The following is a 51,344-nucleotide window of genomic DNA, read 5'->3' as shown; positions in this document are numbered from 1 at the left end:
CGAACACGGAAGTTAAGCTCTTTAGCGCCGATGGTAGTTGGGGGCTTCCCCCTGTGAGAGTAGGACGTCGCTAGGCACTAGAAAGACCAGAGAATCTTTTCTCTGGTCTTTTTTCGTTTTCAACAAAAAAATTAAAGCTGTCTCTTGAGTAAGACAGCTAATATATTTAAAACTCAAGCGCACTTCTCAGGTTATTAATATACGATTGACTCACTGGTAACTCACTACCATCCATTAATGTAATAATAAAGTTTGATGTCAAATCACGCGCCATTTTTTTTATAAAATAAATATTTACGATATAGGATCTATGAATACGAATAAAGTATGATGGCAATCTTATTTGAAGTTCTTTAAGGGTGATGTTTGTTTTAAATTGTTCACGCTCTACATAAAACCATGTCTTTTTTTGAAGACTTTCAATATGAGATACTTTATTAATGGCTACAGGATTCCATTCTTCATCTTTTTTTCCTGTTATAAACTCAAATGCTTCTGTCTTTTTAGTAGTGAAAGTAGATGGCAGTATGACTACTAGAGCAGCTGGTTCATCCTGAATGAGTATCGGATAGCCGATACCGTAAAAGGGTGTATCGCATGACAAATTATCTAAAATTGTTTCTGTTTTTTTCTGTGTGCGCAAGACTTGATCAGCAATACTTCCAGGTAACACTTGTTGACCCACCTCTAAATGGACACTATGATGCCTAGGATGAATAAAGATATAAGAATTATCGACAGCAATTGCAACGGATGAATCAGTAGGAATCCAGTCTCTTAACATTGTAATATATTGTTCTAAAATATCTTTTGTGCAAGAATTTAACTCATTGCTCATTGTGAATTTCCCCCTTGTTTGTAAATAATCATCCAAATTTCGTCGCGGAAAAGAATAGCTTTATCATGGAAATTTGGTCTTTTATCAAAAAATAATGAAAATTCAAATACTCTGTTATATATTAATTTACAACAAATAAACCTGTTATGGAACAGTTATTTAAAAGTTTTTTAACAGAGTATATTGTACACAAAGGGGAAGGTGGAATTTCAATATGTCAACTCGTCAAGAAAGAATCCAAGCTTTAGAAAAACAATGGGCTGAAAACCCTCGCTGGGCTGGTATTGAACGCACATATTCGGCTGAAGAGGTTGTTAAACTACAAGGTACTGTAGTAATTGAACAAACTTTGGCAAGAAAAGGTGCCACTCGACTATGGAATTCATTACATGAGGAACCGTTTATTAATGCACTGGGTGCATTAACAGGTAATCAGGCAGTACAGCAAGTTAAAGCTGGACTCAAAGCTATCTATCTATCGGGCTGGCAAGTAGCTGCGGATGCAAACCTTTCGGGTCAAATGTATCCAGATCAATCACTATACCCAGCCAATTCTGTACCAGCAGTAGTTAAACGAATAAATCAAGCACTTCAACGAGCAGATCAAATTGATCATGCTGAAGGACGTGTCGATCAATTTGACTGGTTTGCTCCAATTGTAGCAGATGCAGAGGCAGGTTTCGGAGGACCTCTTAATGTATTTGAGCTTGTTAAAGGCATGGTGGAAGCAGGGGCAGCTGGTGTTCACCTTGAAGATCAGTTAGCTTCAGAGAAGAAATGTGGTCATCTAGGCGGTAAAGTTTTACTTCCAACACAAAACGCTGTACGTAATTTAGTAGCTGCGAGATTAGCAGCTGACGTTATGGGTGTTGATACAATTCTAATCGCTCGTACAGATGCTGATGCTGCAGATATGGTTACTTCAGATATCGACCCACGTGATGCAGAGTTTATTACTGGTGAACGTACTCCTGAAGGTTTTTTCCGTACAAAGGCAGGCATCAAACAAGCAATTGCTCGTGGCTTAGCTTACGCACCATACGCTGATTTAATTTGGTGTGAAACTTCTAAACCATCACTTGAGGAAGCTCGTGAATTTGCAGAAGCTATTCATGCGGAATTCCCAGGTAAAATGCTTGCATACAACTGCTCACCTTCATTTAACTGGAAAGCAAATCTTTCAGAAGAGGAAATTGCAGAGTATCAGCGTGAGCTTGGTAAGCTAGGTTATAAATTCCAGTTTGTTACTTTAGCAGGATTCCATGCATTAAACCACTCTATGTTTGAGTTGGCACATGATTATAAAGATAATGGTATGGCTGCATATTCTAAGCTACAGCAAGCTGAGTTTGCTTCCGAATCTAAAGGCTATACAGCGACACGCCATCAACGCGAGGTAGGTACTGGATACTTTGATGAAATTTCTCAAGTTATTTCAGGTGGTACATCTTCAACAACGGCAATGGCTGGATCGACAGAAACTGAACAGTTCGTATAAAAAATGCGTGTCTTCCTAAATTCATAATCATAGAGTCGTCTCCTCCGCTCCTCCTAAAGCGGAGGAAGACAAAACTAAAATCGCAAAGGTGGGTAAACAACTAATGAAACAAGCAACGACAGGTAAGCTTAAAATTGTTGGAGAACAAAATGAGCAAACAAATGAAATTTTAACACCTGAAGCTCTTGAGTTTGTTCTTGCCCTGCACGAGAAATTTGATGCTCGCCGTAAAGAGTTATTGAATGCTCGGCAGAAACGCCAAAAGCGTCTAGATGCGGGAGAGAAACTAGATTTCTTACCTGAAACAAAGCATATTCGTGAAGGAGATTGGTCAATTGCACCTCTTCCACAAGATTTGCAGGATCGGCGTGTTGAAATTACAGGGCCGGTTGACCGTAAAATGGTTATTAATGCTTTAAACTCTGGAGCAAAGATGTTTATGGCTTGCTTTGAGGATGCTTCTTCTCCAACATGGGAAAATATGATTGGTGGTCAAATTAATATGCGTGATGCTATTAATAAGACGATTGAATTTACACAAGCATCCAATGGTAAAACGTATAAGCTAAATGCTGAAACAGCCGTGTTACTAGTTCGTCCTCGAGGCTTACATCTGCTTGAAAAGCACGTACTTGTTCAAGGTGAACCGATTTCCGGAAGTTTCTTCGACTTTGGTTTGTATCTATTCCATAATGCTAAAAATGCACTGGCAAAAGGAACAGGACCTTATTTCTATCTACCGAAGCTTGAAAGCCATTTAGAAGCTCGATTATGGAACGATGTCTTTGTATTTGCGCAAGATTATATTGGCATTCCACAAGGTACTATAAAAGCAACTGTATTAATCGAAACTATATTAGCGGCATTTGAAATGGATGAGATTTTATATGAGCTACGTGAACATTCGGCTGGCCTGAATTGTGGACGTTGGGACTATATTTTCAGTTACATTAAACGCCTTCGTAATCAAGCTGATGTCATTTTACCAGACCGAGGTCAAGTTACAATGACCGTTCCATTCATGAAGGCTTATACATCTTTATGTATTCAAACTTGTCATAAGCGTAATGCACCAGCAATGGGTGGAATGGCTGCACAAATTCCGGTTAAAAATGATGATGAGGCGAATGCATTGGCATTTGCAAAGGTTGCTGAAGATAAGAGACGTGAAGCAACAGAAGGTCATGATGGTACTTGGGTAGCACATCCAGGTATGGTGGCAACAGCAATGGAGCAATTTGATGCCATTATGCCGACACCTAACCAAATTCATAAAAAGCGAGAGGATGTACACGTTACTGCGGAAGATTTAGTAGCTGTACCAGAGGGCACGATTACCCTTGAAGGGCTTCGTGTTAACTGTAGTGTTGGTGTACAATATATTGCTTCATGGCTTCGTGGTAATGGTGCTGCACCCATTAACAATTTAATGGAGGATGCTGCAACAGCAGAAATTTCTCGTACACAAGTGTGGCAATGGATTCGACATCCAAAAGGTATTTTAGATGATGGACGCGGTATTACTTTAGCGTTTGTCCTTGAAATTCTGGAAGAAGAGCTTACGAAAATTAAAGAGGCTGTTGGGGAACAAGCCTATAACTGCGGTCGCTTTGACGAAGCTGCTGAACTGTTTAAATCTTTAATTGCGCAAGATGAATTCGCGGAATTCTTGACACTTCCAGGCTATGAAAAATTAGCGTAAATGTAAATCTACTAAAGCACATTCAGCTTTCCTATTAATAAAATGTGACGGGGTCTGTTCCCCCGTTACTAAAGAGATGAGCACTATTGTATTAAAGGGGTCTACTTATAAAAGTAAGTAATTTATAGGAAAAAGATGTCTTACAAGCTTAGATGGGGAGCTTAAAAGACATCTTTTTTAATTAATCCGCGTAACTGTTTTTCAAGCTACGCGGATTTTGCTTATATCAGTCGACTATGGCTAGGACAAAGCCATCATAGCCCTTGACGCCAACCGTTTGTATAGCTGTTGCTTCAATACGGGGCTCCAATTTTAGCAGATCTATAAATTGCTGTACGCCTCTAACACGTTCATCCTCACTATTTATATCTGTGACAGCTCCATTCCGCACTACATTGTCTGCAATAATAATAGCACCTGAATTCGCTAGCTTTAATGCCCACTTCAAATACTCAGGATTATTGGGCTTATCTGCATCAATAAAAATGACATCAAAAAATTGCCCTCTTTTTTTCAAATCTGGCAACGTATCCAATGCATGACCAACGATAATTTCAACCTTTTCCTCTAAGCCTGCATGTCGAATATTTTGCCGAGCAACAGAGGCATAGTCTTCATTTATTTCTAAAGTCACCACTTTCCCTTCTTTTGAGAGAGCTTGTGCTAAGCAGATACTGCTATAGCCACCAAGTGTGCCAATCTCTAATACATTAACGGCTCCTTTCAATTTTGTGAGTAAATACAAAAATCTCCCTTGAGTGGGGGATACATCAATTTCAGGTATACCGGCAGCTTTATTAGCTAGTAGTGCAGCATTAAGACAGCTGTTTTCTGGTAGTAGCTTATTGGTAAAATAATTATCTACATTATGCCAACTATTCAACTCTGTCATCATTGAGCCCTCATTTCTATATCGTTTAAAAGTGCAAGCTTGCATATAGAGTGTATGATAAAGTGAATCATAAAAAAAATATATTATAATTATTTATATATAACTAAATGTTATGGAAAGGGGTTAAATGATGAATATTCATGGCTTAAAATTGTTTTATCATGTTGCTACTACTGGTAGTTTCACAAAAGCGGCTGAATTATTATGTATTAGCCAGCCTGCTGTTTCGAGCCAAATTAAACGATTTGAGCATGAAATAGGTGTACAACTTTTTAAGCAGCAGGGGCGAGGGGTCGTACTTACGGAGTTTGGCAAAGCTCTAGCAGAGAAAGCTCAACATTTTATGGCCCTCGAACAGCATATAAAATCATTTGTAGAAGATTACCGCCTAGCAAAAGCGGGGGATTTACATATAGTAGCTACTTACCTACCAGCTAATTTTTTAATTCCCAAATGGGCGGCTGCATTTAAGGCTATGAATGAACATGTAAATTTAATGATTACAACAACGAATACCAAGGATGCCTTCGAGCAGCTTATACACTATAAAGCTGACATTGCCATATATGGTGGAGGAATTTCTGAGAGGCCTAAAGAAATATGGTGGGAGGAGATATACGAAGATGAATTATGGTTTGTAGTGTCGCCCCATCATAGGTATGCTCATCAAACCATTACATTAATTGAAATGTTTCAGGAGCCATTTATTATGAGAGAGAAAGGGAGTTCGATGAGGGAGCATCTTTTTTCCTTATGTCAAACGTACCAAGTAGAGCCCCCTAAAATTGCATTACAATTTAATGGGATTAATGAAACAATACGTTCCGTTATAGCAGGATATGGTGCGAACTTTATTTCCTCTCTTGCAGTTAGGGAATATGTGGAGAGTGGTCAATTGGCAAGAGTTATTATTAAAGATATACATCCAGTTAAACATAAAATTTCCATTTGTACGAGGAAGAATGAAAAGCAAAATTTACTGGTGCAAAATTTTATCGAGACGATTAAGCGCTCACTATAAATAATTTGTACTTCATGTACATTTAATAAATATTTGTTATACTAAGCATATAACAAATATGGAGCTGATAAACATGTTTATTCAAATAGAGACGCAATCGGAAGTTCCCATCTATGAACAAGTGACACGTCAAATCATTGAAGGGATAGCAAGAGGTGATATGAAGCAAGGGGAGACCTTACCATCTGTTCGGAGTTTAGCTGCTGACTTAGGTGTTAATATGCATACTGTTAATAAAAGCTATCATGAATTAGAGGCTAAAGGAATAATAGTTATACGCGCGAAATCGGGGGCCATTATACGTTCAACGGAGGAGAGGGCTTTGACGCCTGAGCAGCTACGACAAATTGAAAAGAATTTAAAGCCTGTTGTGGCAGAAGGTATGGTGCTCGGCGCAACAGTAGAACAAATTGAGCACATGATGAAAAAGGTGTTCGCAGACTTGCATATTCCAGCAGAGGGAGTGTAGCAAATGCTACTTGGTGTTTTTATATCTATATACATCATGACATTAGTTTTACAAATGATCGTTCCTTTTATCGTACGTGATACCATTGTTTTCGGTGTCACTGTGCCCGATCAAAACATTAAGCACCCTGCTCTAGCTAATTTGAAAAAACGTTATGCTCAAATAGTCGGAGGCACAGGTATTGTGTTTTTAATCGTTATGATTATTAGCTACAACTTATTTACCTCTGAATCCGTTCGAGGTATATTTTTACTCGGGTGTTTATGGAGCATGCTTACAGTGAGTATGGGGCTATACTGGGTATATCATCAAAAGATATCAGTCCTAAAAAGGCAGGAGCAGTGGGGCGTTAATATTAAACAAGTGCGTGCAGTCGATCTCACAGCAAGAAGCCGTGATGAGATGCTTCCTTGGTCATTCTTTGCTGTGCCTTTAGTGATATCAGGATTTTTAATTATTTATACAATCCTTCATTACGATAAAATGCCAGCTAATATAGCCGTACATTGGGGACCAAGTGGAGAAGCAGATGCGTGGAGAAACAAGACGTATTTAACAGCCATTTCTTTGCCCCTTATTATGCTAATGATACAATTCATGATGTGGGGCATTATTGATTCAATAAAACGTTCTGCCATCAAAATAGCGGTAAATCGCAAGGAGGAATCGCTGGAGGATCAGCTAAAGACTCGAAAATATATAAGTTGGCAAATTTTATTGGTAAGCTATGCTATAACAGTGTTATTAACGGTGTTGCAACTTAGTAATATCTATCCTGCTATGACTGTAGGCTATAAGCTACTACCGCTATTTATTTTATTTTTAGCTGTTGTGCTTGGTTCACTCTTAATTTATGTGGTGAAAAAGCGCAAATATAGAGTTCGGTACGAAAAAAATAGTGATTCACAGGTCATGGATGTGGATGAAGATCGTTATTGGAAGGGCGGTTTAATTTATATGAATCGACAAGATCCTTCAGTTTTTGTAGAGAAACGATTTGGGGTAGGTTGGACGATGAACCTTGCCAATCCAAGAGGATATATTGTCATTGGATTACCCTTTCTCTTATTACTGTTGATTTGTATATTTTCGTTATAAAATAATAGGGATCTATGATAAAAAATTCGTTCCAAGTGAGCGGGTTTTTTTCATATTGACTGGAGGTAAGTAGATGAGAATTCTTGTTGTCGATGACGATGTACATATTTTACAGCTAGTAAATATTTATTTAACAAGAGAAGGCTATCAAGTATTACGTGCAGAAAATGCCCAGCAAGCACTAGCATTACTTAACGGGAATTTACCCGATTTAGCAGTTGTAGATGTGATGATGCCAGGAATGGATGGATTCACACTAACCGAAACGTTAACACAAGATTACGATATCCCTGTTTTATTATTAACAGCAAAGGGTGAGCTTGAAGATAAAGAGCGAGGTTTTTTAGCTGGCTCAGATGATTATGTTGTGAAGCCCTTTGAGCCAAAGGAATTATTGTTTCGTATAGCAGCTATATTACGTAGAATGGATAAGAAAAATCAAATCACCATCCAAGTTGGCCAATTAGTCATTGATCGTCGTAGCTTCGAGGTTATTATTGGAGAAGAGACTCTTATCCTACCTTTAAAGGAATTTGAATTACTGGCCTTATTGGCATCACGACCTAATCAAGTATTTACAAGGAGCTATATCATGGAGCAAGTATGGGGCTATGATTATGATGGAGACGAACAAACATTGAATACGCATGTGAAGCGGGTTCGAGAGAGATTAAATCGTTTTGATACGGCTGTGGAAATCATCACGGTACGAGGCGTTGGCTATAAGCTAGAGGCAACGTCATGAAAACTTTATACAGTAAATTTGTAATGACAACATTGCTAGTGATGATTGGGAGCTTGTGTATTGGTTTTTTAGCGACGAATACCTATTATCATCAAGTTGTAAAAGAAAAAAATGATACAAAAAACGTTATTATCGCACAGGGGATTGCGCAATATATTGAGACTGCGAAGCCAGAGGACTTAAATAGTTATTTCATGACACTTGGCGAAATTGGTTATCAAATATATGTAACAACTGGAGAACAAGGAAACTTCTTTGGTGGAGAATATCGTGATAAGACATTATCAGAATCGGTTGTAGAGCATGTTCTAAACGGTGAAGTCTACCATGGTATGCGAGATTTCCCAAAAGAAACTTTTATGACAGGCTTTTTTGCTAATGAGTTGGTTAATACAATCGGTGTGCCATTTACGTATGAAAATAAGTCCTATGCATTGTTCATAAGACCAGATATTCGCTTATTGTTTTCGGAGGTGCATACATTGCTTGGTGGATTAATGCTTGCGATGATAGTACTGAGTTTACTGGCTATGCTGCTATTTGCGAAGGCATTAATTCGTCCCATTACAAAGCTAACAGCGGCGACTCGACAGCTTGCACATGAAAAGTTTGATACCGTTTTAGACATTGATCGTAATGATGAATTAGGCCAATTGGCTACTAGTTTTAATATAATGACAGAAAAATTACAGGAAAATGATCGCGTGCGTAAGGAGTTTATAAGTAATGTATCGCATGATTTTCAATCCCCTTTATTAAATATTCAAGGATATGTTGACTTACTAAAAAATCCTTTACTGAAGGAGAGGGAACGACAGGAGTATGCAGCCATTATCGAATTAGAAACTAAACGCTTATCAACTTTAACGAAGCAATTATTGTTATTAACATCGCTTGACCAATCGACACGAATTGTCAAACGTGAGCGCTACCGATTAGATGAACAGTTAAAGGAAAGCGTACGAAAATATCGCTGGCAAATGGAAGAGGCTCAGCTCCAAATCACATACAAACTGGAGCAGGTTATTTTTAATGGGGATGCAGGGCTTCTACAAAATGTCTGGGACAACTTGCTGACAAATGCGATTAAGTACAATATCCAGGGAGGTCAAATACATCTATATTTACAGCAAAAACCTGCTTCGCTTGAAATCCTTGTTGAGGATAATGGAATAGGTATGACTGCAGCTCAATTAGCAAAAGTCTATGACCGTTTTTATCGAGCAGACACTTCTAGAACGAAGCAAGGGACTGGATTGGGGTTAGCGATAGTTAAACAAATCGTAGAGCTACATGGAGGTACTGTGCATATAGAAAGTACAGTCAATGCGGGGACAAAGGTTTATATAGATCTCCCCATTTTGTCATAAGGAGTTCATGTAAAGTTCATGTTCTCCCGATAAACTGCTACTTAGTTGAAACAAACTAAGGGGGAGTTTTCTTATGGAACAGAAGTGGAGCATACGCCTTATTCGATTGGCAGCCATTTTTGCTTTAATCGGGACCTATTTAGGCTCACATATGTCTGGTTCAGGTAGCTACGAATATAGACCGATACATGCCCATATTTTACTTGTTGGTTGGCTGAGTATGTTTGCGTGGGGTATTTTTTATCGAGCTTTTAAAGTCAAATCACAAAAATTAGTGAATATACATGGTTGGACAGCTATTCTTGGCGTTTTTGGCTTAACATTAGGGATGTGGTTTTACAATATCAATCCATTTCATTTTGGCAGCACATTTACTTTAGTGTTCTTTATTGTAGGTGGAACTACATTATTGATTAGCTTTGCTTTGTTCATTGTAGTAACATTTATGATTAAACAACAAGAGGATTTAAAAAATTAAAAAAACCTACCGTGTTACATAAGCTAGTCGTGACGCGGTAGGTTTTTTATGTTTATTGGATATCTTGCAGCGATTTTTTCAGCCATTTTGTAGCTTCTTGATAATCTTGGGCAACACCTTGTCCTTTTTTATAGAGCAGACCGAGTTGGAATTGTGCCTTTTGGTGCCCCTGATTAGCAGCTAATCTATAGAGTTGGGCAGCTTTAGCAAAGTCCTTTGGGACGCCTTGCCCATGAATGTGCATTTGTGCTAATTGGTACTGTGCCTTTATATGCTCTTGTGCCGCAGCTTGCTCAATCCATTTGGCAGCTTCTGTGTAATCCTGTGTAACACCCTTGCCTTTATCAAATAAATTACCAAGCTGATATTGGGCACCAGCATGCCCCTGAATAGCAGCTAAGCGATAGCATCTGCGTGCCTCTTCAAGATCTATAGAAACCCCTAATCCTTGCTCATATACTAGGCCTAATTGATATTCAGCCTGAATATGCGACTGGTCAGTTGCCGCTCTCCACCATTGTACTGCCTCTGGATAGTTAACCGGAACACCATCTCCTGCAGTTAATAAAAGTCCTAGCTCATATTGAGCATCCACATAGCCCTTTTCAGCCGCAGCCTTCAGATAGGGTAGAGCTTTATCTGGTTGATGAAGTTGATAAACATATAGACGCCCAAGCTCGAAGCCAGCGCTAATATGTCCTTTTTCAGCAGCTAAGAGTAGCCATTTCTCAGCTAACACCATATCCTGTTCTTTTTCATAGAGAAGACCAAGGTAAAATTGTGCATGTAAGTGTCCTTTATGTGCTGCTAGCTTAAACCATTTTAAAGCCTCAAGGTGATCCATAGGTATTCCTTGGCCAGTGTTGTAGAGCATGGCAATTTGAAATTCTGCATTCATATGGTCTTGTAAAGCGGCCATATGAAACCATTTGGCTGCCTCTGTAAAGTTTTGAGGAATGCCACGACCTTTCAGATGCATATAGCCCAGATTATATTGAGCACTTGCATCTCCAGCTAAGGCAGCCATTTCAAAATAAGTGCTGGCCTCCACATAACTTTGTTCTACACCTGTACCATTATGATAAAGAAATCCTAAATTGTTTTGTGCACTGGTATTTCCTTGATCTGCGGCTAAGGTGTACCATTTGGCTGCCTCGAGGAAATTTTGCGACATGCCTAGCCCTTGATTATAAAGAACACCAAGATTGTACTGAGCATCTGCATTCCCTAAATCTGCAGCTATTTGGTAGTGATGGGCGGCTTCTGTATAATTTTGTTCTATACCTTGTCCTAGATGAAAGAGTACGCCGAGACTATAGTGTGCATTGGGATCGTTTTGATCTGCGGCTCGTTCATACCACATTTTCGCAAGCGCATAATCTTTTTTAACCCCTCGACCTTGGTTGTAAAGAGCCCCTAAATTATATTGGGCACTTGCATCTCCATTTTGTGCCGCAATTTCAAACCATTCAGCCGCATGCTTATAAGCATCTGGTGAGTGGTCTCGCTGATATAGGGTGTTATCCAACATCAAATCTTTCTCTTCTGCGACATTCGAATTAAAGCTACGATCATAGCGCTTTATAAACCATTCAACAATATCACTTGTATAATCGAGAACAATTTTAGCCGCCTTTGCCTCCACAAGTTCATTACTAGTATGGCTCGTCATTTTATATACGAGATTCATTAATAGGGAAATCCGTCGAGGATGAATATGAGCTGTAAAACTCCGATTATTTAACAGCATGCGAACATTTTTTAGTTTGGGCGTAGTATGCATTTCCAATTGATAAACCTCATATAAAATTTCCTCTACTACTAGAAGAGATTTCTGTAAAGAAACTTGAGGGTTTGAAATGGCGAAAAAACTAGCTTCCTGTAAATTTTTAGCTAATGCCGCGTACGACAACTGTCTTAACTTGTGACATTGTTCTTCAAGAATTCCGTAGTGTATGACGATAGTGCTCACCCTCTTTCGTGGTACTCTCTTTTTTCATATATCGGAGAAATATCGATATTATTGATATGTTTTCATGGGATTCATCAGTTGAATTGTTGCTGTTACATGATACTATTTGATATAAGGGAAATTCATAAATATGAAGAGCCTGACAGCCTATAGGTGGAGGATAGAAATGAAAAATATTGCAGCTATTATTCCAGCATATAATCCGCAACAATCACTCATTACCTATGTACATCAATTACTAGCAACGACCATTACACAAATTATTATTGTCAATGATGGAAGTGATCAGAAATATAAAGAGATTTTTGAAGATCTAAACAATATAGAAGGATGCCAAGTCCTTCAGCATCGAGACAATATTGGAAAAGGTGGTGCACTAAAAACAGCCTTTACATATATTCGAGAGCAAAAGAGAATATTTCATGGGGTACTCACAGTAGGGGCACATGGTCAGCATACATTACAAGATGTGAAGCTTGTTTTAACGATGACGAAGGTCTTTTCAGAGGGTATTGTGCTAGGCGTACGAAACTTCCATTCAGTAGATAGTACCTTTCTTTCATATTGGGGAAATCGTGCAACAAGCCTCTTTTTTGAACTGCTATATCACAGGAAATTAATGGATACTCAAACCGGTTTACGTTATATTTCGATGAATGAATTGCCGTGGCTAATGAAGGTGAAAGGTGAACGCTATGATTATGATACAAATATGCTAATTGCTGCACTTAAAAGAAAATGCCCTATTTTCGAGGTAGAGATTGGGCAGTTACGAATAAAAAAGAATTCCATTATTCAGTATGATGAAGTAATTAATGCAAGGTCCATTATAACGAGGATGCTTATGAATTATTTACGACCAAGAAACAATAATAATTAGCGTTTAAAATTAAAATAAAGAGCTAGGATAAAGTATAACAATTACTCAATAGAACGTAGCGAGTATAGAAAGAAGGAGCATATTTATGGAATATTCAGATCAAGTTAAAAATCGTGTAAAACGGATGGAAGGTCAGCTACGTGGTATTTTAAAGATGATGGAGGAGGAAAAAGACTGTAAGGCAGTAATTACGCAACTATCAGCCGTTCGCTCAGCTGTAGACCGAACAGTTGGTGTGATTGTTAGTACAAATTTATTGGAATGTGTGCAAAATGCTGAAGGAGATGGCGAAAAGATGAACGAGGCCATTCAGGAAGCGGTTAACTTAGTAGTGAAAAGTCGTTAATCATCGTAAAACTCACTGGAATGTAGTGAGTTTTATTTTTTTACAATTTAATAGTTATAATCGACGCCTATATTCTATTTTTAGGTAATTATTATTATAAGGTTAATCTTATTTTTATAGTTGAAGGTCTTAGTTGGGGAACTTGTCTCATAGCCTAGTAGTCACTTTCTTTGTTATGCTAATAATAACGATAGCGATAGCGTAAAGGGAAGGTGATAGTGTTATGAAGAAATGGTTATTATGTGGCGCTACTTTACTCATGTTAAGCCCTAATGCTGCTTATGCACAGCAAAGGGAAACTACTTCCGTAATAAATCCTGTTATAGCAAATTCAACAGTAACAACCTGGGAGCAGTTTACAAAAGAACTAATAAAGAAAATTAATAGTTTTGAGACAGATATAAATATTACATATACTGGGCCGATGAGCGATTTCAAAAAAGAGATTATGGAAGCCTTAGATCAAGCTAAAAAGCAGACTGTATATGCAAGTGGACATATGGAAAGCATTAAAATTTCGGCAGATTCTGTAGGGAACGTATCCTATAAAATAAAGTATCTGACAAATCAAACACAAGAAGCAGCTGTACAAAAAAAGATTGGTCAAGTACTGAAAAATATTATAAAACCGTCTATGACTGAATTTGATAAAGTAAAAGCCATTAATGATTATATTGTATCGAATACTAGTTATGGGACTAAAACAAAAGCAAGCCCCCATAGTGCCTATGCATTGCTATTTGAAGGACAAGCTGTTTGCCAAGGTTATGCCTTAGCTGCACAGGCAATGTTATCACAGAGTGGAATTGAAACAAAATATGTGGTGGGATTTGTAAATGGAAATGAAGCCCATGCTTGGAACTTGGTAAAAGTAGATGGTAAATGGTATCATTTGGATACAACATGGAATGATCCACTACCAAATCGCATTGGTGCTGCATCATATGATTACTTTTTAGTGACGGATGAAGTGCTTAAGAAGGATCATTCTTGGATTCAGGCAGATTACCCTGCTGCCACAAGCACTAAATATAACTTTATGCAAAATGTTCATTTTGCGTATCCATTAAATAATGTCGTCTATTTTAGTAATACGGCTGATCACGATAAATTATATAAGCTAGAAATGGCAACTGGTAAAAAAACAAAAGTGTTGGATAAACGAGCGTTGTATATTACTGGAATGGGCCAAAATCTATATTACAGTGATTATAGTAACAGCGGTTATTTAACAAAGCTAAATCTGAAAACATTAAAGGCTGAAGTATTGGTTAAACAGCCAGTAACGAATCTAAAGATTAGTGACAATTATTTAATCTATAACATGAATGCTAAAGAGCATAAACTTAAATTAAATCAATAACAATTATTAACAGGCATAAAAGGACTTTGAACGGGTTCTTTGTGCTTGTTTTTGTATATAATGAAAGAAGAAGAAGGTTGGAGGTGAGGAGTTTGTGGAAGAAATTAGCTATTATTGTGATGATCATTATTTTCATTGACCCCATTTATACGGCTGGCAAAGCAGTTGTCCGGCAGGTGGCGGACTGGACAAATAATGATGAAATAGAAACAATGCTTCTTTCAACAAAGGACAAAATCGTTGATGTTACTGCTAGACTTTCAGACAATGCCTCAATAGAAACGGCCATACCTATAGAAGACATGCATGATATGGAGGTAGCACCTACTGCTCAAGCAATTCAGAAGCCAGAGACGAAGTTAGTTGTGACAAACGTTAAGGAAATGACTGATGCAATGTATGCGTATTATAGTAGTTTCTCACCGAAATTTGAAATTCAATATAAAGGGAATACACAACGAATTGAACAAATTGTAGAAGAGGCCTATAACAATGCAATCGAACGAGATGATTATGTGTATGGCCATATTAGTAAACATTCAATTCGTTTTGAATATGGAAGAAACCAGGCAACAATATTTGGGGAGCAAAGCTATTTAATGACGCCAGAACAAGCTGCCTACGTCGAGATGAATGTCCAAGAGATCATCGCCAAAATCAGTAATAAATCTATGTCAGACGTAGAAAAGGTACGAGCTGTTAATGACTACATTGTGGCGAATACGGCCTATACCGATCAAACGAATTCTAGTCCCCATAGTGCCTATACTGTTCTTGCAGAGCAGGGAGGGGTTTGTCAGGGCTATGCATTACTTGCTCACTCCATGTTACAAAAGCTTGGGATTGAGACTAAATATATTGTAGGATATGTAGGTCAAGAAGGACATGCGTGGAATTTAGTGAAGTTAGGTGGTCAATGGTATCATCTCGATACGACCTGGAATGATCCAGTCCCAGATCGTAAGGGTGCGATTCGTTACCAATACTTTTTAGTGGATGACCGCACAATGGCAAAAGATCACTCATGGATTGCTGAAGATTATCCAAAAGCAACGAGCACACTTTATAGCTACTATCATGATATAGACTTCCCAGCACAGGTTGACGATCAATTATATTTTAGCAACATCTCTGATGACAATAAGCTATATGTGCTTGATATGAAGACAGGTAAGACGAAACGAGTAACAAATTCACGTGTACAATACGTCGTTTATGCAGATGGATGGCTCTATTATAGTAATTATTCCCGAGGCGCTTATTTAACAAAGATTCGTCCAGATGGTAGCGGGGAACAGCCCCTAAACCGCGAAGAGACGAAGGATTTATTTGTGAAAGATGGCTATCTTTATTTCACAACGAATGAGTTAAAGAAAATGGCCCTATAAATGGGGACATAAAAAAGGGCAGGACTTATAAACAGTCAGAGGCCCTTTTTGTTCGTTCAATTAAATAAGCAATTGGTGGCTGCTCACAAAGAGAAATGGAAACCTGCGGATAGGTTAATGCTAAAATATCTGTAAATGTTTTTAAAATAAGTGGATTATGCTTGATGGCACCTCCATTACAATATAGAGGAAACAGTCCATTCTGATAGCCTACTTTTTTTAAGACGGCTTTTGCTAAAAGAGCTAATTCTTGAGCAGCCTGTCGAGATATATGAATGGCACAAGCATCCTGTTGTTCAACGGCTTGAGCAACAAATGATCCCATTTTGGCTAACTGTGCATTTGTATAGGATGGCTGAAATAACCATTCAGCCAGCTCGGTTACATTTTGTATACCTAAAGAATGAAAGACAGCCTCCTTTAAAATGGTTGTCTCACCTCGACCATCCTCCATTTTAAAGATGGCTCTTACCACCTCTTGCCCTAGCCAAAAACCGCTACCTTCATCCCCAGCTCGGTGTCCCCATCCTCCAGCACGAACCATTTGCTGTCCATCATAGGCGTAAGCAATAGCTCCTGTTCCAGCAATAAGTAATGCACCTGCCTGTCCAGCGGTCACCCCAAGTAGTGTGGCTTCAGCGTCATTTTCAATAATAAGATTAGCAATAGAAAGCTGTGTGGCTGATAGGGCATTTTGAATAATGGCTGTAACCATTTCCTTGTCTTTTGGTGAATCAATACCAGCTAAGGCAAAGGTAGCTACAGCAATTTGAGAGCCGGCATGTTTTTGTAAAAAAGTATCTACCTTTGCTAAAAGCTCTTGTAATATTGCTGTAGCTGCTTCCATACCAATGGCTTGATAATTGGAGCCCTTTGTTGAAGCTGAATATTCCATAATACCAGTTTCTGCGTGAACGACTGCACATGCCGTTTTTGTCGCACCGCCATCAATAACTAGAAGCCATTTCATCATTGGCTCCATTCCTCAAGAAAGACTGTTAATTCTTTCTCCGCTTCAATAATGGAGTTTTCCTTTAATTGAATCCATTCATAAAGATTTTTCGTATTCATTTTTGCCTGTTCAAGTGCCGCTTTCATTGTGGCTGGAGCTGGACCACCTGGTAGTGTACGAACACCAACAAAAGATTCTGGTTGTAAGGTTTTATAAAAGTCCTCTTCTGAAATATTTAATTCTTTTCCTGTAATTAATTTAGATTGAGTATTAACGAGTCCCCATGTAAGGCTTGCTAGTGATTCCTCACTATGTGCAAGTAATACTTTAATACACTTACTAACAATGCTATGTGCTTGGCGGAAGGAAATATCCTCTGAACGTACTAATGTATCAGCCAACTCGGTAACATTAGCAAAGCTATTCTCTGCACGATTTCTTAATTTTTTTTTGTTCACATCCATTGTGACAACAAGTGAGCCAAATAATTTATAAATCCCAACTAAGCGGTCGATGGCACGCCATAAATAGGGTTGCATATCATCCTCAGTATCTACAATATCTCCAAACGGTGTATTATGTACCATCTGTAACACAGTGCTTGCATCTCCAACAACAGCCGATAGTAATGAACGGGTATGCTCAATTGAAACAGGGTTACGCTTTTGGGGCATAATAGAGCTTATTTGAACATATGGACTTGCGAGAGTGAAGGCATTGAACTCCTGGGTAGCCCATAATAAAAAATCTTGTGAGGTACGACCAAGGTTGAGTGCCGCAAGCTGTACAATACTTGCTGCTTCAGCAATATAGTCAGCCCCTGCCACTGCATCCCACGCATTTTCGATAATATCGTCGAATGCCAACAAATCGCGCATTCGTTCTCGGTTTATATTAAACCCTGTTGTAGTTAAGGCTGCAGCCCCCATACTGCTACGGTTAACAGTTTTATAGACGTGCTGCATGCGCTCAAAATCTCGTTCAAGCTGGTCGATGACAGCCTTTAAATAATGGGCAAAGGTTGTAGGCTGAGCCTGCTGCGTATGTGTGTAGCCAATCATAATAGTATCTACATGCTCTTCAGCTGCAGCGATTAAATCATCTCGCAATGTTAGTAGCTCTCGCATTAATAGCAGCAATTTTTGTCTGAGTGTCATACGATAAATGGCGATGCCCATATCATTACGACTTCGTCCAATATGAAGATTTCCAGCAACATCACCAGCAAGCTCTATTAATTTATTTTCAATGCGGAAAAATAAATCTTCGTATTGGGGGCTATAATCTTCTAAACGATAATAATTTAAATCTATTTTCTTTAGTGCTGCCCCAATCTGTTTCGCTTCCTCTTTTTTAACAAGTCCTTGTTCCTCTAACATTTTTAAATGAGCTATATTGATTTGCAGCATAATAGTTAGAAAATTTTTCTTTGCCTCTTCATAAGCTGGCTGTAACACAATTTTCCGATAGATGTTAGAAGGGAAAATCATCCCATCTTCCTGCTGCGTTTTGTTGCGAAAATCTTCAAACATTATCATGGCCTCCTAATAGATTAGCAGTTAAATAGCTGTACCAGCACTGCCTTTTGATAGTTTTTCAGAAATAATAAGGACAACTAAAATTAAGCAAATTTGTAAAACACCATAGGCACAGGCGGTCCCAAACTTAAATGCATACAATTTTTGAAATATAGCAACAGACAATGGAATAGTAGATGTACTGTATATAAGGATGGATGCAACAAATTCACCAAAGCTTTGTACTAGGGCTAATAGTGTCCCCGCTAATATTCCGGTGAATGTTAATGGTACGACGATACGTCTAAATGTATACCACCAATTGGCTCCTAATCCCCGTGATGCCTCTTCAATTGACGGATCCAGTTGTACAAGAGAGGCAGATGTTGACCGAAAAACAAGTGGCAAATGTCGGATGAAATAGGCTAATGGCAAAATCCAAAATGTACCGATTAATACTTGATTAAAGGCAAAGATGTTTTCCGTGCTAAAGGCGGCGATTAAATTGACTGCCACAACTGTCCCTGGTAAAGCCCAAGGTACCATTATTAACATATCGAGCAATGTCTTTCCTTTAAAATTTAAACGGACCATCGCATAAGCGGCGGCAACACCAAAGATAATATTGCCAAATGTTGCGACGATACCCATCTGTATAGAATTCCAAATAGGTCGCCATGTACGCTCATCGGTAAAAAGGGCCATGTAATGATCCATTGTATAGTCTGTAGGGAGTATTTGAGTCTTCCATGCCCCATCAACAGAAAAGGATATTAATATCAGCACTAATATTGGTAAAATCAAAATCAAAGTGCCGATAAAGGAGGCAATAGTTGCCGCTATTTTTATTTTCTTGGAGGATACCTCCGAGCGGTGGACACTGATCCCTTTACTGAGATTTTGATAATTTCTGCGATTTTGATACCAACGCATTATAATTAAAAATGTAATAGAGACAAATGACAGTATCATCGACTGAGTTGCGGCCATCTCAAGATTGCCATTAGTGCGCGATAAGTAGATTTGCATGGTCATAGTTCGTTCCACACCAAACATTAAGGGTGCTGTGTAAGAGGCCATGGATATCATAAACACTAATAAGGAGGAGGCAACAATGGAAGGGGTCAGCATGGGTAAAATAACCTTTGTCCACACGCGAATACGCCCTGCACCTAAACTAGTTGCAGCTTCCTCAAGAGCAGGGTCTAGCCCCTTGATGGCAGCTGATGCGGTTAAATAAAAATAAGTATACATGGTGAAAGTATGAACAACGATGACTCCCCAAATGCCTTTCAATGAAAAAGGTACATGATCTAAGCCGAATAAATGCTGAAAGATTCGAGGGAAAATACCACTATCTCCGTATAAAAAGGAAAAGGATAGCACACCGACTAGGGGGGGGAGTGCCATAGGGACCAATACTAAAATGGCAAGTATTCGTCTCCCAGGGAAGTTATAGCGTTCAAGTAAAAAAGCCATAGTTACCCCAACGATAGCGCAGCATAGGACGCTAATAATAGAAATATAAATACTGGTCCACAAAGCCTCTAAATTTGCTGGGCTTGCTAAATTGAAAAATTTTTTATAGTGAAGGAACCGTTCATCCCCAGCAAAGCTTTGAGTAAATGTTTGATAGAAGGGATAGACGACATAGGCGAACAACACTAAAAATAATGGCGATATTAATACATAGATAAACCAATTGGAATGAAAAATTCGTGTCCGTATACTTTCTTGAGAAGCATTGGCAGTTTGCTTTTTCATATTGGCTTCCTCCTATTCCCCTAAAAAATACAGCGAGTCATGTGAAATAGTAATGGTAATATCCTCGCCAATCTTTTTTATTTGGTCATAAGAATTAATAAGCATTACTTTAAGGGAAAAGGCGTTACAATCTACAATATAATTGACGCTAATGCCTGTGAATTCAACAAAGGTTATTTTTCCTGTTAATGTATTATCCCCAGTCCCTAAATGAATAGATTCTGGACGAATTGAAATAAATACTTTGTCTCCAATCATATGCGTTAATGCTGGAGAGCTCTGTTGCTTTCGCCCAGTAAAAATATGTCCATTTGCTGTTTTCACCTGTAGTTCTTCGTCTTCCATTGCTTCTATTGTGCCTTCAATTAAATTGGTTTCGCCAATAAAGTTAGCTACAAAGCGATCTACAGGTCGGTGATATATTTCCTGAGGAGTCCCAATTTGCTTGATATAGCCGTTTTCCATGACCATGATTCGGTCAGACATCGCCATGGCCTCCATTTGATCATGGGTAACATAAATCGTCGTGACACCAAGCTCAGATTGAATTCGTTTGATTTCAATACGTGTTTCCTCACGTAATTTTGCATCTAAATTGGATAATGGTTCATCAAGTAATAAAATATCTGGCTCAATGACTAGTGCTCGAGCCAAAGCTACCCGCTGCTGTTGCCCACCAGAAAGCTCATTTATTTTTCTGTTTCCGTAATTTGACAGTTTTACTTGTCCTCTAATTCGATCAACCTTGTGCTGGATCTCTACTTTAGAAAATTTACGAACCTGTAAACCAAATGCGATGTTTTCATCAACGGTCATATGGGGGAAAAGGGCATAGTTTTGAAATACCATACCGATATTGCGTTTATTGGGCTGAAGCCGAGTGACATCTTGTTCATCAAATAGAATCTTACCTTTAGTAGGATAATAAAAACCAGCAATCATTCTTAATGTAGTGGTCTTGCCACAGCCGCTAGGGCCGAGAAAAGTGAAGAATTCACCAGCTTTTATTTCGAGATCTACATCTTTCACACCATACAACTGACCAAATTGCTTCGAGACATTTTCGATTGTGACTCTTTTCAATAAAAAGCTCCTCTCTAACAAAGGATTCATAGCTATATAGGGGATGAGATTGTAGATGAAAATCCACTAAAAAAGCTGGATTTTCACCCGAATACTTATTTACCACGGCCTTTAATATTGTTATCCCAGTATTCCATCCATTCAGTCTCTTTGTCAGACATTTGCTGCCAGTCTATATCGAATGTTTTTAAATCTAATTCTTGATACCACTCAGGCATGGAGGCCTTATCGATATCAGATCGTGTAGGAATTTGATAATAATCATTTGCTAATTGTGTCACCATCTCTTTTTCAAATAAAAATTCGACAAATAGTTTGGCATTCTCTAGATTTTTCGCATGGTTGACAACTGCAACACCATCTACCAAAATGGGTGCTCCGCTTTTTGGATAAATATAATCAAAGGGATAATCAGTTGTGTATTTTTTTAATAAAATATCTTGTAGATTCCACAAGGAGACACTGCCTTCTTGTCGTGTTAGCTTTAAGTACAGAGCATTAGGATCTTGCGTATATTCCTTCGTATTAGCATCTAATTTTAATAGCCATTCATAGCCTTTATCAGGTGAGTGGGCATCTTGTCGTACAATCATTGAAGAATATATGGTGCGCATTGTACCTGAAGCTAGCACGCCCCGAATTAAAATTTGATCCTTCCATTTAGAATCCAGGAGGTCATCCCAATCCTGTGGTCCATCTTCCTTTGTCAATAAATCTCTATTGATCATAATGACCTCTGGTAGCAGCATCTCTCCAAACCAGCGGCCTTCTACATCTTTATGTGTAGCATCAATAGAGTCGATAAAGCTAGGCTGCCAGGCATGTAATAAGTCTTCATTTGCCCCAACGATAAGGGCTGATTGTGTGCCACCCCACCAAAAGTCAGCTTGAGGATTAGCCTTTTCGCCACGTAAACGCTCTAAAATTTGCTGGGCTCCCATTGTTAGAAACTCTACTTCAATGTCTGGATATTTTTTATTAAACTGGTCGATTACATTTTGCACCATTTCTTCGTCACGCCCTGTGTAAATAACAAGCTTACCGGATGGCGTTGTTGCCGCTACTTCTGTTTTGTCGCCATCTGTCGTTTTATCGTTATTGGCAGCATCATTTGTAGTTTTTTGGTCATCATTCCCGCTACATGCGGCTAAAACAAACAATATAAACACAAGGAAAAAACTAAGAATATGTGTTTTTTTCATCCACTTCCCCTTTCTTAAAGTAAGGTACTTACATAGTGCAGTATAATACGAAGGGGTAACTTTAATGTTAGAATTTTTAAAAAATTACTTTTTCCTTTATCATAACGAAGTGCCAATCCATTAGCAACGGGATTTCAGTAACATTCAAAAAAACTCCTTAAAAAGGAATACTTCCATTTTTAAGGAGTTGTCTAGCTGTTTAAGTTTGTACATCCAATAAGCTATCATTTTGTCGCCTTTGTGCAATAATTGTCGGCAATAACATACCAACTATTACTAGAACAATCCCCATAATTTGCAATGCAGTTAAAGGTTCATGTAGGACAATAACGGAAACGGTAACCGCAACAGGTAATTCGATCGCGCTTAAGATGGACGCGAGTGCACCACCAATTTTCGGAATGGCAATGGAGAATAAGTATATAGGTAAAATGATACCGAATAAACCGAGGGCTAATCCGAACTTCCATAAGCCTTCCATAAACAATTTGCCGTTCCAAATCACTTCTGGACTTAAGAAAATACTAATCATCATAAGGGCTACAAAGGAAACAATTAATACCCTTGATGTGGTTGTAACACCTTCTACTGGTCGAGAGTTGAATTGAATGAAGCAGGCAAAGGTAACGGCAGCAGCAAAGCCGAATAACCACCCTTGGAGAGGGATTCCACTTAAATCAACATTTAAAACCCCGGCAGCTAAAATCGTTCCTACAAATAAGATGATGATAGAAATTACTTCAGGTCGACTTGGTAATCTTTTATGTAGAGCACAATCAATTAACAAACCAATCCATGTAAATTGGAACAGCATTACTACCGCAAGAGAAGCGGGTAAATATTTGAGAGATTCTCCGTACACTATACCTGTGGTCCCGGTAAAAATACCAGCGAATAATAATATAAATATGCCTTTTTTAGATGGCTTAGGTAGTTTTCTATCTGTCAACATAAACATAACTAAAACGAGTATAAAGCCAATAATATATTGGCTCGATACAGCCTCAGCAGATGTAAAGCCATGCTGCATCGCTACTTTGACAATAGTCGACAAAATTCCGTAGCTACTAGAGGCAATGACAATCAAAAGAGGATAAATTAAATTTGTTTTCTTCAATACAATCTTCACTTCCTAAAACTGTTTCACCATATGATGAAATGGTTCATCGATAATGTACCATGGCTCAGTTATAACAAAGCCTAAACGTTCATAAAGACGACGAGCATCTTCTTTTTGAATTTCTACATTTAAGGATAACTTTGTATAGCCACGCTGCTTTGTCAGCTCTTCAGCATATTGTAAAAGTAATGTGCCAATGCCTTTACCTCGTGCTTCTGGTGTTACACAAACCGTATCGATATAAGCTTCATCTTCGTGGGCTTCTTGATCGACGATGATGGATGGAGCATTTTTAGCCTCTAACCATTTCACTAGGTTAGCGTCCATAACAATGGCATGTGAGCCGTAATAATAAACGAGAATTCCTAATATTTGCCCATCTTCCGTAGCGACATAGGTATTTAAATAAGAATGTCGATTGTCATCTCGCTGAAAAAGAGTTGTCAGTTCTTGATGAACAGCTTCTGTCGATTGCTCGCCAGTTAAACGATTAGCAATATCACCAATCGCATCAATAATTAAAGGCACAACGGCATGGGCATCTTGTGGTTGCGCTTGTCGAATTGTAATACTCATCTTGAAAATCCCTACCTTTCTATAGGCAAGTATAACAAAGTTAATGGATGACACAAATTTTCGGACATACTCTCAAAAGTTAAACCTTTATAGAATGACAATTTTCGTGTTAATCTATAATGACTAGACTTTCAGGAGGACAATCATGACGAAGCAAGATAAGGATTTTATTTTAGTCTATGGAGATGCATTTATTGACTATATTGCTGATGATGTAACAAATACATCATTTACAAAATATATGGGTGGTGCAACAGTGAATGTTGCAGCAGGTATTAGCCGAATTGGGGCGCCTTCTGCCTTAATTACAATTACAGGGGATGATGAGGGTTCTCAGTTTGTGCGTGATGGGCTTGTAGAGGAAGGTGTTAAGCTGGACTATGCCATATTTGACCCAGCTAAGCGAGTAAGCGGTGTTTATGTGCATTTGACAGAAGCCTGTGAACGAATTTTTAAAGATTATGTGGATGAAACACCTGATTTACAAGTGGAGCCACTACAGTTAAATGAAGCCGCATTTAAACATGCTTCTGCTTTAACGGTATGTTCAGGGACCATGTTCCACCCGACGGCTCTAGCAACAACTCGAGCTGCTGTAGAAATGGCGAAGGACAAAGGTGCAATCATTGCGATGGATGCGAATATTCGTCCATTACGCTGGAGTAGTGAAGAAATTTGTCGAGAAACAATTACGTCGTTTTTTGAGGATGTAGATATTTTAAAGGTAACAGATGATGAGTTATTCTTCCTGACGGAAACGACTAGTTTAGAAGAAGGAATTGAACAATTAAGTAGCTATTTAGTGCCTATTATTTTAGTAACAGTAGGAGAAAATGGCACTTATGCCGTGCTGAATGGAGAGGTCATCCATGTACCAACTGAAAAAGTGATACCTGTGGATACTACTGGTGCAGGGGATGCATTTATGGCAGGGGTATTACGTGATGTTCATTACAATGGCTTACCTACAACAAAAGAAGAGCTTGTTCGCTGTACAAGCTTCGGCAATAAATTAGGAGCATTTGCAGCAACAAAGGCAGGAGCTTTAACGGCTTTACCATATTACGAGGATATTAAGCATTTACTGAAATAATCCTATGGAGTGTGACCAATATGGAAAAAAACTATGATGTTTTAGTAAAGGATCAAATCTTCTTTGGTGGTGCAAAAGATGCGGAGACGGCTTTTGAGCAAGAAGCTGTAGATGTTGTAATAGATGTTCGTGTGCAGGGACTTACTTCAGAAGAGCAAGGGGCCATTTCTTATTCATACAAGCATATGCCAATTGTAGATGAAGAGATTGCGGTAGCATCATCTATTCAGCATGTAGCTAAGGAAATTGCTTCGTCCTATGAGGCAGGACAGAAGGTGTATGTTCACTGTGGAAGTGGCGGTGGTCGTGCTGGTGTAGCAGCTACTGCTGCGCTAATAGAGCTAGGGCTGGCTAATTCCCTAGAGGAAGCGAAGGCAGCGGTCAAAAAGGCTCGTCCACAAGTAACAATTCGTCCTAAAATGGAAGATGCTCTACAAAAACTTTATAAATAAAGGAAAAGATGTACTGATTAAGGTACATCTTTTTTGTTTTTAAGAGAAATATCGCGTATAGAAGATAAATAAGTGACTACATTATCCTATGAAAAATAGCGGAGAATATTTAGGAGAGCTGTTTTAGAGTTTGAAAAAAACAACAATTTTGTTCTATACATGTTAGAACAAAATTGTTATAGTTAATGTATAACAACTAATGGGGTGATCTGTATGATGGAGGAATTAGCAAAAGTTCCATGGGCAGTGATAGCACCGCTCATCGTCGTTCAATTAATATTAATGATCGTAGCACTTATTGATTTGCGAAAAACACATGCAACAAATGGACCTAAAATTTTGTGGGTATTTATTATTTTATTTACAAATATAATAGGGTCAATTGCGTACTTTATAGTTGGGAGAAAGCAGGCATGACAACATTACTTCAAGTAACTGGTTTGACCATACGATTTGCAGAGCACAATGTTGTAGATGATGTTCAATTTATGTTAGAGGAAAAGACTTCAACGGCGTTAATAGGGCCAAATGGTGCAGGTAAGACAACCACATTATCCATGTTAACAGGGCTCTTAACACCGACTGCTGGAAGTGTGAAAATGCTAAATGGGGACTTACGTGAAAATATAGGTTTTTTACCCCAATATCCACAGTTTCATCCTTGGCTAAGCGCTTTAGAATTTACTGAGATGGCTGCTCGGTTAAATGGTATATCAGCAAAAAATGCTAAATTAGAAGCGCAAAAAACATTAGAGTTTGTCGGGCTAGGAAATGCCCAACATAAAAAAATAGATACTTTTTCTGGTGGGATGAGGCAACGCCTTGGTATTTCCCAGGCAATTGTGCATAAGCCAAAATTACTGTTATTAGACGAACCTGTTTCAGCATTAGACCCTGTTGGTCGTAGGGAGGTTCTTGATTTATTAAAAGGCTTACAACAAGAGACAACCATTTTATATTCAACTCATATTTTAAATGATGCGGAAGAAATGACGGATCAGTTGTTATTTTTACAAAATGGAAAACTAGTAGAGCAAGGAACATTACGAGAGGTACGACAACGTTTTGATGAGCAAAATTATATAGTTGAGTTCTCTAGTGAGGAAGAGGCAAAGCTTTTTGCAAGCTCAACTGATCATGTAGTAGGCTGTTATGTATATATTGAGATATTGAATGAGGAGCCAACGATGAGGGAGCTGCTCCATCGTTTAAGTAATTGTCCTTATACAATAAGAAAGGTAGAGCGACAAACAGCATCGTTGGAAGAAATTTTCATGAAGGTGGCGAAAAAAGCATGAGAGGATTCAATGTACTTCTACAAAAGGAATTTAGAGAGGCATGGCGAAGCTGGAAATTTTTGTGGATACCTCTTGTGTTTGCACTGCTGGGAATGAATGACCCCCTAATAAATTATTATATAATGGATATTTTAAATGCTGTTGGAAATGTGCCAGAAGGCTTTGAAATGTTGATGCCCGAATTAATGCCCGTTGACCTATTACAGGCATCTATAGGACAGTTTCAAACGATAGGGTTATTGGTGATAATGGCTTCTTTTGTGGGGATTATAAGTAAAGAACGTGCAAGTGGTATGGCTACCTTATTATATGTAAGGCCGATTTCCTTTGGAGCCTACTTTATGAGTAAATTTATTGTGATGAGTGCAGTTTGTTTTGTGAGTATTTTAGCAGGCTTTGCAGCAAGTGTGTATTACACTAGTATTCTATATGGAACATTAGAAATTGGACCTTTGCTTGCGAGCTTTTGTACGTATTATGTTTGGTTAATATTTGTAATTGCTGTCACATTAATGATGAGCGCTAGTTTTAAAACGATTATAGCTACTACATGTGCCTTTACGGTTATCTTTGGCGGACAAATAGTCGATATGGTAGTAGGTCTATTCTGGACTATATCCCCTTGGAAGCTAGCAAACTATGGACCTTTACTAGTCCGTGGAACAATGGAGATGTCTGATTACTGGTGGAGTTTAATCATGACATTAGCACTGATAATTCTTTGTATTTGCTTGGGAATCATCATGATGAAAAGAAATGCAGCTATGACTAAAATTTAGAAAATATAGGACGGAAAATCTGGTACGTACTGATTTTTCCGTCCTTTTGTGTTAGAGTATTCCACCATTAATAAGCAGGATAAGCCCAACAAAGAGCATGATCCTAATAACGTTGATAAAGATCATAGAAAAGAGCGTATTTTGAAAAATGATTGATCAAATTTACTTTAAAAAGACTATTAGTCATTAGGGTAAATTCATGTGCTTACAAGGAATACTTAGCTAATTGTTCTCCCCAAGATGATAATTCAGTCTCAATAAATCCTGCTCTTTTATAGGCGTATTTTGCTGTAAAATTTTTAGGATCATATCCAATCATAATAAAAGGAATGTTTGCATGATTATTTTTCCTTATCTCTTCTATAACCAGATATATAGCTTGTTTGCCTATACCTTTACCTTGAAATTCTTCGTCAATCATTAGTCTATAAATCCAATAATTATTGTCATCAGGGTCTATTCCAAACATAGTAAATCCTATCATTTTATTATTAAGATAAATACCTTTTGCAAAGAAATTATCTAGAAACTGAACTTCTGCGATAGAATAAAGGTTGGATGCAATAAATGCTTGTTGTTCCTCTTTAACAGATAATCTAATTGCTTCTTCCCAATTACTTTTGTCAATAGGCTTTAAACAAATTTCCTTCAATTTGGTACTCTCCCTTTGAAGGGGAAACACGTAGTTTATGGGCTATTGAAACGCTATCCCCTTGTTTTTATGCCCAATCAAGTATAAATAATTTTTCATCGACAACGCCTCCTTAAAAGTACAGTTAATTACAAATTTATTATATTCGATACAATTAAAATATGCCCTCAAGCTCTCTTTCAATGGCTGAAGTGTTCTTTAAAACGGAGTATAGCCCTCTAGAATCCTTTGCTCCACTACAAGAAAAGCAAGTTGTTGATCTAAGCTTGCCTCCCACTCCCATGTAGTATTAAGAAGCGCTTGAATTTCCTTATCTCCTTTAATTTGAATCCTAATGTTTAAATTTATTTCATGCTCACTGTAAACCCTATGTCCATCATTTGTCTTACTTGCTGGGAAAAATAGTCCAATTTCTTCGTAATAACGTAACTTTCAAGGGAGAATGTAAAAATAAATGACAGCAAAAACTGCGTTCTTGGAATATTCATAAATTAGGAATATAATGGTTGTGTAACTAAAAATTTGTCAAATAACTCGGAAAATACATAAAGTTACTAAGAAAGAAGGTACTTAAAAGTGGAGACTGAAAATTCCGATCGTTTCCTGACAGCATTTAATCGAATAGACCATAGATTACGAGATATTGTAGGTATAAAGGATTTTACGCCCTTTTATCGACTCATTGATCAAGCGAAGAAAAAAGAGGTATTAGTGAAGAAATACGAAGATGATTTACGGTCATACGCTGATTTGCGAAATGCAATTGTCCATCATCGTACTTCTATTAACTATGTAATTGCAGAACCACATACCGATGTAGTCGAAAGAATTGAATACATAGATGCTACGCTCGCTAAGCCTACTCTTGTCGGGCAAATGTTCAGAAAGAGAGTATTAGTTTTTCAAGAGAATGATTCCCTTAAACATGTGTTAAAGGTTATTCACCAACGAAAATATACGCAGTTTCCCGTTTATTTTAATAAACAATTTATAGGCCTTATTACAACTGTAGGAATCACGAATTGGCTTGCCTCTAAGATGGGTGGCGACTATTTACCTAAAGGGATTCCTACGTTGCATGATATTTTAATGCATGAGAAAAATAGGGTGAATTACAAATTTGTTAGCAGGTACATAACGATATATCAAGCAGAAGAGATTTTTAAACAAGGTGTGGAAAGGGGTAGGCGTTTTGAGGCATTACTAATCACTGAGCATGGCAAACCACATCAAAAATTAATAGGAATCATTACACCGTTAGATATTGTAAAAATTGATTAAAAAAACGAGACAAGCATTTACGGGCTTGAATGTCTCGCTTTATCTTTTAAGCTAATGTATAATGACCCATTTGTTTGAACTTGTGCAAAAAAGACATCTTCAACGGAATGTACATTTTGTTTTTTCAACTTCTTCATTACCCAGTCCTCTGTTAATTCAAGCTCAACAATATTTTCCTTGATAAGTTGACCATCTGATATAACCTCTGTAGGCAGATAAGTAGGTGGGGTAACATCTGCCTTAACATCCTGCTTTGTGGCAACTTGTTCGGAAGTTTTTTGCAGGACACTTAGTTTTCCATTTGTTTCAAGTAACGCATAGTGTATATCTTGTACAGAAAAGATGGCTTGCTCACGTAGCATCATTGTCAGCTCGTCCATATGCAAACGGTTTTTCCTTAAGGCAGATTCTAAAATAAGTCCATTTTGTACGACAATGGTAGGTTTGTCATCAATAAGTACACGAGCTTTTTTGGATTTAATCGTAATAATCGTCATTAAGTAGGTTAAGGCACTCCACCAGACAAGCGATATTATTCCATCTAAAAAGGGTGTTTCCTCCTGTGAGGCAATTTCTGCAGCAATTGATCCAAATGTAATACCAGTAATATAATGGAAAAATGTTAGTTGGCCCAATTGCTTCTTTCCAAGAATACGCGCCAAAATAAGTAATATAAAGAATGAAAGTGTTGTTCGAAGAATCATTTCCCAAAAGTTAGCATGAATAAAGCTTTCCATGCATACATCAACTCCTTTTACAGCTGTCGAAACATAGCTTGTGCAAAATAGTTAATAGTATGCGACAATCGTCAATAACAAAAACTAAATAGAGCGAGGTGGCAGCATGAATAATCAAATAAATGTCGCAAATCCAATCTACCCAATTATGATTTTGATAGGTGTTGCTCATCTTATCAATGATACGATGCAAGCTGTTATTCCAGCTATGTTTCCAATTTTTAAAAGTGAGCTAGGACTTACCTTCACACAAATTGGTCTCATATCATTTGTCTTAAATATATTTGCGTCTGCATTACAGCCTATTGTAGGGTTTGTCAGTGATAAAAAGCCAATGCCCTATGCTTTACCAATAGGTATGGTAAGTTCTTTTATTGCTATTACAATAATTGCTTTTACTACTCAATATTGGATTATTCTTATTGCGGTATTATTTTTAGGCTTCGGTTCAGCAATATTTCACCCTGAGGGTTCTAGAGTATCCTTTATGGCAGCAGGTTCTAAAAGAGGACTTGCTCAATCGATTTATCAAGTTGGGGGAAACTCAGGACAAGCGCTTGCCCCACTAATTAGCGCCTATATATTTGATATTTTCGGTCAGCGAGGTGCAGCGATTGTATTAGTAGCGGCAACATTCGGTATTATTCTATTAACTAAGATTGCAAGATGGTATAAAAAGCAATTAGAGCAAGAGCGTGCAGCGAAGAAAAAACGGGTGTTGGTTTCGACATTGCCACCACTAACAAAGAAGCAGGTAGGGGTAGCTTTAACCTTACTATTTACGATTATTTTTGCACGATCATTTTATACAACAAATATAACTAGTTTCTATGTGTTTTATTTAATGGATCATTATGATGTGAATCTTCGTCTAGGACAAATCCTTATTTTCCTCTTCATGGCATTTGGGGTAGTAGGGACATTTTTCGGAGGCTCTTTGTCGGATCGTATTGGAAGAAAAAATGTCATTATTCTTTCCGTTGTAGTACCAATGCCATTTTGCCTAGCATTGCCTTATGTACCGTTATGGGCTGCTATGATATTTTTAGTGATCATTGGTACATTGATCATGATTAGCTTCTCTGTAACGGTGGTATACGCACAAGAGCTAGTTCCATCTAAAATTGGCACAATGGCTGGTTTAACAACTGGCTTTGCCTTTGGTATGGGGGCCATTGGAGCCATGGTTATTGGTGTTTTAATGGACCACAAAGGTATTGATTTTACAATGATGGTCGTCTCATTATTGCCGTTATTATTGTTAATTGCCTTTTTCCTACCGAAGGATAAGCCAGCATCTTCAGCAGCTTAGTAAAAACATATCCTGACGGTAGCGAACGCAAAAAATTGAGTTTGCCTACAGTTTTTTTACAATGAAATAAAGTTTTCCACTACAGTCATATTGTGATTAATCTCAGTCCAAAGAGTTAAATTGAAATGACAAAATGCCATCGAGAGTAAACTTCCCGATGGCATTTGTCAACAGTGTGAACGCATCCTTTAAAAAGAGGAGCGCGTTTTTTTTATTGTCTTAATGGGGATAAAAATTCCGCAGGAAGCTTCTCTTGATCAATCACATAGCCCTCTGAAATATGAACCTCATGCATTTTATCGTTGTAAGTGAATTTAAAGACACCATTATCAAAATCTGTGCCGATTTCCTTGAAGAAGATACCTTCGATGGATACGTATTTCGGACATGTAAATGCTACTTTAAAGTTTTCCTGTTCTTTGATTAAATAAGCACGAACACCTTTTTCGTATGTCTCGTTTGCATCATCATCAGTAGGACGTTGAACAGCAACAATATGAAAATCTACAAATGGAACTTCTTTTAACAGTACATTAAGGAACGATCCTTTAGTGATCTCTTCCCAACGGCTTTGTGCGCTTTGACCTACAATAATTTGTGAAATGCCATAGTTTTTCGCGACTTCTGCAATGACTTTCTGAATGGGGCGTTTTTCATTATCTTGCAATATAAATTTTTCGACCTCAAGTTCGTCTGATAACTTTTCCCATTGCTCAATGTAACTAGATTTCTCAGCGTCAAATGCATCAAGGGGTTGCGAATCAACTGAAAGAATATAGAGTGGGCAATCTAGCATTGTCGCCATTTTGTGTCCTCTACGTATCAAACGCTCACCATTTAAGCCATAGTAAACACAAACTAATATACTTTCGTCTAAACGCCCTTTTACATGCCTCATAAAAAATGTACACCTCTTATCTGTTGGTATTTTGTTAATTTCACTGTTAATTATAAAAAAATATCCTAAAACAGCTAAAATTGATGCTGTTACAGTGCATTATGCTCATTTATATTGTATACTTAAAAATGTATAAAAGTTAACGAAAATATATTGGAAAACCCTTGAAGTAATAAGCTTATATCAATAATTTAAAGTTATTTAATTTATGCATTACGTGCATCTATGCTAAATTGATTTCATATGCCACACTATTATGCAGTGTGTTAAATAGATAGTCAAGTGTCTTTATAATGCTGATATAATTGAGTTGTAACTGTATAAATTATCTGAATTTCCACAAGTTATTTAGGCTTGCATCGGGTTAGAGGTGACTAAATAACTAAACATACCAATGACAAGACACTTTAACACCCCAACACTTTCCATTTGCAAAATTTCAAGAATAAATCTGATATGTTAGCTTAAACAAATTGCTATAATCTTAGCATTTACCATTCCAATACCACAAAAATTTGCTTGATGATTTTGATAGTAGGAGGTTTTCATTTGGTTACAGTACTTATCGCGATACTTTTGCCATTTGTCTGTGCTGCACTTATCCCATTGCTGTATAGGCGACTAAGGCATATAACACATCTTGGCTGGTTTGTTTTTTCTGTTCCATTCATCTTGTTTCTTTTACTTGCGCGCTATATTCCTCAAATTGCCGGAGGTAAAACATTTATCCATACATATGAGTGGATTCCCTCTTTTAATATAAATATTACAACATACCTAGATGGGCTCAGTATGATTTTTGGCTTACTGATTACAGGTGTAGGTAGTTTAGTCATTTTATATTCTATTTTTTATTTGTCAACGAAAGAATCTCTTCACCATTTTTACTGCTATTTATTACTATTCATGGGCGCTATGCTTGGCGTTGTTTTTTCAGATAACCTAATGGTATTATACACATTTTGGGAATTGACAAGTGTGTCATCATTCCTATTAATTGCATTTTGGCATCATAGAAAGGCATCACGTGCAGGTGCTAAAAAAGCAATGATGATCACAGTATTTGGCGGTCTCTCTATGCTTGCGGGTTTCCTGATGCTCTATGTAGCTGCTGATACATTTAGTATTCGGGACATTGTAGCTCATGTAGGTGTTATCCGTGATCATGCCCTATTTACTCCAGCATTAATCTTAATTTTACTAGGTGCTTTTACAAAATCTGCACAATTTCCATTTCATATTTGGCTACCTGATGCCATGGAAGCGCCAACACCAGTTAGTGCTTACTTACACTCAGCCACAATGGTAAAGGCAGGTATTTATTTAGTTGCCCGTTTTACTCCAGTTTTTGGAGGAGAAGCGATTTGGTTTTGGCTAGTAAGTGTCATTGGTCTTGTTACACTTTTCTGGGGGTCATTTAATGCGGTTCGCCAAACGGATTTAAAGGCGCTATTAGCCTTTTCAACGGTAAGTCAGCTAGGCTTAATTATGAGTCTTTTCGGTCTAGGGTCTGTTGGTCATTACTATGGCTACACGAAAGACTCTATTGTATATACACAAGCAAGTTTTGCGGCATTGTTTCATCTCATCAACCACTCCACTTTTAAAGGAGCCTTATTCATGATGGTCGGGATTGTCGACCATGAAGTGGGGACGCGGGATATTCGCCGTTTAGGTGGCTTAATGTCCTTAATGCCTATCACATTTACAATCGCAGTCATTGGCAGCTTTTCAATGGCAGGATTACCACCATTTAATGGTTTCTTGAGTAAAGAAATGTTCTTTGCAGCGGTCTTGGCTATTCGGGATGTAGAGGCCTTTTCCATTGCTGATTTAGGGTTATTTTTCCCATTAGTAGCGTGGGTAGCCAGTATCTTTACCTTTGTCTACAGTTTGATTTTAATTAGTCGAACATTTTTGGGTAAACTACAGCCTGAGAAGATGGATAGAAAACCACATGAAGCTCCATTGGGTATGCTCCTATCACCAATTGTTTTGTGCCTGTTAGTAGTCGGTATCTTTTTCTTCCCAAACGTGTTAGGCCATTATATTTTAGAGCCTGCTATGGCAAGTATTTATCCTACATTCCCAACAACCTATGAATTAACACCACATATTTCTGCTTGGCATGGAATTAATGCGGAATTGTTAATGACATTAGGAGTCATTGTGCTTGGATTCATTTTATTCAAGACATTGAAAAGCTGGAAGCCGGTGTATCGAATTTTTTCACAAAAGTATACGTTTAATACGTACTACAATCGAATGATAGAAATAAGTGAGAGTGGTTCAGAGAAGCTTACTCGCAAATATATGACAGGTAATTTAACACATTATTTTGTCTATATATATGTATTTTTTGTTGCACTTATTGCTGGTTATTTTATTTGGTCAGACGCAATGACTTTTAATTTTGATATGGACTCTACCATTGAATCATACGAATTAATTCTTGTATTTGTTATGGTATTCGCTGCGGTTTGGATGATTTTTGCAAAGGGTCGTGTTACAGCTATGCTATTAAATGGCGTATTAGGCTATTCAATTGCCTTCTTCTTCGTCATTTTCCGCGCACCAGATTTAGCGCTAACACAATTAGTTGTAGAATCCGTAACAACTGCATTATTCCTTTTAGGCTTTAAGTATTTACCTGATTTAATGCCTGAGGCACCTCGCAAAAGGGTGCAATGGTCTAAAGCCATGATTTCTATATTTGTCGGCGCAACAGTCACAATGGTTGGTCTAGCTGTTGTGCACTACGAGCAATTTGAGCCTGTTTCCAGTTATTTTAATGATGCCTACGAGTTGGCAGGTGGTTCAAATATTGTTAATACAATTTTAGGGGATTTTCGTGCCTTTGATACAATGCTTGAGGTTGTTGTGCTTCTTATTGCTGGCTTAGGGGTTTATACACTAACAAAGCTTAAGCCTCGAAAGGAGGAAGCAGATCATGAAAATTAATGATGTGATACTACGGACAGTCACTAAGGCAGTCGTCTTCATTATTTTAACACTTGGCGTGTATTTGTTCTTTGCAGGACATCATGCTCCAGGTGGTGGCTTTATTGGCGGCCTCGTGTTAGCTTCTGGCATTGTTTTATTGTATCTTGCTTACGATATAGAGACTGTGCATAAGGGAATGCCGTTTGACTTTAAAAAGGTTGCAGCTCTTGGTGTTTTGCTTGCGACAAGTACGGCAATAGGTTCTTTGTTTTTTGATGTACCATTTCTAACACAGGCCTATACGTATATAAATGTCCCGATTTTCGGGAAAATGGGTTTTTCAACCGTAACCATTTTTGAAGCAGGTGTAGCTTTAACGGTAGTTGGTGTTGTCGTGACAATAATTTTAAGCATAAGTGAGGATGAGTAGCTGATGGAATCTTTGATACTTGTTTTAGTAGGTATATTAGTAGCTGTTGCAACGTACTTAATCCTCTCTAAACAGTTATTACGTGTTATTTTAGGTACTGCTGTTTTATCACATGCTGCTCACTTGCTGATTCTAACAATGGGAGGTCTTAAAAAAGGGGATGTCCCATTATTAGGTGAATCAGAGGGGCCTTATACAGATGCATTACCGCAAGCCCTAATTCTAACAGCTATTGTTATTAGTTTTGCTGTGACTGCGTTTGTTCTCGTTTTAGGCTATCGAGCGTACAAAACAAATGGTTCAGGGAATCTTGATGAATTGAGGGGTACGCCGGATGAGTAATATGATTGTTTTACCATTAATAGTCCCAGTAATTACGGCTATTTTACTGGTGTTTTTAAAAGAGCATGTCTTTTTACAACGTATTATTAGTTTATTGACATTAAGCTTTATCGTTATTATTAGTGTTATTTTATTAGTAGAAATTCAAGAACAGGGGATCATGCGCATTGACTTTAGTGGCTGGGCACCGCCTTTTGGTATCTCATTTGTGGCAGATTCCTTCGCTACACTACTCGTGTTAGTGGCAAATCTTGTAGCGGTTATTTGTATGCTTTATGCAATTTTTACAATGGAATTAAGATATGAAAAAATGTATTTTTATCCGTTTACCTTACTTATGGTAGCTGGTGTTAACGGTTCATTTTTGACAGGAGATATCTTTAACTTATTTGTATGCTTTGAAGTGATGCTGCTGGCGTCATATGCCCTAATTAGCTTAGGTGGGGAAAAAATTCAGCTTCGAGAAGCATTAAAATATGTGCTTATTAATATTGTTGCATCTTGGATTTTCTTAGTGGCATTGGCTTTTCTTTATGGAACAGTCGGTACATTAAATATGGCCCATATTTCTGTGCGTGTGATGGAGGCAGGTGCTAATCCCCTTATTACAACAGTGGCACTCATTTTCTTAATCGTCTTTAGCTTAAAGGCCGGACTGTTATTATTCTTCTGGTTACCAGGCTCTTATAGTGTACCTCCCACAGCCATCGCTGCTTTATTTGCAGCCTTATTAACAAAGGTTGGGATTTATGCACTTGTAAGGACATTTACATTGCTTTTCCCAAATAATACGGAAGTCACACATATGGCACTTGGCATAATGGCCGGTATTACAATTGTAGCTGGTTGTATTGGTGCTCTTTCAGGGCGTGATGTTAGAACAATCGCTTCATATAATGTATTAATTGGTGTTGGGTTTATAGTAGCTGGCCTAGCAATGGGTACAGAGTCCGCCTTACAGGGTGTTGTCTATTATTTAATGCATGATATGGTGGCAAAGGCTATGCTATTTATAGCTGTCGGTATGATGATTTATGTAACTGGGGAAACGGTCATAGATAAAATGAGTGGGCTTATTCGGAACTATCCGTTCTTTGGCTGGCTATTCTTTTTAGCTATGTGTTCACTAGCGGGTATCCCGCCATTGAGTGGCTTTTTAGGAAAGGTTTTAATTGGACAGGGTGCTATAGAGGGCGGCAATTTTGTTCTATTAGGTCTAGGATTTTTCTCTAGTTTAATTGTTTTGTATTCATTACTGCGGATCTTTCTTTCCTCCTTTTTTGGCGAGACCATTATTAGCTTGGAGGATGAAAAGCCTTTACCCAAACGTGTGATACTGCCGTTAACTTTACTAGCTGCATGTACTATAAGTTTAGGAATCGGGGCTGAGAAATTGGCTCCCTTTGTCACCGATGCAGCAGAAACGTTATATACACCATCTATCTATATAGATGCTGTTCTTGATGGTGAACAATGGCAAGGTGAGGTGAATAAATAATGGCGATGCAGTTTATTTTAAATTTATTTATCGCAGCACTTTGGTTACTCTTGCAAGATGAAGTGACACCACAATTTTCAACGTTTTTAATGGGGTTTATCGTAGGAATGGGCATATTATATGCGATGCACCGCTTTTATGGCACTCAATTTTACTTGCGGCGAGTCTTTTCGATTATCAAGTTATTATGGCTATTTAATTGGGAGCTGTTTTTATCAAGCTATAGTGTATTAAAACAAATTACTACACCAAAGCTAAACATTACGCCTGGTATTTTCACTTATAAAACCGCACTCAAGGGAGATTGGGAGATTACGGCACTAGCATTACTGCTAACATTAACACCCGGTTCTGTCGTCATGGAAGTTTCTGAAGAGGGCGATGTCTTTTATATTCATGCCATGGACATCGAGCAGTCTAAGGATGCTGTCATTCGCTCTATTGGGAAATTTGAACAAGCAATAATGGAGGTGACACGTTAATGATAGAGAATATTTTACTTCTGGCTCTCGCCTTCTTTAGTATTTCCATCGCGCTGTCGTTATATCGGGTTATCCGTGGCCCATCTATGCCTGACCGAGCCATTGCTCTTGATACAATTGGTGTAAATCTTCTATCCGCTATTGCGATTGTTTCGATTATATTAAAAACAAAGGCTTATCTAGAAGCTATTCTTATATTAGGTATTTTAGCGTTTATTGGGACCATTGCCTTTACAAAATATATTGAAAGAGGTGTGATTGTTGAACGTAAATCAAATGATTGAATGGGCGGCAGTCATCCTAATTCTGATCGGTTCTATTGTGAGTGTTATTAGCGCATTTGGCATGATTCGTTTACCAGATGTTTATACGCGATCACATGCTGCTACCAAAAGCTCCACGTTATCCGTGTTAACTTGCTTATTAGGTACATTTATTTACTTTTGGGTGCACGATGGTTATGTTAGCGTCCGCTTAATTTTAGGTATTCTATTCGTCTTCGTTACAGCTCCAGTTGCCGGACATTTAATCTGTCGTGCGGCTTATCGTTCTCATGTTCCATTAGCAGAAGGCTCTGGCGAGGACGAATTAAAAGATAAATTATTTACGGAAAAAAAATAAGCACTAGACCTCCAAATGGGGGTCTTTTTTGTTTCCTTAGAAATTTTGAAGGGATAATTATTAAGTTTTCGGAAAATAGTAAAGGAAAGTGGAATTGAAAATAGTAAATTGACTAATCTGAAAATTTTGTATATAATATTTCATTTAAAATTTTCTTGTTTATCTTGATTATTATTTCAAAAGAGTATATCTTAATTAGCAGATAGTTTTTTTATTCTCTTATATGAATAAATATCCAATTTACTATTTTTGAGAAATGTATTCTCATACACAATAACTTATAAATAAAAGGAGATGCTTAATAATGAAGAATAAATTATTCATGATGATTCTTGTACTAGCTATTGGCGTACTAGCAGCTTGTGGCGCTAAAGAGGATGACGCAAATAATTCTAATGCTGATAGTAGTACAGACAAACAAGTATTAAAAGTTGGTACTTCAGCAGACTATGCGCCATTTGAATATGTTGACGCAGCAAAAGGTGAGGAGATTATAGGATTTGATATTGATTTAATTAAATTGGTTGGGGAAAAAATAGGTGTAGACATGCAAGTGCAAGATATGGACTTCAACAGTCTTGTGCCAGCGTTACAAGCAGGGAAAATTGATGTAGTAATTTCGGGTATGACACCCAATCCTGAACGTGAAAAGGTAGTAGATTTTTCTGATCAATATAATGAAACAGAGCAGGTAATTATTGTTAAAAAAGATAGCGGTATTAAAAAGGAAGCTGATTTAGCTGGTAAAAAAGTCGGTGTGCAAACAGCCTCTATTCAAGAAAATTTAGGTAATGAAATTGCAAAAAAAGTGGATGTTTCAGTTGAAGGACGTACACGAATTCCTGAAATTATTCAAGATATGATGTCTAAGCGCTTAGACGCAGGTATTTTAGAGGGTGGCGTTGCGAAGGGTTATTTAAAAACAAATGATCAATTAGCAGCCTTCCCTGTAGAAGAACAGCCTGAGGATTTTAAAGCGATTGCTGTGCCAAAGGGTAGTAATCTAAAGGAAAAAATTAACAAAGCATTAAAAGAACTAGCTGAAGAAGGCAAAATCCAAGAGTTAGAAGAAAAATGGTTAGAAAAAGTTGAATAATACATGTATGCGATAGCTCCTATTTGAGCTATCGCTTATGCTTTTCAGTTCAATATAATACGCTTCGGCATGATTTCAAACAAATGCTGAATCAAGATGAAAAAGAAAGGAGGGAGCGCTGTGAACTTGGATTTTACAGCAATCGTTCCCTCTATTCCTTATATTTTAAAAGGGATAGGTGTTACACTCCAAATTGCAATTGGTGCATCCATTATTGGGTTTATCGTCGGTATATTACTAGCCTTATGTAAAATTGGAAAGGTAAAAGTTTTACGTTGGTTTGCTGATTTTTATACGTCGATTTTCCGTGGTACACCACTAGTATTACAATTATTAATTATTTATTATGCAGTACCACAATTATTAGATATTCAAATCGAGCCTATTCCAACGGCCATTATTGCATTTGGATTAAATTCAGGTGCTTATATTTCGGAAATTATTCGTGCAGGTATTAATGCAGTGGATAAAGGGCAAATGGAGGCAGCACAAGCCCTTGGCATTCCTTATGCAAAGATGATGAAGGATATTATTATTCCGCAGGCAGTAAAAAATATTTTGCCCTCTCTAGTTAATGAATTTATTACACTAAATAAAGAAACAGCAGTTGTCACAGTAATTAGTGCCCTTGATATAATGCGTCGTGCTTATATAGTAGGTGGTTCGACATATCGATATCTTGAGCCTTTACTATTTGCTGGTATTATCTATTACCTCATGACACTTGTTTTAACGTTCCTTGGTAAACGAATCGAGAAAGGAATGAGAAAAAGTGATTAAAATTGAAGATTTACACAAATCATATGGACAGAATGAAGTACTAAAAGGTATTTCAACCGAAGTTAAAGAAAAAGAAGTTATTGCTATTATCGGACCTTCGGGATCTGGTAAATCAACGTTCCTTCGTTGTCTAAACTTATTAGAAATCCCTACGAGTGGAAAGGTAACAATAGCTGGGGATGTTCTCACAGATAAAGGGACAAATATTATGAAGATACGGGAAGAAGTAGGGATGGTATTTCAGCATTTTCATCTTTTCCCACATAAAACAGTACTAGAAAATTTAACGTACGCTCCAATTAATGTAAAGGGAATGGATAAAGTAGTTGCGATACAAAATGCAGAAGAGTTACTTAAGAAAGTAGGTCTCTTCGAAAAGCGCCAAGAGTATCCCAACCGTTTATCTGGTGGACAAAAACAACGTGTTGCCATTGCCCGAGCGCTTGCCATGGATCCAAAGGTCATATTATTTGATGAACCAACCTCAGCACTTGATCCAGAAATGGTTAAAGAAGTATTGGCCGTTATGAAAAACCTAGCAGATAGTGGCATGACAATGTTAATTGTTACACATGAGATGGGCTTTGCACGTGAAGTTGCTGATCGCATACTTTTCTTAGATGGTGGCAAGCTCATTGAGGATGCCCCACCAGAGCAGTTTTTCACAGCTCCTTCAACACAGCGAGCAAAGGATTTCTTAGAAAAGGTTTTATAAATAAACAAACAAACGCATTAAGCTCTCTTCGAGAAGGGAACTTACTGCGTTTTTTATTCAGAACGCAAAAGTATAAGGTTATCCCCCTATTATGATGTAATTACATAATTATGAAATTATCCCCATACTATATCATGTGTAAGTTAGCTACGAATAGAAAAAACGCGCATGATTTCCTTTAAAGGGTGGCGGGGTATGGTTGGATTTTGTGCATTCTATGTAATTAAAGTGCATATACTTACAATCAATTTGTTTTTTGCTTATAATAGGGAAGTCAGAATTTTTTTCTGAAAAAAAGTAGCCGCAAAGTGAGCGATTGCGATTGAAAAAATTATTATATGGTGTTTTTTTCGTTGTTTTTATAGTCATTTTTTTGTACGTAAACAATCACTGGCTAGTCGTTAGTAAGCATGTGTTCGAATCAGAAAAGGTGCCTGCCAGCTTTGATGGGCTACGCATTGTACAAGTATCGGATTTACATGATGCCCTCTTTGGTAATAATCAGGAAAAACTGATTGCTAAAGTTAAGGAGACAAATCCTGACTATATTTTTATCACAGGTGATGTGATTGATAGCAATCGCTATGATTTAAACCAAAGTCTACAGGCAGTTAAGGGACTAGTAGACATTACGGACGTTTATTATGTACTAGGAAACCATGAAGTAGCGACGAATAAGGTAAGTGAAATTTATGAGGCGCTATCATCGTTAGGGGTACATATACTGGCCAACGAATCGACCGTTTTAGAGCGCGACGGGGAGCGCTTGGCGATTGTTGGGATAGAAGATCCGTTAATGGGTAGATCAACCGAAGACATGTTGGAGTTGGCTACAGCCTATTTACCAGATGATATGTTTAAGATGTTACTGGCGCATCGACCTGAAGTGTTTAATACGTATGTAAATGATGGCATAGACTTAGTATTTTCTGGGCATGCACATGGAGGGCAAGTTCGTATTCCAGGACTTGGAGGACTTGTTGCCCCAGGACAAGGGCTGTTTCCGAAATATACGGCTGGTGTCTACGATGAAGGAATCACTAAAATGGTGGTTAGTCGTGGCTTAGGCAATAGCTCGGTACCATACCGCATTTTTAATCTTCCAGAGATTGTTGTGATGGATTTAAAGAAAAAATAAGCACTGTGTAAAAATTAAAATTTACGCAGTGCTTTCAATTTGTTTTCGTTCTAGACGTTTGACAAGGTAAATGCTTATTTCATACAGAATAATCATTGGGATTAATACGAGGAGTTGGCTAATAAAGTCGGGCGGTGTAATGACAGCGGAGCATATACCCATTACGATATAGGACCATCCCCGTATTTTTCTCATGGATTCAGCACTCAGTACCCCGATAGCTGATAAAAATAGGGCAACGATCGGTAATTCAAATAATAGCCCAAGCGGTACTGTAGTCATAATTAAAAAATGCATATATTCACTAGCGGATACCATGACATCAAAATTGGTAGCACCTATGCCGACTAAAAACGAATAGCTTAGCGGGTTTACTACAAAATAGCCAAAAGCGATTCCTAATAAGAACAGTGCCAGCATAACGGGTGCATAGAGTCCTAAAAATCGACTTTCCGTTTCCTTTAGCCCTGGTTTTACAAAACTCCACAGAAAATGAACAAGAAAAGGCATGGCAAGACCAAATGATAAGGTAGTTGAAATGGTCATATAAAATTTAACGACCTCAAGTGGTCCTAAAATAATAAGAGAATGACCACGAGTTACAAAGGGAAACCAAATATTAATAGTAGAAAAAACAACAATAAAAAAAAGAATAAAAACAGTTAGCCCTTTTATTATTTGTTTACGTAAATCCGAAAGATGTTCCAATAATGAGGTAACAGGTATAGTAGGCTCTTCTGCTACTTGTTGATCTTCCATTTTTACTGCTTGTATTTCAACTAAAGCCTCCATAGGTAACGGAGGCTCAGCTTGTGGTTTATCAAGAGGGCTTAAAAACTTTCTTTTTCCATCCTCATAAGGATCCATAGGAAACCCTCCTACGAAACATCAGATTTTTTTTCGACCTTTTTCACAGAATCATCATCATCTTCCATCAGCCCTTTGGTAGATTTTTTGAATTCTGCAAAGGTTTTACCTACCGCACCGCCGATTTCCGGTAATTTTCTCGGCCCAAAAACAATTAATACAATAACTAAAATAATGACTAATCCAGGTACTCCAATTGCTCCAAGACCACCCATATGCCTTGCCTCCTTAAAATAAAATTATTAGATTAAAAAATTAAACTAAGGAACCACCTGATTGACTATATTTTATGACACCTTCTGCACAACGATAGGCTAGTGCTCCCAATGTTCCAGTCGGATTGTAGCCGCTATTATGTGCAAAGTTTCCAGCGCTTACAGCGAAGAGATTATCAACATCCCAGTGCTGTAAGTAATTATTCACGACACCTTGCTCTGGTGTTAAACTCATAACAGTCCCGCCAGTGTTATGCGTTGTTTGGTAAGGAACGATATTATAATCGGTAATTTCAGCATTTGGCACGATTGTTTTTGCGCCCATTTGCTTCATAATGTCTGCTGCACGCGCAGAAATAAATTTATGAAGTGCACGATCCTGATCCGTAAAGTTGTACGTTAGTTGCATTAATGGAAGACCGTATGCATCCTTGTAGGTTGGATCTAATGTTAAATAATTTTGCTTATGTGGCATGGATGCGCCTTGCGCACCAATCCCGAATGAACGTGTATAGTAATGAATAGATTGCTTTTTAAATTCTGGTCCCCATGTAGGTGTATCGGGAGGAGTTGGATTTGACCCAATTGGTCGTGTCCCTGTTTGTGTAAGAGCAATGTTCCCACCATGAATAAAATCTAAATCACTATGGTCGAAATTGTCGCCATTATAATCGTCTACACACATACCTAAAGAGCCTGCTCCCATAAATGTATTGTATTGTTCGTCAAAGAAACCAACAGCCCCAGGTAAGATTTGATAACAATAATTTCGCCCAAGTGTCCCTTTGCCAGTAGTTGGATCATATCTTTCACCTATGTCAGAGACCATTAGAAGCTTGGCATTATTAAAGACGTAACTAGTTAAAACGACAGCGTTGGCAGGCTGAATAAATTCTTCTCCTGATACAGTATCGATATATCTTACACCAGTAACTTTATTGCCCTGTTTTAAAATTTCAACAACGTTTGAATTGTAACGTAAATCAAAATTACCTGTTTTTAATGCAGTAGGAACAACTGTAATTTCTGCTGAGGATTTTGCGCCATATTCACAACCGAAACGTTCGCAGAAACCACAATATTGGCAAGCGTTAATCGTTTCACCATCAGGGTTTTTATAAACCTCAGAGACGTTTGCTGATGGTACCATGTAAGGTGTTAGCTTTAAGTCCTGTGCCGCCTTTTCAAATTGCATAAGCATAGGAGTTTTCTTCATAGGTCCGGTTGGATAAGGGTTTGAACGTTTTCCACTAAATGTATTTTTATCATCTCCCGAAATGCCAGCTGTTTTTTCAAACTTGTCCATATAAGGCTCAAGTTGATCATAAGTTAATCCCCAATCCTGAATGAGATATTCTGGCCCAAGCTTGTTTGGACCATAATGTTTATCTGTTAGCGTTTTTATTTGGAAATCATAGGGTAAAAAACGGAACGTCATTCCATTCCAATGTGTTCCTGACCCTCCCAGCCCCTCTCCAAGTAGAAAGGAACCTAACTGGCGCATTGGTAATGCCTTCATATTACGATCATTTCGAAAAGTAACTGTTTCTTTGGACAGATTTTGCATTAAATCATAACGAATGGCATAACGGTATTCATCATGAACGTTTAAATAATCTTCAGTACCACGCTTTTGTCCTCGCTCTAAACCTACTACCTTTAAACCGGCTTTCGCACATTCAGCAGCAACGATACCACCTGTCCAGCCTACACCAACTGTTACAACGTCTACACTTGGTAATGTTTTGGCCATGTTTTACCCCCCTTAGTGGTTGCCCAAAGATTTAGGCTCAATTTTTTGGAATTTCGAATCTTCAATTTGTGATATATAAGCCATTTGGTGGCCAGGGAAGTTCTTCATGCGCCAGCCCTCCATATTACGATTCCCTCCGTACATTGGGTCCGAATAGGCGCCCTCTAATGTAGCAGCTCGTAACAGTGTAAAGAAGAATGCAGATTGCACACCGACCATTTCAACTTCCCCCTTTTGAAAGGCTGTTAAAATTTCGTCAATCTGTTTACCATCCAAATCGTTGAAGCTTTTTTTATAACGCTTTTGAGCTTCATCTTCCATTTTTTGAATACCTTGTCTGAAAATTTCAGCTCGTGTTAGGCGGCTTTGATAGCCTTGAGTAGGGGTACCTACATCAAAGGGGCCTTGCATATATTCTTTAGAATTACTACCATAATTTCCTGCTAATTGGTGATCGATAAAATAAGGGACATCTAATCCTATAGCACCTGGACCTAAGTCATCTTCTGGAAAAATACGTTCTGTTGCCTTTGATAAAATACTAAAATCTCTTTCATTTCTAAAAAACATTTTTGCTTTCGGCGAACCAAGAGCCTCATTCGTAGTACCGTGTCCACCATGCTCCAGAGTAGAAGTACCTTTACCATTGATGTTGTAGCCTACTAGTCCTCCAATTAATCCACCACCGACTAATGTACCAGCAGCAATACCAGTTGTCTTTAAAAAGTCTCGACGTGAAACATTGTTCTTGTCTGAACTCATAGTAATCCTCCCCTCAAATTTTTGAATCTATCCTAATTCTAATAATCAGCAAAAAATATAAATTATAATCAATTTCTGTTGGAAAAAGTTTTAATTTCATCCATTAAAGCCAATGAATTTTGTCAATCAATAGCGAAAGATACCGATAACTTAGAAAAATGTAGAAAATTGTTAACACTATAACAATAGGTAAAATGGTATTATTATACATTAATTAATCTTATTGGAAAAGTTTTGTTGACTTCTTCTTTTGCTGACTTTACTCTGAAAGTAATGCATAAATAACTGAATTTTATAGCTAAAAATGGAAGAAGTGAGAATAAGGAAATGTGGATAAAAGGAATTGGCGGTAAATTAGTCGTTGCAATTATTGCTCTTGTATTTGTGACGTGTGGAACGCTGGGACTGTCTACTTGGATAAATAGTACTAAGGCAATGAATGAACAAGTGGAAACAAACTTGGTTTCTAGAGCTGGGGATGTTTCACAATACATAGAAGAACATTTTCAATTAACATTAGTAGAGGTTGAGGCAATAGCAGAGCAAGAGGCTGTACGTAGTATGGATTTTGAAAAGCAAAAACAATATTTATCGAAACGTCTTGCGGATAATAAAAACTACCTTGGCTTTGGTATTATTAAAGCTGATGGAGTAGCCCATTATTTGGATGATACAACTGCTGATTTAGGTGATCGTGATTATGTAAAGGAAGGCTTTACGGGTAATTCAGTTATGTCTGAAATTACGATTAGCCGCGTAACTGGTGAACCTGTTATTTTAATTGTGTCTCCAATCGACACTGTGTCAGGTGAGAAAGCATTATTACTAGCCCGTATAGATGGTTATTATTTATCCAATATTGTCGAGGATATTAAAGTTGGAAACAGTGGGTACGCATTTATGTTAGACGCTAACGGAACCATCATTGGACATAATAATCACTCCTATGTGAAAGAGCAAAATAACCCCATTAAGGAAGCGGAAGAAACAGGTGTAATGACTGGTAGAGCATTGGCTGCTAAAGAGATGATTGCAAATAAAAGTGGTTATTTTTCTTTTGAAACAGAGGATGCAGGTACTAACTTGATGGGCTACCATACGCTTGATAATGGTTGGAAAATGGGAGTTGTAGCTTTAGAAAATGAGATGTTTTCAGGGCTTTCTAAGCTCAAGACGAACTTTATTGTCACAACTATTATTGTCTCATTATTAGGGCTAATCATTTCGTTTGCTATTTCACGATCTGTTAGTAGACCGCTTCGTCATGTTCTTCGCATTAGTGAAGGCTTATCAGAGGGTGACTTTACACAAGAGATTCCTGAAAAATATTTAAAACGCATTGATGAGATGGGGACAATGTCGCGTGCATTGGATCGCATGACTGATAATATGCGGGAAATGATAGCAAAGGTGAGCCATGAAGCTACTACTGTGAATGAAGCTTCTTGTGACTTAATGGGAGATGTCATAGCTGTAACAAAACATTCTGAACAAATAGCAGGTGCCATAAATGAAGTAGATAGAGGAGCACAAAGCCAAACCGTGATGGCAGAGGAAAGTGCATCTGCTATGGAGCAAATGGCTTTAGGGATACAAAATGTAGCTGAAGTAGCCTCAACCATTGCTTCAAATACAGATTTTATTTCCCAGAAAATTAGTGAAAGTAATCATGCTGTCCAACAATCAATTTGTCGGATGAATGAAATTCAGGAAGGGACTACTGCTGAGCTGATGATTATTCATAAATTAGAAAAGGAGTCTGAGGAAATAAACTTAATTTCTAATATGATTACAGCTATTTCTGAACAAACAAATTTATTAGCACTTAATGCATCTATTGAAGCTGCACGAGCTGGAGATGCAGGTAAGGGCTTTGCAGTTGTGGCAGAAGAGGTTCGCAAGCTATCAGAGCAAACAGCCGAGTCTGCTACTAAAATTAATGTGTTAATTGAACGAGTTCAATCGTACACCTTAGAAGTCGTGAAGGCAGCAGAATCAGGTGAAGATAACGTGGAACGCGGATTAGCATCCATTGAGGCAGTGGGCGAACGCTTTGAGGAAATAGTTCGAGCTGTTGGGGAAATAGCTGGCCAAGTTGAAGAAATGAATGCTTCAGCTGAACAAATGTCTGCCAATACTGAGGAAGTTTCAGCTTCTATGGAAGAAATGGCTGCCACTGCACATGCTGCAAGTGATTATGTACATGAGGTAACAGATGCCACAACAGAACAGTTAAAAACAGTTACAACGATGAATAATCAAACTGAAAAACTGTCAGAAATGGCGAAACGTTTATATGAGGCCATTCAAAAATTTAAATATTAAAGAAGAGGAGCTGTCCAATTTTGGCAGCTCCTCTTTGGTTAGCGGGCTTAAATGTTTTGTATAGCTTCTAAAAGTTCTTCTTTAGAAATAATACATTCACCGCCTCCTTGTACCATTTGATCGCTTCCACCACCCTTACCATTAATGAGCGGTAATGCCTTTTCAGCAATAGCCTTCATGCTTTTAGATACATTTTTCCCTCTAGCTGCAACGAACTGTAGCTTGCCTTCACTTTCAGAAACAAGCAAAGTGATCATGTCGTCATGTTCAGAAACAATGGTACGAGCTAATTTTTGTAGTTCTTGCATAGTTCGTTGTTGAAAAGCAGCCGTCACAAGATTTCCGCTATTTGAAACGAGTGCTTTTGCTTCGTAGGTTAATAGCTCCTCTTTGGCTGCAACAAGTGCTCTTTCTGTATGTTTCTGAGCGCTTAGTATTTTAGTGAGGGCTGTAGCAGCTTCTACTTCAGGAACGCTTAGCTGGCGAGCTACATCGCCTAATACTTTTTTACGCATAGCAAGTTCATGCAAAACACGTTGTCCACAAACAAATGATACGCGAACATTGCCCTTCATTTTTTCAGTACCTAGAATTTTTATGGCATTGACCTGCCCAGTAGATGTTGGATGAGTGCCACCACAGCCGTTGTAATCATAGTTAGGAATGATAACAAGTCGAATATCTCCGGCCACTGCAACCTCTTTACGCAGATGATAATGGACCAGTTCATTTTCTGTAATCCATGTAGTTTCAATTGGACGATTTTCCAAAATGACTTCATTAGCTCGTGCTTCGGCTGCAGCAAGCTGTTGTTCCGTCAAAGTATCGACAGCAATATCAATTGTGACGTGCTCGCTTCCTAAATGAAAACTAACCGTCTGAGCATCAAAAAGTTCTACAAATGCGGCTGTTAAAATATGCTGACCAGCATGTTGCTGCATATGGTCGAATCGTCTAGACCAATTTAATGTGCCGTGCACAATGCCTTTCAACTCCGATATATCACCCTGCATGTAATGACGAATCTCTTCTCCGTTTTTCTCTACATCTATGACGTCAATTCCATTCAATGTTCCAGTATCATGGGGTTGTCCTCCGCCAGTTGGATAAAATGCAGTATTAGATAATACAACATAATGACGACCTAATTCGTCGATTTCTTTACTAACAATATGAGCATCAAACTCACGTAACATAACGTCCTGATAATATAATAAATTTTTCAAGAAAAAGCCTCCTTTTATGTAGATACGGTTTATGCAGGGTTGATTCCATTTTATTTTGGCATAATTACTTACAGGTGTATATGGCTTTTCTAGTTGACCCATGCTGAAATTGATTTAATATAGAAAGGAACAGCTAAAGATAAAGGAGCTAGTATGATGGAAATTACACAATTCTCAATGGAAGAAATTTTTGACCCAACCAATATTATGGAAGGGAAGCGGTACGAATTTATTTTAGATATTGAAATTGATGAAGAAGATGAGCTATATCACGAAGCAGGTATTGAAATTCGTGTTCTCATTGGTGAAAAGGCAGAGGAGCCCTATATTTTAAACTACTTCATAATGGAAAAGGCAGAGGGTGAATACTTAGATTTTGCTCTAGAGGATGATGAGCTAGAAGAAATTTTAGTATTTTGTAAAGAGGAAATAGCAAAGGCATAGAACGAAACAGGTAGAGAGTATATTCTTTACCTGTTTTTTTATTTTGATGAAGTAGAGGCCTTTATCTTCCAGAATGCTTTATGGACAATGGATTTATGTTGGTGTGATTAACATCGCACTAATCAAAAATCTGGGGTGAAGGGACGGACTTAAGGATAATGTAAGCTTATTGATATATTCTCGTAGAGTGAGGGAATTAAACTGAGTTTTAGGTTTCATCAATTCGGGCAATTTAAATAGAGAGGTGCTTATCTATGTCAACTTACACGCAATCCATTCATATTGCATTTTTTATAACGATTATTTTATCATTTGTTCTTTTTATTCCATGGCTTATTTATACGTATCGAAAATATAGTTATTTGTCTATGTCTAAAACCATTATTATGTTCTCCTTTATTTTTTACTTTTTATCTGCACTTTGTTTAGTATTACTTCCGTTCCCATCTACAAGGGATACTTGCTCACTTCAATCGCCAGATACAGTCCATACAAATTTACGACTATTTCAATTTATTGAGGATATTTTAAAGGGTAGTGGTGTTGTCTTAACCAGTCCATCGACATGGCTTGTTATCACGAAACAGCAAGCATTTTATCAAGCGTTTTTTAATTTCTTATTATTGATGCCATTTGGTGTGTACTTACGATATTTTCTTCAAGAAAGAAGGTACTGGAAACGTGCATTTTTATTAAGCTTTTTGCTAACATTGTTTTATGAGATCACACAAAGAACAGGTATTTATGGCATTTTTAATTGTGCCTATCGCATATTTGATGTGGATGATTTATTGCTAAACAGTGTAGGTGCATTACTAGGTTTCTTTTTAGCTCCTATCGTGTGGGCACTATTTCCTTCTCATGAAGAAGTCGAGGCTAAAGCTGCTGAAATGGAAAAAAGTGATATTGTAAAACCAATATCTGTTTTACT

51 protein-coding genes, 1 rRNA gene and 1 pseudogene (1 of these 53 only partly in view) are annotated in these 51,344 nt (G+C 37.8%); 34 read left to right on the top strand and 19 right to left on the bottom strand.

Going from position 1 to position 51,344, the window contains the following annotated elements; all coding sequences use genetic code 11:
- Nucleotides 1–76, top strand: a 5S ribosomal RNA gene (gene rrf / locus ACP3VS_RS16695); the annotation flags it as partial.
- Nucleotides 77–166: 90 nt separating this feature from the next.
- Here rrf and ACP3VS_RS16690 read toward each other — a convergent pair.
- On the bottom strand, nucleotides 167–838 hold the full coding sequence (locus tag ACP3VS_RS16690; RefSeq protein ID WP_426389295.1) for a LytTR family DNA-binding domain-containing protein: 672 nt from the start codon (nucleotides 836–838) through the stop codon (nucleotides 167–169).
- A 214-nt stretch (nucleotides 839–1,052) separates the two neighbouring features.
- Between ACP3VS_RS16690 and aceA the strand changes: the two genes are divergently transcribed.
- Nucleotides 1,053–2,336 (top strand): isocitrate lyase, encoded by a 1,284-nt coding sequence (gene aceA / locus ACP3VS_RS16685; RefSeq protein WP_036217981.1) that lies wholly within the window; start codon nucleotides 1,053–1,055, stop codon nucleotides 2,334–2,336.
- A gap of 103 nt (nucleotides 2,337–2,439) precedes the next feature.
- Nucleotides 2,440–4,038, top strand: a complete 1,599-nt coding sequence (gene aceB, locus ACP3VS_RS16680) for a malate synthase A (RefSeq protein ID WP_289450044.1) — start codon at nucleotides 2,440–2,442, stop codon at nucleotides 4,036–4,038.
- 226 nt (nucleotides 4,039–4,264) lie between these two features.
- Here aceB and ACP3VS_RS16675 read toward each other — a convergent pair whose 3' ends face one another.
- A complete protein-coding gene (locus ACP3VS_RS16675; protein ID WP_012292406.1) occupies nucleotides 4,265–4,933 on the bottom strand; it encodes an O-methyltransferase in 669 nt (222 codons plus the stop codon).
- A gap of 127 nt (nucleotides 4,934–5,060) precedes the next feature.
- Between ACP3VS_RS16675 and ACP3VS_RS16670 the strand changes: the two genes are divergently transcribed.
- The 6 genes from ACP3VS_RS16670 (at nucleotide 5,061) to ACP3VS_RS16645 (ending at nucleotide 10,111) form a co-directional block, all read left to right on the top strand.
- Nucleotides 5,061–5,951: a LysR family transcriptional regulator gene (locus ACP3VS_RS16670; protein WP_031418047.1), complete on the top strand. Its 891-nt coding sequence runs from the start codon at nucleotides 5,061–5,063 to the stop codon at nucleotides 5,949–5,951.
- A gap of 73 nt (nucleotides 5,952–6,024) precedes the next feature.
- Nucleotides 6,025–6,420 (top strand): GntR family transcriptional regulator, encoded by a 396-nt coding sequence (locus ACP3VS_RS16665; RefSeq protein WP_012292408.1) that lies wholly within the window; start codon nucleotides 6,025–6,027, stop codon nucleotides 6,418–6,420.
- Nucleotides 6,421–6,423: 3 nt separating this feature from the next.
- Nucleotides 6,424–7,518 (top strand): DUF1648 domain-containing protein, encoded by a 1,095-nt coding sequence (locus ACP3VS_RS16660; protein WP_031418049.1) that lies wholly within the window; start codon nucleotides 6,424–6,426, stop codon nucleotides 7,516–7,518.
- A gap of 73 nt (nucleotides 7,519–7,591) precedes the next feature.
- Complete coding sequence (locus ACP3VS_RS16655) at nucleotides 7,592–8,263, top strand: response regulator transcription factor (RefSeq protein WP_012292410.1); 672 nt, start codon at nucleotides 7,592–7,594, stop codon at nucleotides 8,261–8,263.
- The gene (locus ACP3VS_RS16650; protein ID WP_198695991.1) at nucleotides 8,260–9,633 is read left to right on the top strand and encodes a HAMP domain-containing sensor histidine kinase; all 1,374 of its coding nucleotides are present in this window, start codon (nucleotides 8,260–8,262) and stop codon (nucleotides 9,631–9,633) included. Before ACP3VS_RS16655 ends, ACP3VS_RS16650 begins: the two co-directional genes overlap by 4 nt.
- A gap of 73 nt (nucleotides 9,634–9,706) precedes the next feature.
- Nucleotides 9,707–10,111 (top strand): hypothetical protein, encoded by a 405-nt coding sequence (locus ACP3VS_RS16645; RefSeq protein ID WP_012292412.1) that lies wholly within the window; start codon nucleotides 9,707–9,709, stop codon nucleotides 10,109–10,111.
- A gap of 52 nt (nucleotides 10,112–10,163) precedes the next feature.
- Here ACP3VS_RS16645 and ACP3VS_RS16640 read toward each other — a convergent pair whose 3' ends face one another.
- Nucleotides 10,164–12,083 (bottom strand): SEL1-like repeat protein, encoded by a 1,920-nt coding sequence (locus ACP3VS_RS16640; protein ID WP_231112976.1) that lies wholly within the window; start codon nucleotides 12,081–12,083, stop codon nucleotides 10,164–10,166.
- 166 nt (nucleotides 12,084–12,249) lie between these two features.
- On the opposite strand from ACP3VS_RS16640, the gene ACP3VS_RS16635 reads away from it, so the two are divergent.
- The 4 genes from ACP3VS_RS16635 to ACP3VS_RS16620 all read left to right on the top strand — a co-directional run bounded on the left by ACP3VS_RS16635 (nucleotide 12,250) and on the right by ACP3VS_RS16620 (nucleotide 16,060).
- Complete coding sequence (locus ACP3VS_RS16635) at nucleotides 12,250–12,963, top strand: glycosyltransferase (RefSeq protein WP_099806277.1); 714 nt, start codon at nucleotides 12,250–12,252, stop codon at nucleotides 12,961–12,963.
- 85 nt (nucleotides 12,964–13,048) lie between these two features.
- Nucleotides 13,049–13,309, top strand: coding sequence for a metal-sensitive transcriptional regulator (locus ACP3VS_RS16630; protein WP_004233098.1), 261 nt, complete (start codon nucleotides 13,049–13,051; stop codon nucleotides 13,307–13,309).
- A gap of 223 nt (nucleotides 13,310–13,532) precedes the next feature.
- Complete coding sequence (locus tag ACP3VS_RS16625; protein WP_426389291.1) at nucleotides 13,533–14,672, top strand: transglutaminase domain-containing protein; 1,140 nt, start codon at nucleotides 13,533–13,535, stop codon at nucleotides 14,670–14,672.
- 92 nt (nucleotides 14,673–14,764) lie between these two features.
- Nucleotides 14,765–16,060, top strand: coding sequence for a transglutaminase domain-containing protein (locus tag ACP3VS_RS16620; RefSeq protein WP_426389290.1), 1,296 nt, complete (start codon nucleotides 14,765–14,767; stop codon nucleotides 16,058–16,060).
- A gap of 25 nt (nucleotides 16,061–16,085) precedes the next feature.
- On the opposite strand, the gene ACP3VS_RS16615 is transcribed toward ACP3VS_RS16620, so the two are convergent.
- From ACP3VS_RS16615 to ACP3VS_RS16585, 7 genes are all read right to left on the bottom strand, one after another.
- Nucleotides 16,086–17,033 (bottom strand): N-acetylglucosamine kinase, encoded by a 948-nt coding sequence (locus ACP3VS_RS16615; protein ID WP_426389288.1) that lies wholly within the window; start codon nucleotides 17,031–17,033, stop codon nucleotides 16,086–16,088.
- Complete coding sequence (argH, locus tag ACP3VS_RS16610; RefSeq protein ID WP_012292418.1) at nucleotides 17,030–18,544, bottom strand: argininosuccinate lyase; 1,515 nt, start codon at nucleotides 18,542–18,544, stop codon at nucleotides 17,030–17,032. The genes ACP3VS_RS16615 and argH overlap by 4 nt, the downstream gene beginning before the upstream one ends.
- Before the next feature lie 27 nt (nucleotides 18,545–18,571).
- A complete protein-coding gene (locus ACP3VS_RS16605) occupies nucleotides 18,572–20,293 on the bottom strand; it encodes an ABC transporter permease (RefSeq protein ID WP_012292419.1) in 1,722 nt (573 codons plus the stop codon).
- 12 nt (nucleotides 20,294–20,305) lie between these two features.
- Nucleotides 20,306–21,376, bottom strand: coding sequence for an ABC transporter ATP-binding protein (locus ACP3VS_RS16600; protein ID WP_289449987.1), 1,071 nt, complete (start codon nucleotides 21,374–21,376; stop codon nucleotides 20,306–20,308).
- Between the two features lie 95 nt (nucleotides 21,377–21,471).
- The gene (locus ACP3VS_RS16595; RefSeq protein ID WP_426389286.1) at nucleotides 21,472–22,578 is read right to left on the bottom strand and encodes an extracellular solute-binding protein; all 1,107 of its coding nucleotides are present in this window, start codon (nucleotides 22,576–22,578) and stop codon (nucleotides 21,472–21,474) included.
- Nucleotides 22,579–22,777: 199 nt separating this feature from the next.
- Entirely contained in the window at nucleotides 22,778–23,695 is a 918-nt protein-coding gene (locus ACP3VS_RS16590) for an EamA family transporter (protein WP_036160588.1), read from the bottom strand.
- A gap of 15 nt (nucleotides 23,696–23,710) precedes the next feature.
- The gene (locus ACP3VS_RS16585; protein WP_426389284.1) at nucleotides 23,711–24,274 is read right to left on the bottom strand and encodes an N-acetyltransferase family protein; all 564 of its coding nucleotides are present in this window, start codon (nucleotides 24,272–24,274) and stop codon (nucleotides 23,711–23,713) included.
- Between the two features lie 145 nt (nucleotides 24,275–24,419).
- On the opposite strand from ACP3VS_RS16585, the gene ACP3VS_RS16580 reads away from it, so the two are divergent.
- The 5 genes from ACP3VS_RS16580 (at nucleotide 24,420) to ACP3VS_RS16560 (ending at nucleotide 27,896) form a co-directional block, all read left to right on the top strand.
- Nucleotides 24,420–25,367 (top strand): carbohydrate kinase family protein, encoded by a 948-nt coding sequence (locus ACP3VS_RS16580; protein WP_012292424.1) that lies wholly within the window; start codon nucleotides 24,420–24,422, stop codon nucleotides 25,365–25,367.
- A 20-nt stretch (nucleotides 25,368–25,387) separates the two neighbouring features.
- Entirely contained in the window at nucleotides 25,388–25,819 is a 432-nt protein-coding gene (locus ACP3VS_RS16575) for a protein-tyrosine phosphatase family protein (RefSeq protein ID WP_426389282.1), read from the top strand.
- 213 nt (nucleotides 25,820–26,032) lie between these two features.
- Nucleotides 26,033–26,236, top strand: coding sequence for a PLDc N-terminal domain-containing protein (locus ACP3VS_RS16570; protein ID WP_012292426.1), 204 nt, complete (start codon nucleotides 26,033–26,035; stop codon nucleotides 26,234–26,236).
- Nucleotides 26,233–27,117, top strand: coding sequence for an ATP-binding cassette domain-containing protein (locus tag ACP3VS_RS16565; RefSeq protein WP_426389281.1), 885 nt, complete (start codon nucleotides 26,233–26,235; stop codon nucleotides 27,115–27,117). Before ACP3VS_RS16570 ends, ACP3VS_RS16565 begins: the two co-directional genes overlap by 4 nt.
- Nucleotides 27,114–27,896, top strand: a complete 783-nt coding sequence (locus ACP3VS_RS16560; protein ID WP_426389280.1) for an ABC transporter permease — start codon at nucleotides 27,114–27,116, stop codon at nucleotides 27,894–27,896. The genes ACP3VS_RS16565 and ACP3VS_RS16560 overlap by 4 nt, the downstream gene beginning before the upstream one ends.
- A 205-nt stretch (nucleotides 27,897–28,101) precedes the next feature.
- On the opposite strand, the gene ACP3VS_RS16555 is transcribed toward ACP3VS_RS16560, so the two are convergent.
- Nucleotides 28,102–28,548, bottom strand: a complete 447-nt coding sequence (locus tag ACP3VS_RS16555; RefSeq protein ID WP_426389278.1) for a GNAT family N-acetyltransferase — start codon at nucleotides 28,546–28,548, stop codon at nucleotides 28,102–28,104.
- Between the two features lie 198 nt (nucleotides 28,549–28,746).
- Nucleotides 28,747–28,965: pseudogene (locus ACP3VS_RS16550) on the bottom strand (MerR family transcriptional regulator); the annotation flags it as partial.
- A gap of 159 nt (nucleotides 28,966–29,124) precedes the next feature.
- Between ACP3VS_RS16550 and ACP3VS_RS16545 the strand changes: the two are divergent.
- On the top strand, nucleotides 29,125–29,829 hold the full coding sequence (locus ACP3VS_RS16545) for a CBS domain-containing protein (RefSeq protein WP_031418067.1): 705 nt from the start codon (nucleotides 29,125–29,127) through the stop codon (nucleotides 29,827–29,829).
- 17 nt (nucleotides 29,830–29,846) lie between these two features.
- Here ACP3VS_RS16545 and ACP3VS_RS16540 read toward each other — a convergent pair whose 3' ends face one another.
- The gene (locus ACP3VS_RS16540) at nucleotides 29,847–30,566 is read right to left on the bottom strand and encodes a YetF domain-containing protein (protein WP_012292432.1); all 720 of its coding nucleotides are present in this window, start codon (nucleotides 30,564–30,566) and stop codon (nucleotides 29,847–29,849) included.
- 106 nt (nucleotides 30,567–30,672) lie between these two features.
- Here ACP3VS_RS16540 and ACP3VS_RS16535 point away from each other — a divergent pair, with 106 nt between their 5' ends.
- Nucleotides 30,673–31,878 (top strand): MFS transporter, encoded by a 1,206-nt coding sequence (locus ACP3VS_RS16535; protein ID WP_012292433.1) that lies wholly within the window; start codon nucleotides 30,673–30,675, stop codon nucleotides 31,876–31,878.
- 211 nt (nucleotides 31,879–32,089) lie between these two features.
- Here the strand turns inward: ACP3VS_RS16535 and ACP3VS_RS16530 are convergent, their stop codons facing one another.
- The gene (locus ACP3VS_RS16530; RefSeq protein ID WP_012292434.1) at nucleotides 32,090–32,776 is read right to left on the bottom strand and encodes a universal stress protein; all 687 of its coding nucleotides are present in this window, start codon (nucleotides 32,774–32,776) and stop codon (nucleotides 32,090–32,092) included.
- A 549-nt stretch (nucleotides 32,777–33,325) separates the two neighbouring features.
- On the opposite strand from ACP3VS_RS16530, the gene ACP3VS_RS16525 reads away from it, so the two are divergent.
- The 11 genes from ACP3VS_RS16525 to ACP3VS_RS16475 all read left to right on the top strand — a co-directional run bounded on the left by ACP3VS_RS16525 (nucleotide 33,326) and on the right by ACP3VS_RS16475 (nucleotide 42,821).
- Entirely contained in the window at nucleotides 33,326–35,737 is a 2,412-nt protein-coding gene (locus ACP3VS_RS16525; RefSeq protein WP_426389276.1) for a Na+/H+ antiporter subunit A, read from the top strand.
- On the top strand, nucleotides 35,727–36,149 hold the full coding sequence (locus tag ACP3VS_RS16520) for a Na(+)/H(+) antiporter subunit B (protein ID WP_012292436.1): 423 nt from the start codon (nucleotides 35,727–35,729) through the stop codon (nucleotides 36,147–36,149). Before ACP3VS_RS16525 ends, ACP3VS_RS16520 begins: the two co-directional genes overlap by 11 nt.
- A gap of 3 nt (nucleotides 36,150–36,152) precedes the next feature.
- Entirely contained in the window at nucleotides 36,153–36,491 is a 339-nt protein-coding gene (locus tag ACP3VS_RS16515; protein WP_012292437.1) for a Na(+)/H(+) antiporter subunit C, read from the top strand.
- Nucleotides 36,484–37,989: a Na+/H+ antiporter subunit D gene (locus ACP3VS_RS16510; protein ID WP_031418072.1), complete on the top strand. Its 1,506-nt coding sequence runs from the start codon at nucleotides 36,484–36,486 to the stop codon at nucleotides 37,987–37,989. Before ACP3VS_RS16515 ends, ACP3VS_RS16510 begins: the two co-directional genes overlap by 8 nt.
- A complete protein-coding gene (locus tag ACP3VS_RS16505; protein WP_012292439.1) occupies nucleotides 37,989–38,471 on the top strand; it encodes a Na+/H+ antiporter subunit E in 483 nt (160 codons plus the stop codon). The genes ACP3VS_RS16510 and ACP3VS_RS16505 overlap by 1 nt, the downstream gene beginning before the upstream one ends.
- Entirely contained in the window at nucleotides 38,471–38,755 is a 285-nt protein-coding gene (locus ACP3VS_RS16500; protein WP_025116881.1) for a Na(+)/H(+) antiporter subunit F1, read from the top strand. The genes ACP3VS_RS16505 and ACP3VS_RS16500 overlap by 1 nt, the downstream gene beginning before the upstream one ends.
- Complete coding sequence (locus tag ACP3VS_RS16495) at nucleotides 38,733–39,092, top strand: Na+/H+ antiporter subunit G (RefSeq protein WP_036166534.1); 360 nt, start codon at nucleotides 38,733–38,735, stop codon at nucleotides 39,090–39,092. Before ACP3VS_RS16500 ends, ACP3VS_RS16495 begins: the two co-directional genes overlap by 23 nt.
- Before the next feature lie 304 nt (nucleotides 39,093–39,396).
- Nucleotides 39,397–40,188 (top strand): transporter substrate-binding domain-containing protein, encoded by a 792-nt coding sequence (locus tag ACP3VS_RS16490; RefSeq protein ID WP_012292442.1) that lies wholly within the window; start codon nucleotides 39,397–39,399, stop codon nucleotides 40,186–40,188.
- Between the two features lie 120 nt (nucleotides 40,189–40,308).
- Nucleotides 40,309–40,968 (top strand): amino acid ABC transporter permease, encoded by a 660-nt coding sequence (locus ACP3VS_RS16485; RefSeq protein ID WP_031418079.1) that lies wholly within the window; start codon nucleotides 40,309–40,311, stop codon nucleotides 40,966–40,968.
- Nucleotides 40,961–41,683 carry an amino acid ABC transporter ATP-binding protein gene (locus tag ACP3VS_RS16480; RefSeq protein WP_012292444.1) on the top strand — a complete coding sequence of 241 codons (723 nt, stop codon included), beginning with the start codon at nucleotides 40,961–40,963 and terminating at the stop codon, nucleotides 41,681–41,683. The genes ACP3VS_RS16485 and ACP3VS_RS16480 overlap by 8 nt, the downstream gene beginning before the upstream one ends.
- 322 nt (nucleotides 41,684–42,005) lie before the next feature.
- Nucleotides 42,006–42,821, top strand: a complete 816-nt coding sequence (locus tag ACP3VS_RS16475) for a metallophosphoesterase (protein WP_031418081.1) — start codon at nucleotides 42,006–42,008, stop codon at nucleotides 42,819–42,821.
- A 21-nt stretch (nucleotides 42,822–42,842) separates the two neighbouring features.
- On the opposite strand, the gene tatC is transcribed toward ACP3VS_RS16475, so the two are convergent.
- The 4 genes from tatC to ACP3VS_RS16455 are packed head-to-tail and all read right to left on the bottom strand — an operon-like array spanning nucleotide 42,843 to nucleotide 46,418.
- Entirely contained in the window at nucleotides 42,843–43,688 is an 846-nt protein-coding gene (gene tatC, locus ACP3VS_RS16470; protein ID WP_031418083.1) for a twin-arginine translocase subunit TatC, read from the bottom strand.
- A gap of 11 nt (nucleotides 43,689–43,699) precedes the next feature.
- The gene (gene tatA / locus ACP3VS_RS16465; protein WP_012292447.1) at nucleotides 43,700–43,903 is read right to left on the bottom strand and encodes a twin-arginine translocase TatA/TatE family subunit; all 204 of its coding nucleotides are present in this window, start codon (nucleotides 43,901–43,903) and stop codon (nucleotides 43,700–43,702) included.
- Between the two features lie 40 nt (nucleotides 43,904–43,943).
- Entirely contained in the window at nucleotides 43,944–45,656 is a 1,713-nt protein-coding gene (locus ACP3VS_RS16460; protein ID WP_031418085.1) for a GMC family oxidoreductase, read from the bottom strand.
- Nucleotides 45,657–45,668: 12 nt separating this feature from the next.
- Nucleotides 45,669–46,418 (bottom strand): gluconate 2-dehydrogenase subunit 3 family protein, encoded by a 750-nt coding sequence (locus ACP3VS_RS16455; RefSeq protein WP_031418087.1) that lies wholly within the window; start codon nucleotides 46,416–46,418, stop codon nucleotides 45,669–45,671.
- Nucleotides 46,419–46,745: 327 nt separating this feature from the next.
- Between ACP3VS_RS16455 and ACP3VS_RS16450 the strand changes: the two genes are divergently transcribed.
- On the top strand, nucleotides 46,746–48,743 hold the full coding sequence (locus tag ACP3VS_RS16450) for a methyl-accepting chemotaxis protein (protein ID WP_200990801.1): 1,998 nt from the start codon (nucleotides 46,746–46,748) through the stop codon (nucleotides 48,741–48,743).
- Between the two features lie 47 nt (nucleotides 48,744–48,790).
- On the opposite strand, the gene ACP3VS_RS16445 is transcribed toward ACP3VS_RS16450, so the two are convergent.
- Nucleotides 48,791–49,969 (bottom strand): serine-tRNA(Ala) deacylase AlaX, encoded by a 1,179-nt coding sequence (locus ACP3VS_RS16445; RefSeq protein WP_031418091.1) that lies wholly within the window; start codon nucleotides 49,967–49,969, stop codon nucleotides 48,791–48,793.
- Between the two features lie 156 nt (nucleotides 49,970–50,125).
- Between ACP3VS_RS16445 and ACP3VS_RS16440 the strand changes: the two genes are divergently transcribed.
- Together ACP3VS_RS16440 and ACP3VS_RS16435 are read left to right on the top strand one after the other, a co-directional pair.
- Nucleotides 50,126–50,413: a DUF6509 family protein gene (locus ACP3VS_RS16440; protein WP_426389300.1), complete on the top strand. Its 288-nt coding sequence runs from the start codon at nucleotides 50,126–50,128 to the stop codon at nucleotides 50,411–50,413.
- Between the two features lie 254 nt (nucleotides 50,414–50,667).
- Nucleotides 50,668–51,344: the 5' portion of a VanZ family protein gene (locus ACP3VS_RS16435; RefSeq protein ID WP_426389269.1), read on the top strand. The gene runs 469 nt beyond the window's last position; 677 of the gene's 1,146 nt are visible here — the first part of the coding sequence; its start codon is at nucleotides 50,668–50,670; its stop codon lies off the right edge, out of view.

Origin of the sequence: Lysinibacillus sp. VIII_CA (genome assembly GCF_049943995.1) — a bacterium.
Taxonomy (GTDB): domain Bacteria; phylum Bacillota; class Bacilli; order Bacillales_A; family Planococcaceae; genus Lysinibacillus; species Lysinibacillus pinottii.
The sequence above is the reverse complement of the archived record's forward strand: the minus strand, read 5'-3'. Positions and strand labels throughout refer to the sequence as shown.

Bases quoted from the DNA above. Each gene is read 5' to 3' on its own strand.
- ACP3VS_RS16690 (WP_426389295.1), bottom strand. From the start codon at position 838: ATGAGCAATGAGTTAAATTCTTGCACAAAAGATATTTTAGAACAATAT.
- aceA (WP_036217981.1), top strand. From the start codon at position 1,053: ATGTCAACTCGTCAAGAAAGAATCCAAGCTTTAGAAAAACAATGGGCT.
- aceB (WP_289450044.1), top strand. From the start codon at position 2,440: ATGAAACAAGCAACGACAGGTAAGCTTAAAATTGTTGGAGAACAAAAT.
- ACP3VS_RS16675 (WP_012292406.1), bottom strand. From the start codon at position 4,933: ATGATGACAGAGTTGAATAGTTGGCATAATGTAGATAATTATTTTACC.
- ACP3VS_RS16670 (WP_031418047.1), top strand. From the start codon at position 5,061: ATGAATATTCATGGCTTAAAATTGTTTTATCATGTTGCTACTACTGGT.
- ACP3VS_RS16665 (WP_012292408.1), top strand. From the start codon at position 6,025: ATGTTTATTCAAATAGAGACGCAATCGGAAGTTCCCATCTATGAACAA.
- ACP3VS_RS16660 (WP_031418049.1), top strand. From the start codon at position 6,424: ATGCTACTTGGTGTTTTTATATCTATATACATCATGACATTAGTTTTA.
- ACP3VS_RS16655 (WP_012292410.1), top strand. From the start codon at position 7,592: ATGAGAATTCTTGTTGTCGATGACGATGTACATATTTTACAGCTAGTA.
- ACP3VS_RS16650 (WP_198695991.1), top strand. From the start codon at position 8,260: ATGAAAACTTTATACAGTAAATTTGTAATGACAACATTGCTAGTGATG.
- ACP3VS_RS16645 (WP_012292412.1), top strand. From the start codon at position 9,707: ATGGAACAGAAGTGGAGCATACGCCTTATTCGATTGGCAGCCATTTTT.
- ACP3VS_RS16635 (WP_099806277.1), top strand. From the start codon at position 12,250: ATGAAAAATATTGCAGCTATTATTCCAGCATATAATCCGCAACAATCA.
- ACP3VS_RS16630 (WP_004233098.1), top strand. From the start codon at position 13,049: ATGGAATATTCAGATCAAGTTAAAAATCGTGTAAAACGGATGGAAGGT.
- ACP3VS_RS16625 (WP_426389291.1), top strand. From the start codon at position 13,533: ATGAAGAAATGGTTATTATGTGGCGCTACTTTACTCATGTTAAGCCCT.
- ACP3VS_RS16615 (WP_426389288.1), bottom strand. From the start codon at position 17,033: ATGATGAAATGGCTTCTAGTTATTGATGGCGGTGCGACAAAAACGGCA.
- argH (WP_012292418.1), bottom strand. From the start codon at position 18,544: ATGTTTGAAGATTTTCGCAACAAAACGCAGCAGGAAGATGGGATGATT.
- ACP3VS_RS16605 (WP_012292419.1), bottom strand. From the start codon at position 20,293: ATGAAAAAGCAAACTGCCAATGCTTCTCAAGAAAGTATACGGACACGA.
- ACP3VS_RS16595 (WP_426389286.1), bottom strand. From the start codon at position 22,578: ATGAAAAAAACACATATTCTTAGTTTTTTCCTTGTGTTTATATTGTTT.
- ACP3VS_RS16585 (WP_426389284.1), bottom strand. From the start codon at position 24,274: ATGAGTATTACAATTCGACAAGCGCAACCACAAGATGCCCATGCCGTT.
- ACP3VS_RS16580 (WP_012292424.1), top strand. From the start codon at position 24,420: ATGACGAAGCAAGATAAGGATTTTATTTTAGTCTATGGAGATGCATTT.
- ACP3VS_RS16575 (WP_426389282.1), top strand. From the start codon at position 25,388: ATGGAAAAAAACTATGATGTTTTAGTAAAGGATCAAATCTTCTTTGGT.
- ACP3VS_RS16570 (WP_012292426.1), top strand. From the start codon at position 26,033: ATGATGGAGGAATTAGCAAAAGTTCCATGGGCAGTGATAGCACCGCTC.
- ACP3VS_RS16565 (WP_426389281.1), top strand. From the start codon at position 26,233: ATGACAACATTACTTCAAGTAACTGGTTTGACCATACGATTTGCAGAG.
- ACP3VS_RS16560 (WP_426389280.1), top strand. From the start codon at position 27,114: ATGAGAGGATTCAATGTACTTCTACAAAAGGAATTTAGAGAGGCATGG.
- ACP3VS_RS16540 (WP_012292432.1), bottom strand. From the start codon at position 30,566: ATGGAAAGCTTTATTCATGCTAACTTTTGGGAAATGATTCTTCGAACA.
- ACP3VS_RS16535 (WP_012292433.1), top strand. From the start codon at position 30,673: ATGAATAATCAAATAAATGTCGCAAATCCAATCTACCCAATTATGATT.
- ACP3VS_RS16530 (WP_012292434.1), bottom strand. From the start codon at position 32,776: ATGAGGCATGTAAAAGGGCGTTTAGACGAAAGTATATTAGTTTGTGTT.
- ACP3VS_RS16520 (WP_012292436.1), top strand. From the start codon at position 35,727: ATGAAAATTAATGATGTGATACTACGGACAGTCACTAAGGCAGTCGTC.
- ACP3VS_RS16515 (WP_012292437.1), top strand. From the start codon at position 36,153: ATGGAATCTTTGATACTTGTTTTAGTAGGTATATTAGTAGCTGTTGCA.
- ACP3VS_RS16510 (WP_031418072.1), top strand. From the start codon at position 36,484: ATGAGTAATATGATTGTTTTACCATTAATAGTCCCAGTAATTACGGCT.
- ACP3VS_RS16505 (WP_012292439.1), top strand. From the start codon at position 37,989: ATGGCGATGCAGTTTATTTTAAATTTATTTATCGCAGCACTTTGGTTA.
- ACP3VS_RS16500 (WP_025116881.1), top strand. From the start codon at position 38,471: ATGATAGAGAATATTTTACTTCTGGCTCTCGCCTTCTTTAGTATTTCC.
- ACP3VS_RS16490 (WP_012292442.1), top strand. From the start codon at position 39,397: ATGAAGAATAAATTATTCATGATGATTCTTGTACTAGCTATTGGCGTA.
- tatC (WP_031418083.1), bottom strand. From the start codon at position 43,688: ATGGATCCTTATGAGGATGGAAAAAGAAAGTTTTTAAGCCCTCTTGAT.
- tatA (WP_012292447.1), bottom strand. From the start codon at position 43,903: ATGGGTGGTCTTGGAGCAATTGGAGTACCTGGATTAGTCATTATTTTA.
- ACP3VS_RS16460 (WP_031418085.1), bottom strand. From the start codon at position 45,656: ATGGCCAAAACATTACCAAGTGTAGACGTTGTAACAGTTGGTGTAGGC.
- ACP3VS_RS16455 (WP_031418087.1), bottom strand. From the start codon at position 46,418: ATGAGTTCAGACAAGAACAATGTTTCACGTCGAGACTTTTTAAAGACA.
- ACP3VS_RS16450 (WP_200990801.1), top strand. From the start codon at position 46,746: ATGTGGATAAAAGGAATTGGCGGTAAATTAGTCGTTGCAATTATTGCT.
- ACP3VS_RS16440 (WP_426389300.1), top strand. From the start codon at position 50,126: ATGGAAATTACACAATTCTCAATGGAAGAAATTTTTGACCCAACCAAT.